Genomic DNA, 57671 nt, shown 5'->3' with positions numbered 1-57671 from the left:
CGATAGAAGATATCCTGACGGGAATTGGGTCATCTGTTGCATCGGTACATATCCCGGGTTGAAATACGAAGCCAGTTGAACCGCGAGCAAACGTACCTTACCATGTCGAAGGGCGAAGAAGGAAGGAATCTCTGTCATCACAGTCACACTTGTCCCGCCATCTCGAATACGAGCCACAGGAGCACCAAAATCGGTATGCATCCGACTGTGAGAGATACGCCCATGATGGCCAGCTCTCTCCATCTGCCCCAGATAACTCTCGCGCACAAAATTCTCATTCAGCATAATCTCATACTTCTCGGGGAGTTCATCCTTCGTACCGCTGGTCTGTTGAAGTTCAGGCTCCAGCAACAATCTAACGAGAGCGTTGACCGAGCATACGCCCGGGTCCGTCAGTGTACTATCTGCCCAGGCTGCCATGCCCGCAAAAACCGGATCTGCATCCATCTTGGCCAAGATGGCATAAGGCAGGTAATACGACGACAAGTCATGGATACTGCCCAGATCCTGCCGACCTGAATAATCCGTCACAATTTCCCCTGTAGGGTGTACGAGATACACCATCATGCGTAGGTTCAGACGCACCGGCTCCAGTAGTTCCGGGCGGTCCAGCAACCTTGCCGCATGTATCAGCATGATATCACTTACAGCATTATAGATTCCATTGCTGCGCTCAGTCCACTCGCCGTCCGGTGTAATATCCATCCCTTCAGCCAGCCATTGCTCTGCGCGCTGCACAGCTTCCTCTACACCAAAAATATCATGCAGGAAACCAAGTGCAGCACATAACACCCAGCGATGATTTGGCGTATGACAACCTCCCGTTAACATCGTTGGAATGGTTCGTTCCAGGAACAACCGCATATTGTCCAGTACGGGCTTCAGAGGAGCCCAATCCTGCTGATCAAGGAGCTGGTATAGCTGAGAATATCCTACAATGACAAAAGCGGTATCCGGTGGGGAATGGTAGTTGGTCCAGCCGGGTGAGATCGATCCGTCCTCATGCTGCTGGCGAAGTACATACTCGCTCGCCAACCGCAGTCTGTCCAACAACGCCTCATCCCGATAGTACATCGAGTCGGGATTGGAAAGGGCTGCGCCCCAATAACACATATCCGTTGGTGTTCCAGTGGTGTGGTTGACCCAAGCCACGCCCGTGAACGGATCAATGGTTCCACCAAAGTAGCGGCTCTCCGGATCAAGCATTTGTCGGTTTACGCCCCGTTCTACCGCCCTGTCATTGCTTTCTACCAGTTGTCTGTACATATGCAGTTCCCCCTCCATACCCATGCATTTGCCCTATGTGCGAAGTATACACCTTTCTGACTACAGCCAAATTGAAAGCACCATGCCACGAACACGGGCTTTGATTTCTCGTCACAGTTCCATTCAAAATCATAAGATCAACCGGCTACGCGCTTTGCAGCCCAAGCCAGCTGATCTTATCTCTCATCACATTTAGCTTTCGAGCGGCTCCATCTTCTTCATCAGCAAATCGTGGCTTTCATGAATTGCATCAGGTTCGCAGGCCGATTTCAGTTCATACACCTTCACCTGTGCCCGGCGGATCATGGGTAGATAGGCATCATAGAAGCTCATATCCTTACTGTGTACATAAGGGCACCAGTGATCAGAGAGACCCAATGTCTCATGGATATGGACACCTACGATATCATCCATCAGCCCCTGCATTTCTCCCACACTGTCATAGAGGCCCAGTCGGTCCATCATGATCGCATGACCGGTATCGTACCAGATACCAACCGGAGCCCCTTTGAGGGCCGTGATAATTGTCTTGGCTTCTGCCAGCGTAGGAATCTGTTGTGGTCTGGACCGCGTCTCTATGCCAAAGCGTACATCCAGACCTTTGGCAGCCGCTCGATTGCAGACCTCATCCAGGCTAACGATAATCTTTTGTACATAGCCTGAACTGAATGCCTGCCGCCGTTCCATCAGTTCTTCCCACTTGCTGCGATATTTCGGGGAATCGGTCCCTTCTTCGTTATACAGCTTGCCAAGCTCCTTACTGATATCCAGAGGGAAAGGGATCTCTCCTGGATGTACGACTACTGCTTCAGCCCCATAACGATGAGCATATTCTGCCGATTCAACAAGTAGTTCTATGGCTCGCTGGCGTTTAACTTCATCCTCGAATCCGAGCAGTACGGAATCCGTACCATAATCCGGATCAGGGTCATGTGGAAAAGTGTTATGAACACTGGAGATGCCGATGTCACCGCGCTCAATCAGGGGCTCAATGGTCGTGAGCATTTCCTTCGTTACGTTATAGTTGAGTTCAACCCGGCGAAAGCCAAGTTCGGTAATCTCCCGAATCATATCCTCACCCACGGTATGATTTCTGATATTCCAGCATGTCGAAAACGAATATATGCCCTTATCTTGTTGCTGCATCTGTTTTCCTTCTCCTCCCTCTGGCTGAACCTCTTCCGACAGCCCTGACTCAACCTTTTACCGCGCCAAGCATCGCACCGCTGACAAAGTACTTTTGCAACCATGGATAAACAAGGAGAATCGGTACAGTTGCAAAAATAACGGTCGCTGCCTTGAGACTCTCTGGAGTTAGTCGTGTACGGTTAGCACCCTCCATCAACGTAAGCTCACTTACCATGTTGTTCTGTACCATTTGGAAGAGCTTCAGCTGAAGCGGGTACAGCTTCGGATCATTGATGTACATCAGGGAATCCTGGAAGCCATTCCACCGTCCCACCGCATAGAACAGGGCCAGTGTAGCGAGTACCGGCATGGATAACGGCAAAATGATTTTAAAGAGCGTGTGTACATGTGAACTTCCATCAATCTCAGCGGATTCTTCCAGACTTTCCGGAATGCCTCTGAAGAAGGAAATCAAGATAATCAGATTAAAAGGACTGACCAAACCTGGCAGAATCAGTGCCCAGACGGAATTCAGCATATTTAAGTCACGAATCAGCAAATATTCAGGAATGATTCCGCCGCTGAAAAACATCGTAATGATGATCACATACATGAAGAGCTTGCGGCCCTTCAACTTTTTCTTCGTTAACGGGTAAGCAGCAGCGATGGTAAACAACATGCAAAGTAGTGTCGTTGCGATCGTAAGAACAGTCGTAAAGCCCAGTGAATAGATCATGGATTGATCAGAAAATACCTGCCCATACGCATCCCAGTTGAATTCTTTCGGGAAAATCGTCACTTCACCCGATGTAATTGCCCGGTTCGAGCTGAGCGAGATCGCAATGGTGTGCAGAAACGGAGCCAGACAAAATATAACAAACAGGCTAATAAAGGAGATATTAACGATATCAAAAATCCGGTTTGAGGTGCGTTCACTCATTTGCGCACAACTCCTTTACTGATGGTCTATATAAACAAGCCGATTGGCGTATCTTTCGTTCTTTGACAATCTACAAAATGCCTTCACCGGTTGCTTTCTTCGAAATATAGTTGGAGCCGAGTACAAAGATCAGACCCACTACTGCCTGGAACAGTCCGACAACGGTTGCTAACGTGTATTGTCCTGATTCAAGACCGACTCTGTATACAAAGGTACTGAGTACATCGGAATATTCACGTACGGCCGTGTTACCAATAATATAAGGCCGATCAAAGCCGATGCTGACCATATGTCCAAGATTAAGAATAAGCAAAGTCACAATGGTTGGTTTGATACTCGGCAACGTAATATGCCAGATTCTCTTCAGCCGCGATGCTCCATCAATCTCAGCCGCTTCAAACAATTCCTTGTTCACTCCGGTTAATGCGGCCAGATATAGAATGGTTCCCCATCCTGCACTTTGCCAGACACCTGTGAACAGGTACGTAACAAGCCAAGGATTTTTCTCTGTCAAAAATGGTATAGAATTTAAGCCCATGCTCTCCAGCACACCGTTAACCATACCGGATTGATTACCGAACAATTGGTATACAATTCCCCCGATGATGACCCAGGAGATAAAGTGAGGAATGTAAAGAATCGTCTGCGATATTTTTTTGAACCATTTAAATCGAACTTCATAGAGCATAATGGCCAAGATGATTGGTGCAGGGAACGAAACGATCAGGTCAAGAAAATTTAGCATAAAGGTATTGCGTAATGTGGTGTAGAATTCTTGCATCCCAAATACCTCGCGAAAAGCATCGAAACCGATCCACTCACTGCCGCTGATGCCCTGAAACAGGTTAAAGTCTTTAAAGGCGATCTGCACACCGTACATCGGTCCATAGCGAAAGATCAGAAAATAAATAAGGGGCAGGGAAATCAGCAGGTACAATTGCCAATACCTTTTCAAGTATGTCATGGTCAAGTAGGTTTCCTCCTATCAACAAAGAAACGGCTGTGCCGCCAACCAAGCTGGCGGCACACGTTCCTTTCTAAGTTAAGCAGTGTAGCATGCATATCTGTTTCGAACTTGATATCATGAAGGGTGAGCTATTTATTTTGCAGCAAGTTCCTGAACGGCTTGTTCAAGCTCTTTCTTCAGCTCTGTGCCGCCCAGTGACATGAAATCAGCTATTTCCTTTTCATACACCGCTTCGAATTCTTCCGGTTTTGCCATGGCTGTTTTTACGATAATGACATCGAGTTTGTCTTTAAGTGCTGTGCTGTATTTCATCTCTGCTTCAATCGGTCTATCAAAGACGATGGGTCCCACCGTGTCGGTGTTGGCAATATCAATGGACTGTTTCAGAAGCTCCTGATTATTTTTCGGGAAGCCCAAAATCCATGCTTTTTCGTTCGTTGCCTGATCACCAATGTTTTTACCGTTAGAGATAATGGCAGTATCCCCTGCGCTGAACAGACGATCCTTCGCTTCCTGGGTTGCATCTTCCTTCACAACCGGAATGCCGTCTACCAGATCATAGTTCTCACCTTCCACACCACTGTAGATGTCGATCAGGTTGTTTTCAGAGGCCATCCAGTCCAGATATTTAATGGCTTCCACAGAGCGTTTGCTGCTCTTCGGAATCATGATGTACATGCCGTTTGTACCGTAGCGAGACTTGATGTGTTTGTTGTCTGCATTCGGATTGGTGTATACATCAACCGGCAGCACTTTGCTGTCTTTTACATTTTTGCTCAAATTGTCCATCGTGCCTTCTCCGTAGAACATGGCATCGACATCTTCAGACCAGTAGCCAATGTTGCCATTTTGGACATCCTTACCTAACTGCGCTTTATCTTCATCAAGACTGAAGTCTTTACTGATCAATCCTTCATTGTAGAGCTTGTTCAGGAACTTCATTGAATCCTTGAAGCCCTCATGGAGTGGCAATTCATACCGTTGACCATAAGTCAGATCGCCACTGACAGGTTTGATGAATGAGTAAATCAGTGTTTCATACTGAGCTGGAGCCAGTGCCATACCCATTGGGATGTTTTTGCTGCCAAGCTGGCCAGGATCTTTTTCTTTAAATGCTTTCAATGTTGTATATAATTCATCTGTGGTCTTCGGCACGGGCAGTCCCAGCTTATCGAGCCAATCCTGACGAATGTAGGAGCTGTATCGACCTGTGATGGCACGTTTACCAGGAATGGCAAACTGTTGTCCCTCCACTTGCCCGAACTTCAATGTATCTTCACCCAGGAACTTCTTCAGGTTTGGTCCGTGCTGATCAATCAATTCTCCGACATCCGTCAGACCTCCCTGCTGGGCATAACGATAAAACACGCTTGAGTCATAAACAAAGACAATATCAGGGACATCTGTATTGCTAGCCATCAGGACATTCAGCTTCGTAACTTCCTCGGAACGCTGAACAGGTACGAATTGCACATCAATATTGTTGGGATCGCCGAACTTCTCCTGAATCATTTTAGACAGATAGTTGTTTGTAATCGTGTACGGTGAAGGGCTATTACCACGGTCAAAAATCTCCACCTTCAAGGTAACACGCTCACCATTACCACCTTCTGCTGATTCTTGATCTGATGCAGATGAGCACCCCGCAAGTAAAGAAACGCCCATTACCATCGTAAGCGCCAAACCCATCCATTTCTTCAGACTCCCTTTGGTTGCTTTTCTTGTCATTTTGTCATCCCCTTTTGCTTTGCGTGAATGTTTAAAGCTTGCCCAGAGTATTTCACATTTTTCCGCTCTTCTGCAATAAACCAGTTTCGGAAGCGCTTTCACAAGGATTATGGTTTATACGTATGCCTATTTTCGCACACTGACTATTTTCCTAACCCCTTGACTAACCTGTGCTGGAGCCTCATTTCGTGCAATTCCATCCTAATTCACCTTCCGTTGCTGTATAAACCATTTTCATGCACTGCCCATATTCGCAGAGGACAGCAAAAAGGGAATACATCTGTGCCCCTGCGGAAAATAGTTGTACCCCTTTCAGCTTACAGATAAACCAACGGAAACAGGGCGAACCCATGCATGTCTACTTTCCTAAATGGAGAGTGACTGCTTGGAGTTCGCCCTGTACCTCATCCTGATGTACAAACAAACGAAGTGTTTTTGTTATGACTCGGACCCTCGGTGTTCACGTTTCAAACGTCTAAAATCTCCTGGTGTAATACCTGTCACCCGCTTAAACACTCGTCCCAATGTAATTCCGTTCGCATACCCTACCTTCAGGGCAATGTCCTGCAATGAATGATCCGTTTTCAGCAAAAGCTGTTCAGCCTCCTTCATGCGAAGCTCTGTAACAAAGTCAACAAACTTCATGTTAAATTCTGTCTTGAACAAATAACTCGCATGTTTGCCCGTAATCTGGAATCGATCACTCAGATGTTTCAGTGAAAGATCCGGATTCGCAAACTGTTCTTCAATATAATTTTTCATTTCGTTAACCATCGCTTTGTAACTCTTGGTTTCCGTTACCGCCACATAGGTTCTGAACAGATCCGTCAGATTATCGAACAAGAGAACTTTGACATCTTCGAGCGTCTCCGCCTCTTCCACCAATTGTAACCACTTGTTGATATGCTCTTCTGACAGCTCTTCCTGTAATCCTTCCGACATCATGGCCACTTCTCGGCTGAGCATCTGTAACATCGCCTGAATCAGGGAGCGAATCTCATCATCCGGCAGCTTGTTCTGTTCGAACGCTGTAAAAATCCCCTCCAGCTGATCACGCCACTGAGTGCTCGACATCCGGAAACGTTTAACAAAGTCAGCAATCATCTGCAAATAGGTGTAGGTATCCAGCAAGGGATGCTGATGTTCTCCGCAATCCCCCTGACCTATGTCCCCGTTCATCAACAGTTTACGTTGCATCACCGCCTCAGCTGCCGCATAGGAATCCCGAATCGAACCTATGCCTTCAGCAATAGGCCCAATTCCGAAGCTAAGGGAAATACGCAGATTCTGTTCAACCCAGGACTGGCATTCCTCTGCCACAACGCGAATCTGTCCTGACATATCCAAGCTACTGTTTTCGCTGTTTTCTTTCGACAAGAAGAGGATTGCAATTCGATCTGCACTGACCCATTCTGCCCAGCATTGCACTCCTGTATTACGTGACAGCTCTTGCAGGACATTCATTAAGGCAAATTTCAGTGTGTTTTGCTCGCCTCTCGTGTACCGCTCCTGAAATCCCTTTTCATACTTGTTGATCTCACCAACCACAACGGCAAAGCGTGACGAATCATGCACATCATTGAGCGGTGACAGCTCCTTCAATTGCTCCGCGGCTTGATCCATGTGTTCCCCAAGCAACAAAGCATTAAAAAGCTTACTACGTTGTAAAAGTGCATTTTCCCTGCTCTTCTTATCGTAATCCATCATATGATTAATCAGATTCTCAAGCACACCGTCAATCATTTTCATCTCATCGGTACGGGTGCCTGACTGTTCCAACGCACGAATCTGATGAGCTTCGATCCGGTTCATGATGATCTGAATAGGCTTATAGTTACGACGAGTAATATAAACGATATAGATGATAGCACAGATAACAGTCACAATGGCAATAACGATCCACACGTAAGACACAACCGATACCCAACCAAACAGGTTACCCGCCTTGATCCCGCTGGATAGCGTCCAGCCCAGTCTTTCCAAGGAAAGACTATTCAGCTCTTGTCCATCTGCCGAGCCTTCATGATCGGAATGTGCGTTATATACAACTTTACCGTCTCGGTCCATGATCGTCATGAAGGAAAGTTGTCCATTCACCATGCTGTCCACACTCTGCTCGATGCTGCTCATCTTAATATTAATGACTAGGGCACCCTCTGTGCCAAAAGGCAGAGGCATATCTTTATTCACCGTCAACACCCGAACAGGGGTGCGTTGAATAAAGTCTACCTCCATTTCCCTGACAGGCTGCCAGCCCGGACCAAGAGATCCGCCCAACATCTGATCAATCCACGCCTTATCCGAAAAACTTTCCACTTCCCTGGAGCCACTCACGGTTAAAACACTTTTATTTTTCTTGTCATATAGATAGATGGATTGAATCCATGAGGAAGAACCAGTTAGCTCACGCAAACTCTGTGCAATATTGTACACGGTTTCTGAACTGATTTGATTTGTATTATTAAAATAAAGCTTATAGGACTGCTCGCTCTGTACCGCTTCCGTTACGGATAGTTCAATATCCCGAATTGTACGATCCAACGTGGTCGCCAGATAACTGGAAGAGATACGGTCTGCTTTCCTCGTTTCCTCTCTGGAGACGTCATTAATGAAAACAAACGCAATAAAGATGAGTATAGTCATGGTTAGAAAGAAAATAGGAAAATACGAAAACAATAACCGGTAATACCAAGTACGCGACAATAGACCCCACTCCTCACTCCACGATGCCAATGTTCATTAGCCGCGGTTCTACTGTTCATCATCCGTCACAACTCTGGGATTGGATCACCCAAATGATAACGCTATCACAACTGATTTTATGTTATTATAGCACAAGCCTCCGACCAGCAAAGTAAGAATTGAATTCACAGGGTCAATACAAAAAACCGTGCTGAGCAGGCAAGCAACTCAGACACGGAACAGTTAATCTGGAATAACACCGTTTATCATAGAATATTAAATGCCAGAATCTTTAAACAACGTTGCCATGGAGCCACCATCCACTATAATGCGAATAGCTTGTGCCAGCATCGGAGCAACAGGTAACACTTTGAAACACTCGGGATGGTCATCCGGAAGTGCTATAGAGTCTGTGACAACCACCTCAGCAATGGAGGGATGATTCAGTTTTCCTAGTGCTCCATCTGAGAACAGACCGTGTGTTGCACATACGTATACATTTTTGGAGCCACGCTCCTTCAATCCTTCCACGACATTCAGAATGGTCGTTCCGGTATCGATCAGATCCTCAATAATAATCGGTGTACGACCTTCAACATCTCCAATGACATGGGTAATGATCGATTCATTATGGCTTGGCCGTTTCTTGATCATAATGGCAAACGGTGAATCCAACCGATTCGCCAATTTTTCTGCCATGGACGCCCGACCTGCATCTGGGGAGACAACAACAGGCTTCTCAATCCCTTTGCTCATCAAATAATCACTAATCAAGTCCAGTGATGTCATATGATCAACTGGAATGTTGAAAAATCCCTGGATCGCTGCCGCGTGCAGATCAATAGTCACCACTCGATTTGCACCAGCGGTAGTTAACACATCCGCAACCATCTTGGCCGAGATTGGCTCACGCGGAGCCGATTTACGCTCCTGACGAGCATATCCGTAGTAGGGAACAATGATGTTCACCGTACGCGCTGAAGCCCTCTTCGCAGCATCAATCATCACAAGCAGTTCGACAAACATCTCATTGATTGGATGAGACAACGACTGTACCAGAAACACATCACAATTACGGATCGTTTCTTCATAGTGGACGTATATTTCTCCGCTCTTGAACCGGGACAGCTTGATCTTGCCCAGTTGTACTCCCAGCTTGTCACATACCTGTTCTGCCAGCTTAGGGTTCGATGAACCGGAAAAAATACGTAACGAATGCTGCATAATGTCCTCCCGAGGGTTGAAGTCCCTATATAATCCCTTATCAGTCTAAAAGTGAGTGTTCAAAAAGAGCGGTTTTCAGTACCGAGAAGATGGGATAAAGCTAGAAATGGAGTAGCGGAGCGTAGGAAAAACTACGTGAGCAACGGACATTTCGGCTGAATTCCAGCTTCGATGCTGATGATGCCATTAGGCATCCTTCGTAATCAAAAGCGGACTTTTTGAACTACCTCTAAAAGGTTATTTCCTACCCCCATTATACTCCACTGCCTTATACATTTAAAGAAATGAACGAGCGATGACGGCCTTCAAAAACAGCTAGCTCCGTACAGCCCAGCTCACGCAAGAGGGCCTCAGCTTCAGGCAAGTAATCCCCCAGCTTCAGTGGATCATGGGCATCAGAGCCCATAGTTAATGGAATACCCAATCGTATAGCTTCCGTCAACATCCTGCGACTGGGAAACATCTCAGCACAAGGCTTCGATAACCCGGAAGCATTCAGCTCCATGGCGCAACCACTTTTTGCAATAGCCTGCAGAGCTGCGTTCTCTAATGTAATACGTTCGTCTGTCTGCTCCGCTGAAGGAACGAAGCCAAACCGTTTAATGACATCCGTATGGCCCATAATATCGTACATGCCCGTGGCGGCCGCCTTGCTTACGGCATCGTAATACTGACGATATACTTCCAGTACGTCTTTGCCCTCCCAGTGATGGGTCTGGCGGAAGTCCGTAATATCCCATTCCCCGAGGAAATGAACGGAGCCAATAATATAGTCCCATGGATAACGTTCAATAATTGCTCGGATTTCCGTTTCCCAACCTTCAATATAGTCACCTTCCAGACCAACACGTACATCAATCTGACCGTGGTAACGTTCTTTTAGCGAGAAACATTCCTCCACATAACGCGGCAGTTCATCCATAGGCATCGCCATTTCCGGATAATATTGAGCCGGATCTACATGCAACAATGGCATGTGATCAGACAATCCAATCTGGGATAGTCCGATCTCCACACCACGCTGCACGTATTCTTCCAGTTTGCCAACGGCATGTCCACACCGCTCATGGTGTGTGTGATAATCTATACGCACAGACTCGCCTCCTAATCGCGGCGAGGCCGTTCATGACGGCGGCTCAGCTCTGACATAATGTCGTCCAGCGGCAGCTTGCGCTCTTGCAATAGAACGAGCAGATGATACATCAGGTCACTGACCTCAAGACGAAGCTCGTCATTATCTTTGTTTTTGGCAGCAATGATCGTCTCGGACGCTTCTTCACCGATTTTTTTCAGTATTTTATCTACGCCTTTATCGAACAGATACGTGGTATACGCACCCTCTGGGCGCTCACGTTCACGCTCTGCAATAACAGACTCCAGTTCAGCCAATACCTCGAAGCGGCTTTCGGAACTGCAAATTGTCGCATCGGCATCTGCACCCGCTCCATCCGAAGTCTTGTCTGCCGATTTCACGGGCAAGCCAATGATCTCATTATGGAAACAAGTCACCTCGCCCGTATGGCAAGCAGGACCATTTGGTTTTACCTCAACCAGCAAGGTATCGCCGTCACAATCATATTTCAGGGAAATAATACTCTGCACATTGCCTGATGTTGCACCTTTGTGCCACAACTCCTGACGCGAACGTGACCAGAACCAGGTCTCACCGGATTCCAGCGACAACTTCAGGGATTCGCGATTCATATAAGCCATCATTAATACTTCCCGAGTATCTGCATCCTGCACAATTGCAGGCACCAATCCGTCACTCCAACGAATGTGCTCCACAACCTGCTCCAAGGATAGCTGTTCCTTGATTTCATCGCTCACTTTAGTCACGGATCTCCACCCCTTGTTCTCTCAAATGTTGTTTTAGCGCCGGTACGGCGATCTCTTTGTAATGGAAAATCGTTGCTGCCAGTCCTGCGTCTGCTTTGCCTGTTGTAAATACATCATAGAAATGGGATTCCTTCCCCGCACCACCCGAAGCAATGACAGGAATACGCACCGATTCCGAGACTGCAGCCGTCAGCTTCAGATCAAAACCATCTTTCGTTCCGTCCGCGTCCATACTCGTAAGCAGAATCTCTCCCGCGCCTAAGCTCTCAGCCTGTTTAACCCATTCCAGCGCCTTGATCCCGGATGGTCTCCGCCCACCATGCGTATAGACCTCCCACTCGCCCCAAGCCTCGTTATACTTGGCGTCGATCGCTACGACGATACACTGCGAGCCAAAACGACGTGCGCCATCAGCAATTAACTGTGGATTAAGTACAGCTGCTGTATTCACTGCAATTTTGTCCGCTCCAGCGCGAAGAATGCGCTTCATGTCCTCCACCTTGGAGATGCCACCGCCTACAGTAAAGGGAATAGCGATCTCGCCTGCCGTCTGCCGTACCACTTCTTCCATCGTTTCGCGGCCTTCCACTGAAGCCGAGATATCGAGAAATACCAATTCGTCCGCACCCTCGCGGTCATATAACGCCGCCAGCTCTACCGGATCACCCGCATCGCGGAGATTGACGAAGTTGACGCCTTTGACGACCCGGCCGTCCTTCACGTCCAGACAGGGAATGATTCTTTTTGCCAGCATGCTACCTCTTCCTCTCTACCCGAATATCCTTTACTTATTTACTGCACGGACCGCTTCAGACAGATCGATGCTGCCGGTATATAACGCTTTGCCCACGATCGCTCCACCCACACCATCATCCGCATGACGACTCAGACGAAGCAGATCATCCATCACACTCACACCCCCGGAAGCAATAACGGTTCGGCCACTCGCCTTGGCAAGAGACACAATCGCTTCCACGTTAGGACCCTGCATCATGCCATCACGAGAAATGTCCGTAAAAATAAACGTTTCAGCCCCATATGCCGTCAGTTCCTTCGCCAGCACCTCAGCCTGTACCTCCGATGTCTCCAACCAGCCACGTGTTGCTACATAACCGTTGCGTGCATCAATGCCGATAGCGACTTTGTCCCCGTAACGTCCTAGTACTTCTTCCGTAAATGCACGATCCTCAATCGCTGCTGTCCCGATGATAAGCCGGCTAACACCCAGACCCAGCAAACGTTCTACATCTGCTACTGTACGAAGTCCGCCACCCACCTGAACGGGTACGTTCACAGCCGAGGCGATCCGTCCGATCAGCTCATCATTAACGGGATGACCCGCTTTGGCTCCATCCAGATCCACCAGATGAACGTATGTACCGCCTTGCTTCTCCCAGGATAAAGCCACTTGAACCGGGTCATCGTTATACACTGTCTCCTGATTATAATCTCCCTGCACCAGTCTTACACATTTGCCGTCCCGGATATCAATCGCCGGATATAGGATAAAAGATGACATACAAGGCCTCCTGATTATTGATAAGATTTGTACGCTTAATTACATACTGACGATATGGTTCATATTGTACGTACAGTTTCGTAACCGCGCGTTTAATTTCAGACATTCTATAGGTTAGAAGAGACGAGCGGAGCTTCCTGCCCAGCACTCAATAGATTAACATGCATAACAGTGCAGCACTCCGTCTCTGATCATATGAAGTGAAAAATAGCTGATACCTTTGGTTTGGACTATACCTTTGTTTTCTTGCACTAGCCCTAGTGTGCTCTTACACCATGGTACTTTTATCTCTGCACAGGCGCCCCTGTCAAAGCCAAATAGTTACCAAGCAACTTCATGCCAAGCTCTCCGCTCTTTTCCGGGTGGAACTGCATGCCGAAGTTTGATCCTCTGCCTACAATGGCTGTAACCGGATGTCCGTAATCCGTCACTGCCAGCAGATCATCCCTGTTTTCAGTAAGCGCATGATAGGAATGGACAAAATAGACGTGAGATGCCTCCAGCCCTCTGAATAATGGGTTTTCGGCGTGTAGGAACTCCAATTGATTCCAGCCCATATGGGGAACCTTCAGTTCTCCTGGTGCGAATCGTACCACTTTACCTGGCAAAATATCCAGACCTTCGTACTCTCCATGCTCCTCACTGGAGCTGAACAACAGCTGCATGCCCAGACAGATGCCGAGCAGTGGTTTGGGTCCTGAAGCGGCTTCTTTCACCACCGTATCCAGTCCACTCTCCCGCAGATGAACCATTGCATCACCAAAGGCACCTACGCCCGGCAAAATCACACCATCCGCTCCGAGAATAACATCCCGATCACCGGTGACCAGCACTTCGTAGCCAAGACGTTCGACCGCTTTGCCGACGCTGTGCAGGTTCCCCATACCGTAATCGACAATTGCAATCGCCATCGTCTACAGCACTCCCTTCGTGGAAGGCACACCCGTTACGCGCGGATCAATCATTGTGGCTTCATCCAGCGCACGTCCCAATGCCTTAAAGATTGCTTCAATCATATGGTGTGTGTTCTGGCCGTAGTGAACAATGACATGCAAGGTAATCCGCGCTTCCAGCGCCAATTTCCACAGGAATTCATGCACCAGCTCCGTGGAGAAACTGCCTACCTGCTGTGACGGATATTCTGCCCGATATTCAAAGTGAGGACGGTTGCTCACATCGATAATGACCTGAGCGAGTGCTTCATCCATTGGTACAAAAACACTGGCGTAACGCTTGATGCCACGTTTGTCACCCAATGCTTCGCGCAAGGTCTGTCCCAGACAGATTCCGATATCCTCAACCGTGTGGTGATCATCGATGTCGATATCTCCGCGAGCCTGCACGTTCAGGTCGAATTGTCCATGCTTCGTGAATAGATCCAGCATATGGTTCAGGAAAGGTACGTCCGTTTCAATCGTTGATTGTCCCGTTCCATCCACGGCAAAAGCCAGTTGGATATTGGTCTCGTTTGTTTTGCGATCAACCTCTGCCTGACGCACAGCACCTTTGTTTTCAAGTTCCACACCATTGTTTTGTTTATCCATTATCTGATTCCACCTTTCCTTCCTGTTCTAACCGTACAGCGATTGCACGGGCATGTCCCTCAAGACCCTCATGGCGGGCCAGTTCTATAATAGCTGCTCCGTTCTGTAGCAGCGCTTCCTTACTATAATAGATCAAACTCGATTTCTTGATAAAATCATCCACGTCCACCGGTGAACTGAACCGGGCGGTTCCATTGGTTGGAATAATGTGATTCGGTCCCGCAAAATAATCCCCTACCGGCTCCGAACTGTACGGACCTAGGAAAATCGCTCCGGCATTCTCGATCCGGCCAGCGTAAGCCATCGGCTCCTGCACCATGATCTCCAGATGCTCTGGTGCGAGCCGGTTCACCACATCAATTCCCTCATCGATGGAATCGACTACAATAATGGCACCATACTGCTCCACGGAAGCAGCAGCGATATCCCGCCGCGGCAGCACATCGAGCTGCCGCTGCACTTCGCCCTGCACGGCTTCCGCCAGCGTGGTCGAATTCGTGACGAGAATGGCCGATGCCATCTCGTCATGTTCCGCCTGCGACAACAGGTCGGCGGCGACATACACCGGATTCGCCGTATCATCGGCGAGCACCACAATCTCACTCGGCCCGGCGATACTGTCGATATCGACCGCGCCGAAAACTTCGCGCTTCGCGAGCGCCACGTAAATATTACCCGGTCCACAGATCTTGTCGACCGGGGCAATGCTTTCTGTGCCGTAAGCAAGGGCGGCGATTGCCTGTGCGCCGCCAACCCGGTACATCTCGCTAACGCCTGCTTCCGCAGCAGCAACGAGAATATACGGGTTAACGCCTTCGCCGCCATTCGTGGACGGCGGCGTCACCAGAACAATCTCCGGCACGCCTGCCACCTGTGCCGGGATCACATTCATCAGCACAGACGATGGATACGCTGCTTTGCCGCCAGGTACATAGACGCCGACCCGCTTCAGCGGCCTTATTACCTGGCCCAGCAGACTGCCGTCCGGCTGCCAATCCATCCACGAATTGCGTTTCTGCTTCTCATGAAACGCACGAATGTTGGCGGCGGCTTGCCGAATCGCCGTCACAAAGGATGGCTCCACGGCTGCATAAGCCGCCTGCAGCTCTTCCTGCGGCACGCGTAATTCCGCGGCCGTCAGCTTCGTGCGGTCCAGCTGCTCCGTGTAACGCAGCAGGGCCGCATCTCCTTCACGGCGAATGTCACTAACAATACGCCGTACCGTTTCATTTTGCTCCGGTGTGCCGTACTCCACTTCCCGCTTCAGATCAAACTCCCGTGCAGGTACAATTTTCATGCGTCCAGCCTCCTTATCCCCTGTAATGCCTGTCATTCATATGACTGATTCGTTTCTTATGTCCCTTATTTTTTCTCTGACGATTATCTTATTTTTTTGATTCGTTCGCTTATTTTGATTCTTTCGCTTCTTCTGTTCGTTTTAATTCTTTCTCTGCTTTCGTTTCTTTGGTCCCTTATTCCTACATTCCTTGATTGCTTATCAATGATTTATCCTCGAAGAATTCCTGTCGACATTTCATTCGATGCTGGAATAACGTGCTGTAGAGCATCACATAATGCCTGAATTCGAGCGTTTTTCATCCGATAACTTACCCGGTTTGCGATAAGGCGGCTCGTGATATCCAGAATTCCTGTCATCTCAACCAGTCCGTTCTCTCGCAGGGTCTGTCCAGTCTCCACCAGATCGACGATTCGGTCCGCCAGACCAATCAATGGCGCAAGTTCGATGGAACCGTTCAGCTTGATAACCTCCACCTGCTGTCCCTGCTCCCGAAAATACTGTGAGGCAATTCTTGGATACTTTGTAGCAACACGCTGCTGGATGCCTGGCTCCCAGTCTGGAAGACCAATAACAGACATACGGCACTGGGCAATTCCCAGATTCAACAGCTCATACACGTCCCGATTTTCCTCAAGCAGTACGTCTTTGCCTACGATTCCGATATCCGCTACACCATACTCCACATAGGTTGGCACATCCACAGGCTTCGCCATGATGAATTCCATTCCGGCTTCTGGCACTTCAATCACCAGTCTGCGTGTATCGTCCACGTCCACGGGAATATCCAAGCCCGCTTCGCGGAACAATTTGGAGGCTTTTTTATAGATTCGGCCCTTCGGCATGGCAACCTTCAAAATATCCGACATCTCAGCGTCCTCCTTCTTCAGATGCGTACGTGATAACCTGTTCAGCCTGAATCGTCTTCCCACCAGTTATAGCGCCAACTTTTGCCGTGCTAGTATCTGCTCCACCCTCGGATAGCAGAGACGTTACTACGTTTTGTCCGATGCTGCGTAGTCTCGAAGCTTCCGTTAGAGCCTCGGCCCGGCGTTCCGGACTATATTGGATCAATACAGGTTTCTTCTCTTCAATAGTAATTCCGTGTACCCCATCAATAATCCGGTTGGTTTTAAGCGCAAAGCCTGTGGCTGGCAACGAACGCCCAAACTGCTGTAATAGGTTATCATATCGCCCGCCACTGCACACTGGTGATCCCAGTTCTGCTGCATATCCCTCAAACGTCATGCCCGTATAATAAGAAAAGTCACCAATCATCGTCAGATCAATCAGCACGTGTTCGGATACCCCGTACGCTTCCAACACCTCGAATACCGCACACAGATGTGCGATCGATTGTGCTGCTTCATCACTTGAGCTAAGTTCTGTCGCGTGTGTGCATACTTCTTTGCCACCGCGCAGACGCAAGATTGCTTCAAGCTGCTCCTTCAGGTTCGGCTCCAGATCCAATGCTTCAATAGATTGGCGATAGCCGACATAATCACGTCCGAGCAACCCCTCTTTTAGCTGTTCCTGTTGCTCCGTTTGACCTGGGATAACTTCCTCCAGTAATCCGTTCAGGAATCCCATATGACCCATCGCTATTTTAAAAGAAGACACCCCCGCTGCCTGCAAAGAGGCTATCGCGAGCGCAACGACTTCTGCATCCGCCTCTGGCGAATCATCTCCAACAAGCTCTACACCCGTTTGGAAAAATTCAGCCTCACGTCCAGCTTCCTCTTCAATGGAACGAAACACATTGGCATGATAGGACAGACGCAGTGGAAGCTCTTCATCCTTTAACAAAGAAGAAACCACTCGTGCAATTGGAGCCGTCAGATCTGATCTCAGCACCAGCGTTGTACCTCGGTTATTCAACAACTTAAACAATTTGCGATCCGATGTGGAACTGGCTACACCCACAGTATCATAGTATTCGATTGTTGGTGTTATGATTTGACGGTAGCCCCAGCGTTCCATGCAATCCAGTACATTGCGCTCGATGGTTCGCAGTTTAGTCACCACATGTGGCGTGTAGTCACGAAAACCTGTTGGTTTTTCAAAGCCTTTTGGTTTGGACATTGGTATTATTCACCCCGAGTCAGTAGTTTAAAAATAGTACATATTCTATTTCAACAGGATTTATGTAGTGTAAATTCCCACTCTATCTTTAAACCCCAGTTCATATTGTTGTTGTCACAAGGTAGCCTGCCATTCTGTTCACTTCGTTCTTTTTTATGCTTTATTTGCGATAATTACTTTCGTATGGTAAAGTGCTAACAAACTAAAGGATATGGGATATGATAACATGAATGCCTCCTCACCGTCAACAATACTGGTGCTTTGTCATCCTTGCATGGACATGTTGTTTTGACCCGATTTCTCTAGTCTTCCGTAACGATATTTATATACGAAAAAAGCTGCCATTCAGCAGCTTCCTTACTTCTTCACTTCTTCATTAGTTCGGCATAATCGCCGTCTACTGACTGAGCCAATTCCGGTTATCTTCTTTATCGTCTGTGCAAGACCTGTCCCAGATCTGTTCCAGACAAATCCTTACCTTGTTTCCAGCCATCAAGTTCTCTTGTTCCATCCTTGATCTGTTATCCACTGTTCTTGCTCTTGTTCTGTTCTTACACTGTTCTTGAATGAACTTTTTGTGATTCGTTCTCCTATTCCAAACGCCCCTGAACAGGTTCATCTGTCTTGACGACGATCTCATCCCCTGAAACATCGGAGCGCGACAGATCACGCAGTGGATTCCCTCCAACAAAAGCTCCTGGGGCTACATCCTTATGTACAACGGCTCCAGCAGCCACAACGGCTCCATCTCCAATGGTCACACCCGGCAGGATGGTTGAATTTGCACCGATCAGCACATTTTCTCCGATAATCACCTCACCAAGCCTGTACTCCTTAATGAGATACTCGTGAGCCAGAATCGTCGTGTTGTAACCGATGACGGAGTTTTCACCGACCGTAATTTTCTCTGGGAAAAACACATCCACCATCACCATTAGCCCAAATGCCGTATGTTTGCCTACCTTCATGCCCAGCATTCGACGGTAGATCCAATTCTTCACCGGAAGAATCGGACAATACCGTGATAATTGAATCCAGATGAAGTTACGTACACCTTTCCACGGACTCACTGTCTTGTAGATATGCCAAAGTGCGTTATGGCTGTCCACTGGATAGCGGGTTACTTTTCTCATGAATGTTCCGTTTCAATACGGATAAGCGCAAGTAAGTCCTTCATGTCATGCAAAATGTAATCGGGTCTATATCCGTTCAATACAGTCTCTCCTTTGAGAGACCAAGCAACGCCTGCTGAGAGTGCACCCGCATTTTGGGCCGACTGAATATCAACCGGACTGTCACCAACCATCAACGTTCTGGCAGGGTCGGCACCCAGTTCCTCCATGGCTTTCAGTACAGGTTCAGCATGCGGTTTCGGATGCGTCACATCCGTCACGGTCACAATCGTTTTCATATACTTCAACAGGTCAAAACGCTCCAGTACTTTAAGGGTGGATGGACGGATCTTCGTTGTAACAACCCCCATCACAATCCCAGCCTGATGAAGAGCTTCAACAACCTCAATCACATGAGGAAATGGCTGAACCATCGCCTCATGATGCACATCATTGTACGCTCGATATCCTTTCACATACTCGGTAACATCCTCTTTACCGGAGAACGTACGCATCTGATTCTCGAGTGTACCACCCATATGTGGAATGATCTGTTCCCGTGTCCATGGGGTAGACAACTGCAACCCCTCCATGACATGAAGGAAAGAGTTGATAATCAGTTCATTGGTATCAATAATGGTTCCATCCAAATCAAACAATACCGTGTCAATCATGTTGCATTACTCCTTTTTATCTTCAGCTTGCTTATGCTCCTCTTTGAGAGGGACTGAGGTTACCGTGTCCTCTTTGCCTGCAATCGGACCTGTATGCATCATATCATCGGATGGTTCCGATGGAACTTTGGATGATACGATCGGATCGCTATAACGCACATCTGCTTTGCCTGTCATTCTTCTCACTACAATGAATACAACGGCAGCAATAATGATACCAATAGCGAGCAGTTGTGAGATTCTCACATTACCGTAGGCTGGATCAAGATATCCTTGCTCGAAGCCCATAGCCGTCATTGGGGACCATAAACCATCCACCATTGAAGCAACCCATTGCGGCGCCTGAAAGCCCAGACTGTCGGTACGTAAAGCTTCGATAAAGAAACGACCAATCGAGTACCAGATAAAATAAGACATGAACAGTTCGCCTGAACGCAGAAACTTCTGACGACGCAGAACGAGCAGCAGGACCAGACCAACGAGACTCCACATCGATTCATACAAAAACGCAGGATGATGGAACACACCTTCCACGTTCATCTGATTAACGATAAAGTCCGGCAAATGAAGCCTATCTCTCAAAAACGTCTCTTCTACAGGACCGCCGTAGGCCTCCTGATTCACAAAGTTACCCCAACGTCCGATCAGTTGTCCAACGATCAGCCCTGGTGCGCAAATATCTGCCATGCGCCAGAAATTATACCCTTTACGACGAAAGAAAATCACTGCACATATGATTGCACCAATCAGTGCACCGTATATGGCGATACCACCATTCCATATCTTAAAAACATCCCAGAAATTATCCTTATAATCATCCCACTTAAATGCCACATAGTATATACGGGCACCAATGATGGCGGAAGGTACGCCCAGCAGAACCATGTCCATAAACACTTCCTGCGGAATTCTGTACCGTTTGCCCTCCTGGATCACGAGCAGCAACCCTACAAGTGCCGCTGTTCCAAGAATAAGCCCGTACCAGTGAACCTTTAACGCTCCGATGGAGAACGCAATCGGGTTCAATAGTAATAATGTATCCATTCATTCACACTCCTATAAATTCACTCATTTACACGCATAACCAATTATCGCATGCTCCCATCCCAGATATAGGAGTAAGCATATCAACAATTGGTCTCTATATAATATTTCTTAATCCATATCTTCCATATCTTCTGAAATGGTTGCTGTCAGCTTGTTAGTGAACTGCAACGCAGCATTAAGCCCCATCTGTTTCAGACGATAATTCATTCCTGCTACTTCAATGATAACAGCCAAGTTCCGTCCCGGGCGAACAGGAATCGTTACAAGAGGTACGTCTGTATCAATGATACGAGTGGTCTCTTCATCCAAACCGAGACGATCATACTGCTTGTCCTGCTGCCAAGCTTCCAGACGAACAACCAATGTAATTCGTTTGTTATTACGTACTGCGCCTGCTCCGAACAACGTCATTACGTTGATGATACCGACTCCGCGAATTTCGAGCAGGTGGCGAATCAACTCAGGTGCTGTTCCGTGAAGCTGAAAGTCTGACGTTTGACGAATTTCTACCGCATCATCGGCAATCAGTCGGTGGCCGCGTTTGACCAGTTCCAACGCCGTTTCACTCTTACCGATACCGCTGCTTCCCGTAATCAGCATCCCTACCCCGTAAACGTCACATAATACACCGTGAATCGTTGCTGTTGGTGCAAGTTTACTCTCAAGGAAGCCTGTGATACGACTGGATAGAATCGTTGTAGCCATATTACTGCGAAGCACGGCCAGGTTCTGTTCTTCACTGATATCAATCAGCTCCTGTGGAACTTCGAGTCCACGGGTCACTACAATACAAGGCGTCTCTTCTGTACAGAGCCGCTGCATCCGGTCACGGCGTTCATCTTCTGGCAACATTGCAAAAAAAGCCAACTCTGTTCTACCAAGGAGCTGTACCCGTTCTTGCGGATGATATTCAAAATAACCGGCCATCTCCAAGCCAGGACGGTTCAAATCGTCTACGGTAATGATTCTTTTCAGTCCGTGGGATCCAGAAACAACCTCCAATTGGAACTGCTGTACCAATTCAGATACTTTCACTTTTTTCGCCATTTGTCTCTTCCTTTCAGCATTCGCTGTCCCTCTATGTACATCAGCATTTTGCATCATTCAATTCCATTATTAAGGCTTTAACAGACGTTTTCCTTACAGTTATAGAATTTCTCAGTATACCCATCCATTCTATAACCTTCAAATAATCTTAAATGAATTCCGGGCTGAATGCAATCGTGGACTCTGCCCGTTCATGAGTCAAAAAAGCCCCTTCCAGCAATAACGGAAGGGGCTCTGATTACAATGTATGATTGCGTTAAATTACAGGTTCCATTATACCCGAGGAATCCCAGTAATAATTAGTCTTGAAGGAGAACGTTCACTTCAGTCTCTTTGTCAAAGATATGAACCTTGTTCATGTCAATTGCCATTTTAACTGTGGAACCATCACGAGTGTTAGAACGTCCGTCTACACGTGCGATTGTAGTGTCGTTACCTACACCGCTCAAGTAGAGGAGCATTTCGTGACCCAAGTTCTCTGTTACATCTACGTGAGTAGAAAATACAGAGTTCGGGGATGCTTCCAGGAATACTGGCTCTTCGTGAATATCTTCTGGACGAACACCCAGAATCACTTCTTTGCCAATGTATCCTCTTGATTTCAGTACTTGCGCTTTACCTTGCGGGATCTCAACATCCACACCAGGAGCTACGAAATGCATGCTAGTACCTTGCTCAGCGAGTTTACCCGAAATAAAGTTCATTGTCGGGGAACCGATGAAACCAGCTACGAACAGGTTAGCCGGCAGGTTGTAAAGCTCTTCCGGAGAAGCTGCTTGTTGGATGATACCATCCTTCATAACAACAATCCGATCACCCATCGTCATGGCTTCGATCTGGTCATGCGTTACGTAGATAACCGTTGTTTCCAAACGTTTCGCAAGTTTAGTGATCTCAGCACGCATTTGACCACGCAGTTTGGCATCCAAGTTGGAGAGAGGCTCATCCATCAAGAACACTTGTGGATCACGGACGATCGCACGTCCCAGAGCGACACGCTGACGTTGACCACCGGACAAAGCCTTAGGTTTACGCTCAAGCAAATGTTCAATATCCAGGATTCTAGCTGCTTCACGTACACGTTTGTCGATCTCATCTTTTTTCACTTTACGTAATTTCAAACCAAACGCCATGTTTTGATATACGCTCATATGCGGATACAAGGCATAGGATTGGAATACCATCGCGATATCGCGGTCTTTAGGTGCAACATCATTAACGACACGGTCACCGATATAGAGTTTACCTTCAGAAATTTCCTCAAGGCCTGCGATCATACGCAGTGTTGTTGATTTACCACAACCGGACGGACCTACCAATACCAGAAATTCTTTATCTTTAATGTCCAGGTTAATATCAACTACTGTTGCTTTATCAGAACCCGGGTATTTTTTGAAAATATGCTCTAAACGTACACCAGCCATGATTGTTGCCTCCTCAGAGAGATCATTTTGTAATCGAATACATTTTGTATTTTTATATTAACCTATTAGCATGGTGTTTGACTATTCGCAAACTGCACAAAAATATCACAGCTTTTTCGTCACTTTGTACATAAGTAGTAAAAGCCGCACCAGAACAGCACTTTCAAAGTTCCTCACATCATATCCAATCTCCTGTTTGATCTTATCCAAACGGTATACTAAGGTATTTCGATGAATGAAGAGTCGCTTTGCTGTCTCGCTGACATTACAATCCAGACTGAAAAAGGTCTCCAGGGTTGCAAGAGTTTCACTGTCATTAAACAATACCGTACCTTTGCCTGTTTCCTTGATGAAACGAAGACGCTGCTGTTCTGGAATGCACGCCACCAAACGTTCTAGATGAAGATCCCAAGGAAGATGGATGTGCTGTGCAACATGGAACGATCTCCCCAAGTGAACACTTTCCTCAAGGAGTGCTGTTACCGAGGACAATTGTTTTGCGGGGATACAAGGTAATGATGCCGACAAATGGAATACTCCCGCCCACTCGCTGGCCACTAGTTCGTACAACCCCAGGCAAAAGGCATTCAGTAAATCCTTCCTGGCTTCAGTTGTATCCTCTTCGGCTTCTCCTGTAACAATCTGTTCATCGCCCAAAAAGAGCCACTCTTGCTCCCCTAAAGGAATCAGCATAATTTCTTCGCCAAAATAGCTTTCCAGCAACTTGTTCAGTTCCTTGGAACGAATACGATGCGCATCGGGTGTCTCACATTGCAGCAAAAACAGGATTTTCTCTGAATTCAATTCTACAGCCAATTGAAAATGATCAGGTACAGGCTCTTGCTTGCCGGGATACTCTATCTGTTGCCGAAGCCAATGACCCAGTTCGGCGAGTTGCTGTTCTCTATCATTTTCATAAATCGTGGGTTTTTCTTGATCGAGTGATTCTCCATTATTACTAATGAGAAGCTCAATTAAACGCTGTACTTCAGGCGTAATGTACTCAGCAGAACAGCTCCAGCATAAGAGCGTTCCATCCTTCTCGTTCTTCCCAATTTCAAAATATATATAATCCTCATTGTTCTTGTCAGATTGATTCCATGCTTCTATAGTTATCTCCGAATCATTCAAGGTAGTGCCTATAATGGCTTCGATTTTAAATTTTAAATCAGGTATGAGCTTCATGTAATGAACGCCACCACTCTGCTTTTTTCTATTATTTTATCACACCTTGCGAAGCCTCGCCTTTCACTCCAATTTTTTTATAACAAAAAAAAGAGTGTTACATCATTATAGTGATGTAACACTCTTTTTGAAAGATGAGTCATGAAGGGCTCGAACCTTCGACACCCTGATTAAAAGTCAGGTGCTCTACCAACTGAGCTAATGACTCAAAAAAACTGGTGGAGGATGATGGATTCGAACCACCGAACCCGTACGGGAGCAGATTTACAGTCTGATGCGTTTGGCCACTTCGCTAATCCTCCAGGATTAAATGGTGGCTCGGGACGGAATCGAACCGCCGACACGAGGATTTTCAGTCCTCTGCTCTACCGACTGAGCTACCGAGCCTTATTTAATTTTTTGGGATTAATGGCGGAACCGACGGGATTCGAACCCGCGATCTCCTGCGTGACAGGCAGGCATGTTAGGCCAACTACACCACGGTTCCAGGCATTAATGGTGCCGGCGAGAGGACTTGAACCCCCAACCTACTGATTACAAGTCAGTTGCTCTACCAGTTGAGCTACACCGGCGTATATGGTGGAGGCTGAGGGGATCGAACCCCCGACCCTCTGCTTGTAAGGCAGATGCTCTCCCAGCTGAGCTAAGCCTCCTGGGTAATATGGTAGCGGCGGAGGGGATCGAACCCCCGACCTCACGGGTATGAACCGTACGCTCTAGCCAGCTGAGCTACACCGCCATATTAATAAAACTTTGTTTTGATTGCTTGTCCATCTTAAGGTAAAGATGGCGGAGAGAGAGGGATTCGAACCCTCGCACCGCTTACGCAGTCTAACCCCTTAGCAGAGGGTCCCCTTATAGCCACTTGGGTATCTCTCCAAATAGTCAATCATAAACAGTTCTCACAAGGATTGCTCCCTGAAAACTAGATTCGAAACGAAATTTGCGTCTTACAACCTGCAATTGGATAAGCCCTCGACCGATTAGTACTGGTCAGCTCCATGCATTGCTGCACTTCCACCCCCAGCCTATCTACCTCGTCGTCTTCAAGGGGTCTTACATACTGGGAAATCTCATCTTGAGGGGGGCTTCACGCTTAGATGCTTTCAGCGCTTATCCCTTCCGTACATAGCTACCCAGCGGTGCTCCTGGCGGAACAACTGGTACACCAGCGGTACGTCCATCCCGGTCCTCTCGTACTAAGGACAGCTCCTCTCAAATTTCCTACGCCCACGACAGATAGGGACCGAACTGTCTCACGACGTTCTGAACCCAGCTCGCGTACCGCTTTAATGGGCGAACAGCCCAACCCTTGGGACCTACTTCAGCCCCAGGATGCGATGAGCCGACATCGAGGTGCCAAACCTCCCCGTCGATGTGGACTCTTGGGGGAGATAAGCCTGTTATCCCCAGGGTAGCTTTTATCCGTTGAGCGATGGCCCTTCCATGCGGTACCACCGGATCACTAAGCCCGACTTTCGTCCCTGCTCGACTTGTAGGTCTCGCAGTCAAGCTCCCTTATGCCTTTGCACTCTTCGAATGATTTCCAACCATTCTGAGGGAACCTTTGGGCGCCTCCGTTACTCTTTAGGAGGCGACCGCCCCAGTCAAACTGCCCACCTGACACTGTCCCCGCACCGGATTACGGTACCAGGTTAGAACCTAGATACGATCAGGGTGGTATCCCAACGGTGCCTCCACACAAGCTGGCGCTCATGCTTCAAAGGCTCCCACCTATCCTGTACAGATCGTACCCAAATTCAATATCAAGCTGCAGTAAAGCTCCATGGGGTCTTTCCGTCTTGTCGCGGGTAACCTGCATCTTCACAGGTATTAAAATTTCACCGGATCTCTCGTTGAGACAGCGCCCAAGTCGTTACGCCATTCGTGCGGGTCAGAATTTACCTGACAAGGAATTTCGCTACCTTAGGACCGTTATAGTTACGGCCGCCGTTTACTGGGGCTTCGGTTCACAGCTTCGGATTGCTCCTAACCACTCCCCTTAACCTTCCAGCACCGGGCAGGCGTCAGCCCGTATACTTCGCCTTACGGCTTCGCACAGACCTGTGTTTTTGCTAAACAGTCGCTTGGGCCTTTTCACTGCGGCCCCCTCGTGCTATTCACACTACCGGGGCACCCCTTCTCCCGAAGTTACGGGGTCATTTTGCCGAGTTCCTTAACGAGAGTTCTTCCGCGCGCCTTAGAATACTCTTCTCGCCTACCTGTGTCGGTTTGCGGTACGGGCACCATCACCTGGCTAGAGGCTTTTCTTGGCAGTGTGAGATCATGACCTTCGCTACTATAATTTTCGCTCCCCATCACAGCCCAGCCTTATCGATGTGCGGATTTGCCTACACATCAGCCTCACTGCTTAGACGGACATCCATCAGTCCGCGTCACTACCCTGCTGCGTCCCCCCATTGCTCATAACGGCTTACGGTGGTACAGGAATTTCGACCTGTTGTCCTTCGACTACGCCTTTCGGCCTCGCCTTAGGTCCCGACTTACCCTGAGCGGACGAGCCTTCCTCAGGAACCCTTAGGCTTTCGGCGGATCAGATTCTCACTGATCTTTTCGTTACTCATACCGGCATTCTCACTTGTATAATGTCCAGCGCTCCTTACGGTACACCTTCAACCCTTATACAACGCTCCCCTACCCCTGATGCAAAGCATCAAGCCATAGCTTCGGTGGTGTGTTTAGCCCCGTTACATTTTCGGCGCAGAGTCACTCGACCAGTGAGCTATTACGCACTCTTTCAATGGTGGCTGCTTCTAAGCCAACATCCTGGTTGTCTGGGCAACTCCACATCCTTTTCCACTTAACACACACTTGGGGACCTTAGCTGATGGTCTGGGCTGTTTCCCTTTTGACAATGGATCTTAGCACTCACTGTCTGACTCCCGGAAGTAAGTCTATGGCATTCGGAGTTTGACTGAGCTTGGTAACCCTTGCGGGCCCCGCACCCAATCAGTGCTCTACCTCCACGACTCTGTTTTCCGAGGCTAGCCCTAAAGCTATTTCGGGGAGAACCAGCTATCTCCGAGTTCGATTGGAATTTCTCCGCTACCCCCACCTCATCCCCGCATTTTTCAACATGCGTGGGTTCGGGCCTCCAGTGCGTGTTACCGCACCTTCACCCTGGACAGGGGTAGATCACCCGGTTTCGGGTCTACGTCCACGTACTAACTCGCCCTATTCAGACTCGCTTTCGCTGCGGCTCCGGCTCATCACCTTAACCTTGCACGGGAACGTAACTCGCCGGTTCATTCTACAAAAGGCACGCCATCACCCCTAAAACGGGCTCTGACTTTTTGTAAGCACACGGTTTCAGGTTCTATTTCACTCCCCTTCCGGGGTGCTTTTCACCTTTCCCTCACGGTACTGCTTCACTATCGGTCGCTAGGAAGTATTTAGCCTTGGCAGATGGTCCTGCCGGATTCATACGGGGTTTCACGTGCCCCGCACTACTCGGGATCCGTCTCGGAGAGAGCAGACTTTCAACTACAGGGCTTTTACCTTCTTTGGCGGGCCTTTCCAGACCTCTTCGCTTAATCGGCTCCTTTGTAACTCCATGTGAGACGTCCCACAACCCCAAAGAGCAAGCTCTCTGGTTTGGGCTTCTCCGCGTTCGCTCGCCGCTACTGACGGAATCACTATTGTTTTCTCTTCCTCAGGGTACTTAGATGTTTCAGTTCCCCTGGTATGCCTCTGCACAACCTATGTATTCAGTTGTGAGTAACTGGAAATTACCCCAGCTGGGTTTCCCCATTCGGACACCCCCGGATCAAAGCTTGCTTACAGCTCCCCGAGGCAGTTTCGTTGTTCGCCACGTCCTTCATCGGCTCCTAGCGCCTAGGCATCCTCCGTGTGCTCTTAGTAGCTTAACCATATCGCTCGTGTTCGAGCTGTCGCTCCGCTTGTTTTGGACTACGTCCAAAGCCAAAAGTCGCTCCATTTCGATCACTCGCTCATGCAATCTACCTTATAAACACTTCACTTGTTTACACAAGATCAGTTTAAAGGAATGTTCTAATTCGCAAAATTTCGTTTCGATATCTAGTTTTCAAAGAACAAGCTTGTAAAATCTTGTTGGTGGAGCCAAGCGGGATCGAACCGCTGACCTCCTGCTTGCAAGGCAGGCGCTCTCCCAGCTGAGCTATGGCCCCATATATTTTTTTAAGGTAAAAATGGTGGGCCCTGGTGGACTCGAACCACCGGCCTCACCCTTATCAGAGGTGCGCTCTAACCAACTGAGCTAAGGGCCCACATTATATATTATATTCGAACCCAAAATGGGTCACGCTTGGCGGCGTTCTACTCTCCCAGGACCCTGCGGTCCAAGTACCATCGACGCTGAAGGGCTTAACGGTCGTGTTCGGGATGGGAACGTGTGGAACCCCTTCGCTATCGCCACCAAACGCTTGAGAGTTTGAGCTCTCAAAACTGAGCAACGAGTGAGTAAATAGCCGACTTGGCTAGATTTTATATTTGAATGTTTCCACTCGGGAAACGATTCTCCATAGAAAGGAGGTGATCCAGCCGCACCTTCCGATACGGCTACCTTGTTACGACTTCACCCCAATCATCTATCCCACCTTCGGCGGCTGGCTCCTTGCGGTTACCCCACCGACTTCGGGTGTTATAAACTCTCGTGGTGTGACGGGCGGTGTGTACAAGACCCGGGAACGTATTCACCGCGGCATGCTGATCCGCGATTACTAGCAATTCCGACTTCATGCAGGCGAGTTGCAGCCTGCAATCCGAACTGAGACCGGCTTTGTTGGGATTCGCTCCATCTCGCGATTTCGCAGCCCGTTGTACCGGCCATTGTAGTACGTGTGTAGCCCAGGTCATAAGGGGCATGATGATTTGACGTCATCCCCACCTTCCTCCGGTTTGTCACCGGCAGTCTATCTAGAGTGCCCACCCGAAGTGCTGGCAACTAAATATAAGGGTTGCGCTCGTTGCGGGACTTAACCCAACATCTCACGACACGAGCTGACGACAACCATGCACCACCTGTCTCCTCTGTCCCGAAGGAAAGATACATCTCTGCATCGATCAGAGGGATGTCAAGACCTGGTAAGGTTCTTCGCGTTGCTTCGAATTAAACCACATACTCCACTGCTTGTGCGGGTCCCCGTCAATTCCTTTGAGTTTCAGTCTTGCGACCGTACTCCCCAGGCGGAGTGCTTAATGTGTTAACTTCGGCACCAAGGGTATCGAAACCCCTAACACCTAGCACTCATCGTTTACGGCGTGGACTACCAGGGTATCTAATCCTGTTTGCTCCCCACGCTTTCGCGCCTCAGCGTCAGTTACAGCCCAGAGAGTCGCCTTCGCCACTGGTGTTCCTCCACATATCTACGCATTTCACCGCTACACGTGGAATTCCACTCTCCTCTTCTGCACTCAAGTCACCCAGTTTCCAGTGCGATCCGGGGTTGAGCCCCGGGATTAAACACCAGACTTAAATGACCGCCTGCGCGCGCTTTACGCCCAATAATTCCGGACAACGCTTGCCCCCTACGTATTACCGCGGCTGCTGGCACGTAGTTAGCCGGGGCTTTCTTCTCAGGTACCGTCACTCCTTGAGCAGTTACTCTCAAGGACGTTCTTCCCTGGCAACAGAGCTTTACGATCCGAAAACCTTCATCACTCACGCGGCATTGCTCCGTCAGGCTTTCGCCCATTGCGGAAGATTCCCTACTGCTGCCTCCCGTAGGAGTCTGGGCCGTGTCTCAGTCCCAGTGTGGCCGATCACCCTCTCAGGTCGGCTACGCATCGTCGCCTTGGTGAGCCGTTACCTCACCAACTAGCTAATGCGCCGCAGGCCCATCCCCAAGTGACAGATTGCTCCGTCTTTCCAGTTTCCTTCAGGAGAAGGAAACAAGTATTCGGTATTAGCTACCGTTTCCGGTAGTTGTCCCAAGCTTGAGGGCAGGTTGCCTACGTGTTACTCACCCGTCCGCCGCTAAGTATCAAGGAAGCAAGCTTCCTATCCACTCCGCTCGACTTGCATGTATTAGGCATGCCGCCAGCGTTCGTCCTGAGCCAGGATCAAACTCTCCAATAAAGTATTGAAAAGAGCGATAAGCTCATTTTGAATCTGACGAGATTAAAAAAACCTCATTTGTGCTCCAGTTGATTCAAGCCAAGGCTTGTCTCAAACTTTCGCGTTCATTCTGCAAGCAGAATGTTTACTCACTCGTTGTTCAGTTTTCAAAGATCAAACTTGATTATTTTCTTTCTTTTTCGTCACCATTTTCTCTCAGCGGCGACTTTTATAATATACCATGCTTCATTCATTTCAGTCAAGCTTTTTTTTGAAATTCTTTTTCAAGTTCTTAACGAACTCATTCATTTCCTCAAAAGCATTTAACCAAGCAAGCAAAGCAACGAGATATAATGTATCATACAAATATCCAGTGAGTCAACTACCCAAATAAAGAAATTTTCAATCCCAACAATAACCCTACCCCTGGCAACCCCAGAACGCTTACAGTACCTATTGTTACAGGGTTCAGCGGGATGTATGTTCCAGTGATCCAACCTGAATAATTGACGATATATATTCCTATTGCAGCTAACACCAGATGAATGCCAAATGATGTAAAGAAGGATAACCCCAGCCGTTTTCTGAATACAACAATAACTAATCCTACCAAGGATACAACCAATATACTCCCCAGAATAAGACTCTTCATATCTAACACTCCCTATAGTTAAATGTCTTATCGCAACTTAAACGCTCATCCCCCGGTCTGCTAAATTAGCCGCCCTCTTCACTCCCGCGCGCTTGGCACGCTTCAAATGAATCTGATATTTACGTTCCGCTGCCTCCAGCACATAGATGGCATAATCAATCTCATCCTCTCCCCGAGCCTCTTCAAACTGTCTTACAGCCCGTTCCCACTCTGATTTGGCTTTCTGGATATCTGAATAAATCTCTTCCTCCTCTAACTCTTCCCGCAATCTGTTACGCTTCTCTGCAGAGCTACGTGCATTTCGCCATATAAACATAAGCTCTCCCCTTCCTGATTAGCACAGCATATTCTCATACATACCAGGGAAAGGACAAACTTAGAACCGCGTCAGCTAGATTGAACAAAAAAAAGAGAGCCCACAGGCTCTCCGCAATTCAAACTTATTTTATACTTTATAGAAAAACGATCCGTGATTGAGCACATTCTCAGTACTGTGCACAGACTATCTTACCTACCGCATTTCCCTGCGCCCTTCTAGCGCTTTGGAAAGAGTCACTTCATCTGCATACTCCAGGTCGCCGCCTACAGGCAGCCCATGAGCTATCCGCGTTACCATAATTTCAAACGGACGAACCAGGCGCGAAATATACATCGCCGTGGCCTCACCCTCGATATTCGGATTCGTTGCCAGAATCAGTTCTTTCACCCGTTCATCACTCAGCCGTGTCAGAAGTTCCTTCAAACGGATATCATCCGGCCCAATTCCCTCCATAGGAGAGATCGATCCTTGCAACACATGGTAGTATCCATCAAATTCTTTGGTACGCTCCATCGCCACCAGATCCTTTGAATCCTGAACTACACAGATTACAGAGACATCTCTGGATTTATCCTGACAGATCCGGCACGGGTCGGTGTCTGTGATATTACAGCAAATGGAACAGTAATGAAGATTCCGCTTAACACTGACGAGCGCTTTGGCAAAATCAATAACGTCATCTTCCTTCATGTTAAGCACATGAAAAGCTAAACGCGCTGCCGTCTTGGGACCCACACCCGGCAACCGGGTGAAGGCATCAATCAGCTTGGCTATTGGTTCGGGATAATACAATCGATTGTGTCTCCTTTGACAGGATCAATTTTTAATTAAAATAATCCCGGAATATTCATGCCGCCTGTGAACTTGCCCATATCCTTGTTGGCAATCTCATCCGCTTTGGCCATTGCATCATTAACAGCTGTCATAACGAGATCCTGCAACATTTCAACATCTTCCGGATCTACCGCTTCAGGTTTGATCGTGATAGCAAGCAATTTCTTGTGTCCGTTAACTTCAGCCGTCACAACACCACCACCCGAAGTACCTTGGACTGTTTTGTCCGCCAATTCCTCTTGCGCTTTCAGCATTTGCTCCTGCATTTTCTTCACTTGTTTCATCATTTGGTTCATGTTGTTCATATTTGTTCATCTCCTTTTTTATAGTTATCGCGCTATGCGCATTATTCTTTGATCACTACAAGGTCCTCACCAAAGAGCTGGATGGCTTCATCAATCCAAGGCTGTTTGTTGCCTGAACCGCCGTCTTCATGCTCAGGTTCAAGCTTAAAGTCCTCCTTTGGCGCTTCAGAAGCTCCTTCCATTGCTCCGGTCCAATCTTTGAGCATCATCGTCACCAATCGTGCCGGACGTCCAAGTTGTTCGGACAACACCCGCTCAATGACTTCGCGGTTAGCCTGCTTCTCCGTCGTTTCACGGTGAATGTTGTTTTTAAAAGCAACCAGCACGTTGTCTTCAAGCAATGATACCGGCTCACCATCCACAAACCAGGCGTGAACGGTAACCCTCTCTTCCTTCACTCGTTGCAGGATCTGACTCCATTTTTTGCTGATCTCCACGAATTCAGGGGCTCCCTTGCGCGCAACATACTGATCCAACTGTGCAGGAAGCTTCGCAGGCGAGTTCCCTCTGGATACTGGAGCTCGTGTTGCCGGACGGGAGGGACTATTGGATGCAGCCTCTCCTCCGGATAAACCACCTTTAAGCGCACGATCTAATTTCTTCTCCAGCTCAGCAAGTTGCTGTTTCAAGCGGTTGATCTCTCCACCATCAGCAAGCGCAGTATGAGATGATGCCGCAGCCTGACTGGCTGCCTCCCCTTGCGCTGGAATACTGCACAGTTTAAGCAACGCAACTTCAAATAACGTCTGCGGCTGTACTGCATATTTCATTTCGCTCTGATACCGGTTAAGCGTATCAATCATCTGGAACAGCTGTTCCTTAGTGAATGATTCCGCCATATCACGAAAAGACTCGGGATCAAGTACACGATCCGTCAGTTTATCCGCATTTGGTACCATTTTAATCATAAGCAAATCACGGAAATAATACAGTAAATTCTCCATGCACTTGTCTGCACTTTTGCCTTCATGCATGAAGCCTTCGATCATCTGCAAAATATGACCCACATCACCTTTGAGCAGAGCGGTAGCAAGCTTGGCAAACTGCTCCGAAGGTATGCCTCCGGTCATATCCATAACCTGCTGATAGGTTACTTTTCCTTCTGTAAAAGAAGAGATCTGATCCAGGACACTAAGTGCGTCCCTCATTCCTCCGTCAGACAGACGAGCAATATACTGGAGCGCATCCTGATCAGCTTCCATACCTTCCTGTTCACAGATCAGTGTAAGCCTTGCTGTCTGCTCTTCCAAGGACACCCGGCGAAAATCAAATCGCTGACAGCGAGAAATAATGGTCGCCGGAAGACGATGGGGTTCTGTTGTTGCCAAAATAAACATCACATGTGGCGGCGGTTCTTCTAATGTTTTGAGCAAAGCATTGAATGCCTCTGTCGTCAGCATGTGCACTTCATCAATAATATAGACTTTCTGCCGGACTTCAGTTGGGGCATATTTAACCTTTTCCCGAAGATCACGGATTTCTTCAACACCCCGGTTAGATGCCGCATCAATCTCCTGAACATCCATTACAGCGCCGGTTGTAATTCTGCGGCAAGTTTCACACTCGTTACAAGGCTCAGGCGCAGGCCCGCGCTCGCAGTTCACAGCTTTGGCCAAAATCTTGGCGGCACTTGTCTTCCCTGTTCCTCTGGGCCCGTTAAACAAATAGGCATGGGAAGTTCGCTGTTCACGAATCGCGTTCTGCAAGGTCTGAATAATATGCTGTTGCCCCACCATATCTTGAAACGACTGGGGACGCCAAGCCCGGTATAACGCGATATGCTCCATGATGCGTTACCTTCCTTCCACTTCGCATTCGAGTCCTTTGTCGTTCCCCCATTATACTATATTCTGGGGTGAATCCAAACTTTATCTGACTCATTCATGCATGGTTTTTTTAAGACATATCAAAAAGACCCCTGCATACATACGACTGCAAAGGTCCCTACATTTAAATGGTAAGCCGTGCACCTGCTATCGATATTTGCGATCCAAGTGGCACCCCTGAACAATAGCTCGGGCTAGGCAATCCTCCGGCACAAGAGTGATCTCACTTATGGCTGCTTCCTTCCGGACCTGACCAGGTTCATGAGTACTCATTGCGGAGGACCCAACCGTCAACACCACGTTCAGGGACCAAACCTCACATCGACAAAACCTCTAGCAGGAATTCAACCTCGCTATAGCGGATTGCGAGTTACAGGGCACCGCTACCTCCCCATCTAGCACGGTAAGAAATAGTATAACGTAAGGTTATCCAAATTGCAACCAAAGGAGGAAGATAGAAATTCGGTATATAAAAACCCCTACCAAATGGGCAGGGGCGTTTTGATACAATTAGCTGACCACTCGTTAAGAGTTGCTGAATTAGACTCCGTATTTTTTCTTGAAACGGTCCACACGGCCGCCAATATCAAGAAATTTCTGTTTACCTGTGAAGAACGGATGGCAAGCAGAGCAGATCTCTACACGCAGTTCGTCTTTCACCGAACCTGCATCAAATGAGTTACCACATGCGCAGGATACTTTGGCTACAGTGAATTTAGGATGAATTGCTTCTTTCATTTCTTTCACCTCTTTCCGCCCTGAGCCTCAAGCGGACCCAGAGTAAATGACACAACATCGAAGATTATAACACGGCCTAATCCTGGTTGCAATCCAATGTTATGAGGAGGTGATCAAACGTTTTGGACGTGCCATTCCTGCTGGTGGAACATGTGTATATGAGCCAATAACAACATCAGGCAACTCTTCTTTAAAGATCTCAAGCATTTGTTTCATCCCCAGGATATCCCCTTGGGCTGGTGGAATTAAGTCCAGATAACTCTCCGGATCAATGTTGAGATTCCGCATCTGAATCAAACGCAGTTTGGTTCTACGGGCAAACTCCACCATGGCTTCAATCTCTTCCTCCCGATCCGTTACTCCCGGGAAGATCAGATAGTTTATCGAGGTATATACACCCTGCTCCGCAGCGTATATCATCGATTTCTCCACATTCGCGAGTGTATAACCACGCGGTTTGTAATAAGCATTGTAGTGGTCATCCAGTGCACTAATTGTACTCACTCGCATCAAATCCAGGCCTGCATCCACAATGCCTCTCATGTGATCACTCAAACCTGCGTTGGTATTAATATTGATATACCCCATGTCGGTTACGGAACGCACCTCACGAATGGCTTCAATAATCAGTTTGGCCTGTGTGGAAGGTTCACCTTCACAACCCTGCCCAAAACTGATGATCGATTCAGGCGTCTTTAAGTGCTCCAGCATCACATCAACGATCTCATCTACACGCGGACGGAAATTCATCCGGGTTTGCGGAGAGACAAATCCACTGTCATCCGGTTGTTCGGAGATACATCCGAAACAGCCCGCATTACAGGAATACGATACGGGCACGCCACCTTCCCAACGATTCAGAAACGTGTTGGACGAAGTCAGACACTCATATCCAAGAGCACAATTGGACAGATGAGTATAGAGACGGTTCTCAGGATACTGCTTCGTTAGACGTTTAACCCCTGAGCGCACATCATCGCGGTCACAATTTAATGGATTCCACTTTTCGGGACTGTCCGACATCTGGGCAGTGACGTAGAACGCACCATCTTTCCAAACTACCGCGGAATATCCGAACAAAGGTAATTTGTACTCCTTATCTGTCTTCACATACCCCGGCAGACACAAACGGGTGAAACCTTGCGGAAGCAAGGCTCCTACTGCCTGTGTGTCATTAGGCATTGGCAGCATTTCACCGGTATCCGGGTCCATACCAATAGGCCGTGTACTCGGGAGTCCAACCAGTGTTGCACCCTCTGGCAGAGGAATGAGTTCATCCTCCATAATTTCGACGATCATATCTCCGCTGCGGGCAAGCCCGTACAGGGATGGATGATCAAATACATTACCTTTTTCATCTGCGTATACTAAATACATGATGTTCTCCTCACATCTAATGGGTTGAGCCAAACGACGAGTTTATTGTAATTCCAGCAGCAATGCTGCAACATTCGAGTTAAATATCTACTGCAATTCTAGGTCGTTGTTGCCGATGCTGCCGTCTGTCTTGGCGAACGCCGAGTCGTAGTTGTTCCGGAATTGCTCGTTGGACTGCTGCCAGCTGTATCAAATGCCGCCAAGAATTCAGCGTTCGTTTTGCTGTTACGAAGTTTCTTCAAGAAGCTTTCGACAAAGTCGTGTGAATCATTCATATTTTTGCGAATAGCCCAGATCGTATCAAGTTCTTCCTTGCTCAGAAGCACTTCTTCACGGCGGGTACCGGAACGACGAATGTCGATCGCCGGGAATATACGACGCTCTGCAAGACGACGATCCAGATGAAGCTCCATATTACCCGTACCTTTAAATTCTTCATAAATAACGTCATCCATACGTGATCCGGTATCAATCAATGCAGTTGCCAGGATGGTCAGGCTTCCGCCTTCTTCTACATTCCGGGCAGAACCGAAGAAACGTTTCGGACGATGGAATGCAGCCGGATCGATACCACCACTAAGTGTACGACCGGATGGAGGAATAACCAGGTTATATGCACGGGCAAGACGCGTAATGCTATCCAGCAGGATAACGACATCCTTTTTGGCCTCAACCAGACGAAGCGCACGTTCAAGTACCAATTCCGCAACCTTGATATGGTTCTCAGGTAGTTCATCAAATGTCGAAGACACAACTTCCCCTTTAACCGAACGCGACATATCCGTTACTTCTTCCGGACGTTCATCAATCAACAGGACAAATAGTTCAATTTCAGGATTGTTGGTTGAGATGCTGTTGGCAATTTCTTTGAGGAGAAGTGTTTTACCTGCTTTGGGAGGTGCTACGATCAATCCGCGCTGTCCCAGTCCGACCGGGGCGAGCACATCCATAATACGTGTGGACAAATGGTTGGGGGATGTTTCGAGAACCAATTTCTTCTGCGGATACAGTGGAGTTAAAGCCGGGAAGTGAAGTCGCTCCGCAGCCGCTGATGGATTCTCACCATTGACAGCGTTGACTTGCAACAAACCGAAGTATCGCTCGTTTTCCTTAGGTGTTCTACACTTACCCGAGACGAGGTCACCTGTTCTAAGATCGAACTTGCGAATCTGTGAGGCCGAGATGTAGATGTCCTCCGTACTTGGCAGGTAGTTAATAGGTCGAAGGAATCCATAACCTTCAGGTAAAATTTCGAGCACGCCCTGCATGAACATCAAACCACTTTGTTCAGCTTGAGCTCGTAATATGGCGAAAATCAATTCTTTCTTTTTTAATGTGCCATAGTAGGGTATTTGATATTTTTTGGCCAGTTTGTAAAGGTCCGTGAGTTTCATTTCTTCCAAATCGGAAATTTGTAGATCCATATAATAACCACCTATTCAATTAATAAGTCCGTGAAATGGATAGTTTCGCTAGATGTCCGGCTATAAGACCAGCATCGTTCTGCCAATCTCTTCTGTCCATTGTACGGAATGTAACTGTTATAATGCAAATACTTGTCTTTGAATGTAAGTTTCCGGGCGGGATGGCCAGTATTCGGCATAATCCGCTAGTGAGTGAACACGAGTACATGAGGCGTTCGATCCGGTTAGACCGGCTATGGAGCGCAGTTCAAACAAAACCGGGGTTTAGGGAAAAGGAAATGATGTTCTTACAGCCATATGAAGTCTGATTCAAAAAAAGACCCTCCGGTATCGGAAACAGAAACATTTCGTCTATCCCGGAGAGACTGAGAACTCTATTAAAACAGGTTTGCCCAATTACTGAAAGGATATGCAGTACTTTCAAAATAATCATTTGATCACACTAATCTTGCAGAGCATGGTTGGATTAATCCGTCTCGCGCCATACATCTGCACCCAGGAGGCGCAGGTTGGTTACCAGATGATCATACCCACGGTCGATATATTCAACGCCTGTCACTTCGGTCACACCTTCACTGACGGTGAGACCTGCGATCACCAGCGCTGCACCAGCACGAAGATCAGATGCTTTTACCTTGGCTGCATTCAGCGCACTGCCTTCAATGATCGCCGAACGTCCTTCGACACGAATTTTGGCGCCCATCCGTACCAATTCAGGAACATGCTTGAATCGGTTACTATACACAAAGTCGCTCAGGACACTCACGCCCGTCGCTTGCGTTAATACACTGGTCATCGGCGACTGCAAGTCGGTTGGGAAGCCGGGATAGACAAGCGCTTTAACATCGACGTGACTGTAGGAAGGTTTTCCGATGACACGAATACTTTCGTCCAATTCCTCGATGCCAACACCCATCTCAAGCAATTTAGCCGTTAATGCCTCCAAATGTTTGGGAATAACATTATCAATCAGGACGTCTCCACGTGTTGCTGCTGCAGCGATCATATACGTGCCCGCTTGGATGCGATCCGGTATGATCGAATGGCGGCAGCCCTTAAGTTCGGACACACCTTCAATACGAATCGTCTCGGTACCTGCACCCTTGATGCTGGCACCCATGGAATTCAAAAGTGTTGCTACATCTATAATCTCAGGCTCTTTAGCCGCATTTTCGATAATTGTAGAGCCTTTGGCACGAGTAGCCGCCAGCATAATATTAATGGTTGCACCTACACTGCTTACATCGAGATAAATCTTTGCTCCGCGCAGCTCTTTGGCATGCAAATGAATGGAGCCATGTTCGTTTGTTACGGTTGCGCCAAGCGCTTCGAATCCTTTGATATGCTGATCAATCGGACGAGGCTCAAAGTTACAGCCCCCGGGTAAACCAATGGTTGCTTCTTTAAAACGCCCAAGCAATGCACCCATCATATAATACGAAGCACGAAGCTTCTTCACAGGGCCGTTTGGCATGGGAATGGATTTGATATCGGAAGGATCGATCTTCATCTGACTGCCTTCCCAAGTTACATGAGCTCCGAGTTCCTCCAAAATTTCCGCATAAACCGCCACATCACTCAAAAGCGGCAGATTGTCCAGCACGACTTCTGATTCGGCAAGCAATGCTGCAGGAATAAGCGCAATGGCGCTGTTTTTGGCGCCGCTTATGGTTACAGTTCCCTGTAACGGACGTCCGCCACTAATCAATAATTTTTCCATAAAGCTTAATGTCCCCCTACGTGTTTTGCAGCCGATAAACGGCAATACGTGCTGATGGCTTTCGATGTAGAAATAAGGTGTGAAAATGGAAAGACACCGGCTAGGCGGTGTTCTTCCCACTTACACAGTATGGAACTGGTGAAGATAAATTACGCTTTGTTGTTGGAACCAAACTCGCGGATTTTACCTTTAACGGTTTCTTTGATTGCATCACGGCCTGGTACGATGAATGTACGTGGATCGTAAGCATCCGGTTTAGCTGCAAGCACTTCACGAACCACTCTTGCGAAAGCAATTTGGTTCTCCGTGTTTACGTTGATTTTGGAAGTACCCAAGGAAATGGCTTTGTCGATATCATGTTTAGGGATACCCGTACCACCATGCAGTACCAATGGAACGTTAACTGCATCGCGAACTTGTTCCATTTCTTTGAAGCCCAAGTTAGGCTCGCCATGGTAAGGACCGTGTACGGAACCAAGAGCTGGAGCCAATGTGTCGATACCTGTTTCTTTAACGATACGTACACACTCGTTAAGGTCAGCGTACATGATACCACCGATAACGTCGTCTTCTTGTCCGCCAACAGTACCTACTTCGGCTTCAACAGAAACGCCTTTAGCGTGTGCATATTCAACAACTTTTTTAGTCATTTCGATGTTTTCATCGATGGAGTGATGGGAACCATCGATCATTACGGATGTAAATCCGGCATCGATCGCTTCTTTACACTTATCAAAGCTGGAACCGTGGTCCAGGTGAATTGCAACTGGAACGGAGATTTTCATGTCGTGAATGAGCCCTTCTACCATTTTAACTACAGTGTAGAAGCCGCCCATGTGACGTGCTGCACCTTCAGATACGCCCAAGATTACTGGGGATTTCTCTTCTTCAGCAGCACCAAGAATCGCTTGAGTCCACTCAAGGTTATTGATGTTGTATTGACCAACTGCATATTTTCCTTCGAGCGCTTTGTTCAACATGTCTGTCATAGATACTAATGGCATGGTTTCAATCCTCCTAGGGGTGTTGGGTTGTGTCTATGGTTTTTAGCCGAAATCACATACGGGCTTATTATACCACATCCCATGTCAAATACTAAACAAGCATTTGCAAAAATGCTGTGCTTTGCAGCACAGTTTTCATAGACACCGCATGATGACGTCCCCATTTCCAATATTCCCCGGAAGCCTGACCTAGATACCCTGCATATCTATTAGTCACTCTTGAGGTTTCTACACGCAAAAAAATCCTGTATCTACAGGATTCAGCTGCATTTATTCGCCTTGTCGTTTCGAAGCTGCATATTGACAGCCACTCGCATCTCATCAATATCAAACGGTTTCGTAAAATGCATGAGTGCTCCAAGGTCCGTAGCTTCCTTGATCATATCCAGTTCTCCATAGGCCGTCATCATAATGACTTTAATATCCGGATCAATTTCCTTAATATGTTTCAGAATTTCCAGGCCGTCCATACCGGGAATCTTCATATCGAGCAGCACGAGATCAGGCTTGTCGTTATTCACAATTTCCAAGGCAATTTTCCCATTGGGCGCTTGGAAAGTATTGTAACCTTCGCTGCCGAACACTTCCATTAAAAGGATTCGAATGCCATTCTGGTCATCAACAATCAATACTTTTTTATTTTCCACTGATTAACCTCCTAGAATTAGGAAAACATGTACATCACCGAATCTGGATAACTCTCCCATAGTCGTCATGATAAGTATTCTACCTCTTCCATTAAAATCCTGCTTCCTTCGCAAAATGTCGAAAACCAATTTCGCCCATCTCGATGTAAAAAAACAGGACGCTCCAGGCACCGTATCGGTTACCTGAAGCATCCCGTTATATATCTTAATGAATTATAATTATTGTCCAATGCTCTCCAAAGAAGCTTTCACAAACTCACGGAACAAAGGCTGGGGCCGGTTCGGACGGGAAGTAAATTCCGGGTGGAACTGTACTGCCAGGAACCACGGATGTCCCGGAAGCTCCACGATCTCAACCAGACGTCCATCCGGGGATGTACCCGAGATGACCAAACCTGCTTTTTCAATCGCTTCACGATATTCATTGTTAAACTCATACCGGTGACGGTGTCTCTCATACACCAGCTCGTCATCATAACAAGCCATTGCCAGTGAGCCCTCCTGAAGTTTACATGGATACAGACCAAGACGCATCGTACCACCCAGGTTTTCGATATCTTTTTGTTCAGGCAGCAGATCAATTACCGGGAATTCCGTAGCCGGGTTAATCTCTGAACTGTTCGCCCCATTCAAACCAATGATGGAACGGGCGTATTCAATAACAGAAACCTGCATACCCAAGCAAATACCGAAGAACGGGATTTTTTTCTCGCGGGCATAACGGATCGCCGATACTTTACCCTCAATACCCCGATCCCCGAAGCCGCCAGGTACGAGAATTCCTCCTACGCCATGCAGAAGATCTCCCGCATTCTCATCGGTAATATCTTCGGAGTGAATCCAACGGATCTTCACATCAGCATTGGATGCGAATCCTGCGTGGGACAACGATTCAACAACACTCAAATAAGCGTCATGCAAAGCCACATATTTACCTACAATGGCAATCTCCACTGTACGCTCAAGCTTGTTAATCCGGTCTACCAGCCCTTCCCACTCGCTCATATCCGGTGCAGGAGTAGTCAGCTTCAGGTGGTTTACCACGATCTCGTCCAAACCTTCTTCACGCAGGTTCAATGGCACTTGGTACAGTGTATCTGCATCACGACATTCAACAACAGCATTCTCATCAATGTCGCAGAAGAGAGCGATTTTGGCCTTCATATCGTCAGACAATTCATATTCTGTACGGCATACAATGACGTTCGGTTGAATTCCGATGCTGCGCAATTCCTTTACACTGTGCTGAGTTGGTTTGGTTTTCACTTCACCGGCAGCCTTGATGTAAGGAATAAGTGTTACATGGATGTACATGACATTGTCGCGACCTACATCACTCTTAATTTGACGAATAGCTTCCAGGAAAGGCAAGCTCTCGATGTCACCCACCGTACCACCAATCTCTGTAATTACAACATCCGAACCCGCTTCACGTCCTGCGCGGAATACGCGCTCTTTGATCTCGTTCGTGATGTGTGGAATCACTTGTACCGTTCCGCCCAGATATTCCCCGCGCCGCTCTTTGCTAATGACGGAGGAGTATACTTTACCAGTCGTGACGTTGCTGTTTTTGGAGAGGTTAATATCAATAAAACGTTCGTAGTGGCCAAGGTCAAGATCCGTTTCCGCACCATCATCCGTTACAAATACTTCACCATGCTGATAAGGACTCATCGTTCCCGGGTCAATATTGATGTATGGATCAAATTTCTGGATTGTTACCTTCAACCCTCTGTTTTTCAGCAATCTGCCCAGCGAAGCAGCCGTAATCCCTTTGCCTAGGGAGGACACAACTCCGCCCGTCACGAAAATATACTTTGTCACTGTTATTACCCTCCTAATATAAGTACAGAAATTCAGGCGATATATGGTATTATCGTAACCCATTTCCCAGGTAATCATCGTTAAAAAGAGCAATGGCAGAAATTCCCTGCATCTGCTAACTGCTCTTTCATGCGAAGACCGTGTGTAAACAGCTTTGCTCTACAGCATAGAATGGTGCAAACCTTCCGGGAGCCACCTTCCGGGTCTGTCCCTAAATAGAGATCATCGGATCGATCTATTTTTGGAGTTTTGGATATACAAAAACAGACCACGGAGTGTTGGCCGGGAGCATGCGGAAATCAAATCATTTTGCAAAATTCTGCCTCTAAAAATACAAAAAAAGTACTCCCGCAGGACGGGGCACTTTTTATAAAAAACATAAATATTAAGTCGCTCATTCATAAGCCCATGCAATAGTTTACCCGTTACCCCGTCCGCTGTCAAGGCTGACTATCCGGGGAAAACGGGTAAAATATCGACATCAAAAATGACTACCGATTATCAGAATCGTCGTCAAATTCACCCTCGTCTTCGGACTCATCTTCATCGAGGTCTTCCTCTTCTAAATCATCTTCTTCGACCAGAACTTCTTCATCACTGTCCTCTTCGTCAAAGATTTCTTCCTCTTCTTCATCCTCGTCCTCATCTTCTTCGTCCTGATCATCATCTGAGTTATCGAAGTCTTCGTCACTATTGTAGCTGTCTTCCTCTTCTCCGAAGTCCTCGTCTTCCAGATCATCGTCTTCGTCGTTGATGATACGCGGACGCTTCGCACCCGTCATGGTATCTTCCGCTCCACCTACCGGATACCAGCGCTTCAAGCCCCACAGACTTGTACCGACGTAGGCAAAACGGCCATCGATATTAATCTCGGTATATAGCTGGGCGATAAACTCGTTGATTTCTTCATCAGTCATTCCGCGCTGTTTCGCTACCTCATTCATCAAATCACGGTAGTAATACGGCTTATTCGCCACTTTCAGCACCATAAAGGCAAGGTCCACTAAAGGAATCTCTCTGACCTTTTCTTTATCAATTTTCAAATTGAGCGAGGTACTCACTGACAGACACTTCCTCTCACACAAATTCACTTTATATCCCTACGAACTGGAACGTTACATATAACATATCCATTAACAAACCTAAGTAAAACCTATTTAGCGTTAAAAAGCAAGTTTTTATGTAAGGATGTTGCATAAAACCATCAAGCCAACTTAATCGGGGAATGTACGGACCTTAAAGTGACATCTAACTTGCAGACATATCGTTTTTCGCATACAAGATACATCGTATAAAGAAGACGGAGTCCCCTCCGCCTTCTGACTGTATACCCTTGAAGGATTGCTCCTCACCAAGGTCCCCGCAAGAGCCCTCTAGCCCTCCATCCATCATATGTCCCTGCGCCCGTTTTGACACGAAGTGAATGTCTTTTTGTAAAAAAAGGGCAAGTTCCCCATGCGGCGGGATGAATGCATTCATAGAATACCTCAGCATGTTCATCCCGAAGGGGGCTGCCCAATATGGACTATACTGGTTTTCTGCATCAATTAATTGAAGAAGTACAGTGTCCCGAACCAGAACAGGGGCGGCGGTACCTGATCCGGTTCGCCAAACCGAAGCAATACGAAGCCTGCCTCGTGGAACTGTCGCGGATGAGGAATGAATATACTGATCTCGGTGCGGTACGCTCCTCCCGGCTGGCCCGCTCCATTATTGCCCCATTGCATTACCCCGAAGAGCTATATCACTACGGCGATGAAATTACAGTTGAAGAAGATGTGCGGATCTCACTCCACGCCACAGCACTCCATAGTAAACCGAGCAGTGTTCAGGGCATACCTTGGGGCGTAAAACAGATTCGCGCTCCCAAAGTATGGTCCGTGTCCACAGGACACCGGATAAAAATCGGTGTGATTGATACAGGTGCCGACTACCAACATCCCGATCTTCGCTACTCACTGGCACGCGGAATCAATCTGTTAAACCGCAGCCTGCTTCCTCATGATGATAACGGTCATGGCACCCATATTGCCGGAACCATTGCCGCAGCTAATAGTACGGCAGGTATGATCGGTGTAGCTCCGCGCTCCCTGATCTATCCGGTAAAGGCATTCGATCATAATGGTTCAGCCTATGTGTCAGACATCGTGCTTGGTATCGACTGGTGTGTGCGTAATCGGGTCGATATTATCAATATGAGCTTCGGTATGAAAACCCGCAGCAAATCTTTGCTTGACGTTGTCAACCGCGCCTCCCAGGCCGGAATTGTAATAGTGGCCTCGTCAGGAAATGACGGCAAACGCCGCAGCATTGATTACCCTGCGCGGTATCCACAGACGATATCTGTCGGTGCAACCGACAAAAATCGTCGCATTGCTTCATTCAGTAATCGCGGTGCATATGTGGATGTTTATGCACCAGGTGACAAGATCGTCTCCTCCTGGATCCAAGGCAAGCACCATGAGATGAGCGGTACATCTATGGCGACATCACATGTCAGCGGTGCCATAGCGCTCTTGCTCTCGAAGCATCCCGGCCTATCACCAGCCGAGATTAAAGCGCTCGTCAAGCGCGCAACCGTTCCGCTGCGCGCACGCAAGACGACCGCCGCGAAGATCAAATTACGCGGCGGCGAGATTGACGCCCTCAAGCTGATGCAGGAGGGCGGAGGGTAGTTAGCGCTGTCCGCCCAGGGAGCTGCGCCGTAAAGCCTCGTAATGCACAGCACGGCTGTGCGTTGTGAGGCTTTACGGCGATTGCCTCTGGAGCGGACAGCGCTGGCCTTGCGTGCTAAGCGGCCGGATGATGTCGGCCGCGAGCACAGCAAAAAGTCTCCATGCCCACGTTGCGTTGCCAACGTGATGCATGGAGACTTTTTGCCAAAGGCAGGGCGGCAGAGCACCGCCGGGCCTTGGGGTTACATTTTGTCTGGTGCGGATACGCCTACCAGACGGAGCGCTGTCGCGATGACGGTGCGCACAGCACCGATCAGCGCCAGACGCGCCTGGGTTTGCCCCGCGTCTTCCGTAATGACGCGTTCTGCACGATAATAACTGTGGAACAGGGATGCCAGTTCATATACATAACGAATAATGCGATGAGGTGCATATCCCGTAGAAGCGGCAGCAATTTCCTCAGGCAGTTCGCCCATTTTGCGAAGAAGGTCATACTCATGATCGGTTGTCAGCTTGGACAGGTCGATCTGTGCCAATGGCAGCAGCTCGATGCCTTGTTCTTCCGCCTGTCTGAATACGCTGCATACGCGAGCATGCGCATATTGCACATAGAATACCGGATTCTCGTTGGACGTTGAGATGGCAAGATCCATATCGAAATCCAGATGGGAATCCATACTACGCATCGTGAAAAAGTAACGAATGGCATCGATGCCCACTTCGTCCATCAGATCTTCCATCGTTACCGCTTTACCTGTACGCTTGGACATCTTCACTTTTTCGCCGTTCTGGAACAAGCTCACCATCTGTGCAATCAATACCACCAGTTTCTCGGGGTCATTGCCCAGTGCTTGCATGGCGGCTTTCATCCGTGGAATATATCCGTGGTGATCCGCTCCCCAAATGTTGATCATCGTGTCGTAGCCACGAGCATATTTATCCCGGTGATACGCAATATCCGGCGTCAGGTAGGTGTACGTACCATCGTTCTTGATCAAAACACGTTCCTTGTCGTCACCGTACTGCATCGTTTTCAGCCAAGTTGCCCCGTCTTGCTCATAGATCTCATCACGATCACGCAATTCATCAAGCACGCGCAACACTTCTCCGTTATCGTACAGGGAGGTTTCGCTGAACCAGTTGTCGAATTGAACCCGGAAACGGCCCAGATCACGCTTGATCTTGTCCAATTCTTTCTCTAGACCGAAGTCACGGAAATAAGCCGCGCGGTCACCAGGGTGCATCGACAGCAATTCGTCACCTTTCTCAGCAACCAGCGCTTTGGCAAAACCTTTAATATCTTCACCGTGGTAGCCGTCTTCCGGCATCTCGGCATCCTGTCCCAGCTCCTGCAAATAACGGGCTTCAATGGAACGAGCCAGGTTGAACACCTGGTTTCCTGCATCATTGATGTAGTACTCCCGTGTCACTTCGTATCCCGCAAAATCAAGGACGTTACACAGCGCATCACCAACGGCTGCCCCGCGGGCATGTCCCAGATGCAGGCTGCCTGTAGGGTTGGCACTGACAAATTCCATCTGCACCTTGCGTCCTTCACCCACATTGATTCTTCCGTAGTTCTCTCCCTGCTCCTGCACAAGCCCAAGTACAGGGTAGAGATAGCTCTTGTCCAGCGTAAAGTTAATGAATCCTGGTCCGGCAATCTCTGCTTTCTCAATTCCGGCTTCAGCCAGATTCAGATTGGCAATAATCTCTTCCGCAATCTGGCGGGGATTACGCTTGGCAATTTTGGTCAACTGCATCGCTGCATTAGTCGCCAGATCGCCATGTGTTTTCTCGCGTGGCACTTCAAGTGTAATTGCTGGCAATTCCTCCTGCGCAACAATTCCGGCAGCCACAATGGCATTGCCGATGGCTGTACTTACCCGTTCGTTAATCGTATCTAGTGGATTACGTGTCATGAAATTGGTTCCTCCTGTATATGCAAACTAATCGCGAAATGTCCGGATTCTTCGTCAAAGCGGTAAAAGTCATAGCTCCACGCTGCCCGTGCACTCAATCCCTGAATGGAAAGCTCAAGTTCCTGGGTATGCGTGGACAGCGCAAACGACATGTATGGTGATCGGTAGAAACCAGGGAGCTTCCGATTCAATTCAAACGTTTGCTCCGATTCCACCTCGCCATGACGTATAATCTTGATGGATTGTCCACCCAGCTTCAATGTTGTTCGAGTAATTCCACCCTCAGGTCCAGCTTGGGGCTCTTCATACCGCACATAGAGCACAGACCCTTTCAACACGGCTTCACCCTGCATTTCCTGCAGTACATCTTCACCTTCATAACGGCTCTGCAGCCGGATCTGAACCGGTCGCATGTTCGACATGAATGTTAACCCCCATTATATTCGAGGCGACGCAAAATCAGGCACGGCCGGTGAGAACAGCCCTTCCCGTATTGTTGTGCCGCTATACGCGCTCATATTCCCGGATAGCTCGCTATCCTACACTCTACTGTATAACTATATCCAGTTCACCCGCTCAATTCAAATCCAAATTCAGAGTTTTTTCCTCATCACGCCAAAAAAGAAGAGCCACACCTGTAAAGTGCGACTCCCTTTTACTTCATTATAATGAAAATATATTCATCAGATCAGGCCCATTGCGATTCATAAGGAAAGGGACATGTTGATTCCAATAGCTTGGCGCGCACCTGTACGAGACAGCCGCAATGCCGACAGGTTGTGCCATATTGCAATCCCGGACAAGCAGAACAGATGGATAACCGCCGCTCATATTCCTCATCTTGCACAGTCGGACGTGAACGGGAAGCCAGCTCTACGAGTCGGGCCATCTTGGCTTCACTTATATTCACATCATATTGATCCTTACATCCTTTGCAGGGCATCCGGCTCTCGTCTTGTCTACCCGTCACAGACGAATTCATTGCATTAACCCTCTACAGCGATAACCCCAACCGATGCTGGCGGAAGTACAAAACGCAGCGTGTTATTCTCCAGCGCAAGTCCCTCCCACACCACGGGCTGAACGTGATCCGGCTGTTCAAACGTATTGAATGCACCAAAATCGGTGTGATGTAAAATTTGCCCGGATACGGTAGCTGCTTGCGTCGATTCAAGTTGGCATACCACTTCCAACTCATCCGTATGGCTGAGATTGCACGCCGTCACATGGATAACCCCATCCTTGTTGCGGGAAGCCGACAAACTGAGTTGCGGAATAGTCTCGTCCCCAAATGTATATCCAGGACTCTCATAATTCAGTTCCAGTCGCTGTGCGTCCATATGCACTTGGTACATATCAAAGACATGGTACGTAGGCGTAAGAAGCATTTTCTCCCCTTCCGTCAGGACAAGTGACTGAAGCACATTGACGATCTGTGCTAGGTTGGCCATCTGCACTCTTTTGTTATGTTGGTTGAAAATATTCAGATTGACTCCTGCGAGTACGGCATCTCGCATCGTATTCTGTTGATAAAGGAACCCAGGATTGGTCCCCGGTTCAACGTTATACCACGTGCCCCACTCATCCACGATAATGCCGACTCTTCCTTCAGGATCATATTTGTCCATAATCTCGGAGTGTTTTATAAGCAATTCATCCATGAACAGTGTCTTCTTCAATGTGGTGAACCATTCAGCATCCCCAAAACCGGTTGCTTGCCCCTTATCCTCCCAGACACCTGTTGGAATAGTGTAATAATGAAGACTGATTCCATCCATGAAACGGGCAGCCTCTCGCATCAGCACTTCCATCCACTCATAGTTGCTGTCATTGGGTCCACAAGCAATTTTATAGATCTGGTTCCCGGAATAATTGCGAACGTACGTAGCATAACGACGATATTCATCCGCATAGTATTCCGGTCGCATATTACCACCGCAACCCCAGTTCTCATTCCCCACGCCAAAATATTTTAGCTTCCACGGCTCTTCACGTCCATTGCTCTTGCGCCAGTTCGCCATTGGAGATTCGCCGTCGAAGGTCATGTACTCCACCCATTCCTGCATCTCCTGCACCGTACCACTACCCAGATTTCCACTGATATATGGCTCTGTATCAAGTAACTCACATAATCTCAGGAACTCATGGGTACCAAAATGATTATTTTCTTCCACGCCGCCCCAGTGTGTATTGATCATTCGGGCACGTTCACTCTTTGGACCTACACCATCTTTCCAGTGATATTCGTCGGCAAAACAACCACCAGGCCAGCGAAGTACAGGGATATGAAGCTTTTGCAGTGCAGTCAGCACATCATTGCGTATGCCCTCTGTATTGGGAATAGATGAATCTTCTCCTACCCATAGCCCTTCATAAATGCAACGCCCCAGATGCTCGGAAAAGTGACCATATATATTGCGATTTATTAATCCTTGATCTGAATCAGCTTTTAAAATAACACCAACCATTATTTCAACCTCCCTAAATATGTTGTTACCGCTTACAATAACTTGTTTTTGAACAGGTTTCAACCGTTTTTATTTATGCACAAACAAGCCACTCCTGACATAATTCATCAGGAGTGGCTTGTTTATTATGTGAATTCATATAGAGACATACAAAATGGATTATCAATCGATTTCAGCCTGGAATTACCTGGATGTTATTTTAAAATAATACGCGATTTAATCCCGTTCTGAGGGTAGTACTATTTTTTGCTTCCATGTTGTTCCGCCGTCTGTCGTCTCATAGATGGCGGGAGAGTTATCACTTGTTACAACAAGCCAGCCTATTGGGGCAGATGGGAACGAGATGCGGGAGCTATAACCCGGATCTTGCAGGTCAATATTTTTCCACGTGAAACCTATATCATACGTACGTCCAATTCCTACTTTACCGGCTGCGGGTGACCCCGCCGATAGATAAGCCGTCTGATTACCGATCAGCGCTATGTTGCCGGGATGACCGCCTGGATTGGCAGGTCCGGTTCCTTTACCCATACTGTTTCCACCTGGTGCGGGACCTCCCCCTGCCGTGGATTGCGCAAATACTTGTGTCCAGTTCTTGCCTTGATTACCGCTCGCATAGAGGGAGTAGGATTGCTGGGACATGCCTGCATCACCGTACAAAACGGCCCATACTTGCTGGCCATGCGCATACAGATCCGCTCCGTTCCATGTGTCTGATACAACTCGAAGAGAAGTCATCCATTTCTTTCCACCATCGCTAGTCCACTTCATGTGATATCCTGATCCAGGCACAACCACGATGGCATATCCCTGCTTCTCTGTCGCGAATGCAACTGCGCGGGTATTGGCAGGGGTGTTGATTTTACTCCAGGTCACTCCGCCATCCTTCGTCTGATATGCACCATTATAGGTGTAACCATAACCTACATTTTTATTGCGGAAATCAATTCGTTTGAATTGGATACCCTGCGTATCGAGCCGCGTCCAGTGAGATCCTCCGTCATTGGTACGGATCAGATAGGTTACGGGTGAATCTTTCACTTGTGCCAGCGCATAGCCGTTCACATTATTCGGAAAATCAAGTTGTGTGAATTGCCACTGCCCGGTATATATGGACTGCCATGTACAGCCTGCGTTCGAGGTGCCGATTAGGAATCCCTCACCCCCGGCTCGCCCGGTTGTATTATTAAGAAAGTCGATATCCGTAAATTGCAGGTGTTGTTCTTCCACACCCCTGCCTTTTTTCAGAGTGGCAGATAATCCATGATCTCCATTTCCACACGTTGGGGAGGATGCAGCGTTAGCTCCTGATAGCGTATGTACCGGCCCCATTCCCCAAGCCAGCGTTAACGATAAAGCGAGTGCGCCAATCCGTTTCCATGTCATTGTACTCTTGGTTGTCATCGTAACACCTCCTTCTATGGTTTTACCCAATTTTGTCTGTTCTAACGTAACAATCCGGTGTACCCTGATGACAAAATCGCAAGAAAAAAACCACCTTTACCCACGATTGGCATCATGTAGGCAGGGGTGGTCATCACGAAACGTTGTACGATCTAAGTTAAATGGGATATGTCCTCATGGCAATGATCACAAAACTGACACTTAGAAACAGGCATACTCCGAAATACAATTTGTTATATTTAAATTCCCGAATACCACAGGCAGCAAACAGCATCGCGAGGTTCAACAACAATAAACTTATATTTACATATCCAGTCATCGCCAATACAAGATTAATTGTAAATACCGTAAAAACCGCAATGAGCCACTTGGGATACATACTCAATTGAGCCCGAATTGCATTCATGAACAATCACCTTCCTCTATTCCCATATTATACATAAATATTAAGATAGAGTCATTCCAAAGTATGATATCTACATGACGATGCTGCTACTAACATATACAACAAATGGTAGTGGCATGGGAACAGACGTGCTATAATTAATCTTATGGACTTTGAATAACGGTGGATGTTTTCCAGATCACGGCGCAGCTTCCCGAAAGGGGGTGACGTCGATGGTCAAACTTGTGGCGTTGCTTGATGTGATCCGATGGATTGCTGCGATCCTCAGTCTAGTGCTGAGTATCCGAAAGCTTTACCGTTGGTTGCGCAAAAAGTTTCGTAGCAAGCGAAAACCCACCTCATAAGGTCGGAAGCCTGACGGTGGGTTTCGCTTGAATAGCATTATTTAGTTCATGCGCGCCGTGGCAATCCACAGCCTTTCGGGTCCTAAGAGTCTTTACCGTTGGTAGCGGTAAAGGCTCTTTATAGTATATGACCGAACCCGATCACCATATACTTCACGAATGTAATATATCAATTAATATACTACTGAATACTTATGTAGTCAGTATAACACAGCTCTGGACAGAAGTTAAATTAAGTTAAATTAAGTTAAATTAAATTAAATTAATTTAACTATTGCGCTTGGCAGAATCGTTTCAGCTCAAACATTCAGTCATCTTCAAGCAGGAGTAGTTGAAGACACAAGTCGCTCGGATAACGTTGACAATGAAAAACGCCCTCTCCTACGCAGGCTTCAACCTGACGCAGACAGAGGACGTTATTATTTCGGCTATTACTTCACGAATCCAAGCAGCATTTCACGAATCATCTTGGCAGCCACAATCTGTGTCTGTTGTGTTGGATCATAGATCGGTGCTACCTCAACCAGATCACAACCGACTACATTCACATCAGATCCTGCAATCATGTGGATTGCTTCCAGCAGTTCTTTGGACGTAATGCCTCCCGCTTCTGCTGTACCTGTTCCAGGCGCCGCAGAAGGATCAAGCACATCGATGTCGATCGTCACGTAAACCGGACGGTTGCCCATTTTCGGAAGAGCTTCCTTCATTGGAGCTGCCACTTCAAACGGATAGAAGTTGATGTTCTCGTGACCATACTGGAACTCCTCACGGGAGCCGGAACGAATTCCGAACTGGTAAATGTTTTTGCCACCCATCAACTCAGCTGCTTTACGCACTGGCGTGGAGTGGGATAACGGCTCACCTTCATAGTTTTCACGAAGGTCTGCGTGTGCATCAATATGGATCAGGATGAGATCCGGGTATTTTTTGTACATTTGTTGGATAACCGGCCATGTAACCAGATGCTCACCACCGAGACCAACAGGGAATTTGTCGTCAGCCAGCAGGCCGCCGATGTATTCATGAATCACTTCAAGGCTGCGTCCAGCGTTGCCGAAAGGCAAGAGCAGGTCACCAGCATCAAAGTAAGTCATGTCCACAATACTTTTATCGAGATACGGGCTATACTCCTCGAGTCCAACCGATGCTTGACGGATATGAGATGGGCCGAAACGGGAACCCGGACGAAAGCTAACGGTGTAATCCATCGGCATACCATAGATAACTGCTTTGGAGTTCTCATAATCCTCAGAGCTGCAAATAAATACGTTTCCTGAATAAGCTTGATCCAGTTTCATTAATGATTTCCCCTTTATTTCGTCAAGTCTTCCACAAATTTAGGAAGAACGAATGCTGCTTTATGCAAACGTGGCGAGTAGTATTTGGTATCCATCTCTGGAATTTGTGTCTCATCCACTTCAAGTGGATCATGTTTCTTGCTGCCCATGGTAAATGTCCACAAACCACTTGGGTATGTCGGAATGTTACAACCGTACACATGTACGATGGGGAAGATTTCTTTGACATCTTTGTTTACCTGTTGGATCAGGTCCGCTTTGAACCAAGGGTTGTCCGTTTGAGCAACGAAGATTCCGTCTTCTTTCAGTGCTTCGTAGATGCCTTGGTAGAAACCGCGCTCAAATAATGGAGCAGCCGGGCCTACAGGCTCCGTGGAGTCTACGATGATTACATCGTATTCATTTTTATGTTCTATAATATGCATGTAGCCGTCATTCACGAGTACTTCAACATTTGGCTCGTCCAGTTTACCGGCGATTTCAGGCAGATATTTTTTGGAATATTCAATTACTTTCCCGTCGATTTCGACGAGGACCGCTTTTTCTACAGCCGAGTGCTTGATGACTTCACGGATTACTCCGCCGTCTCCGCCGCCCACAACCAGAACTTTTTTCGGATTCGGGTGAGTGTTCAGTGCAGGGTGGGCTGCCATTTCGTGATAAACGAACTCGTCCCTCACTGTGGTCATCACCATACCGTCAAGCAGCAGCATGTTACCGAATTCCTCGGTTTCTACCATAGCCAAATCTTGAAAATCCGTCTTTTCGCTTACATACGTTTGCTTAATCTTCGCGGTGATCCCGAATGCCGGGGTCTGTTTCTCCGTAAACCACAATTCCATGATCTCTACCTTCTTTCCGTAAAGTTAATGATCAGCCATACCCGACAAAGTGCTGTGCACTATCGGTTCGCCCAAGCACGTCCAGCGTTCGGCGCCATATAGCGTTATGGTTGCTGGCTGCGGGAAAGGTCCGCGTTTCACTTCATTAATATAGATTAAAAATTGACCAGGCGTGCGTAGTGTCAGACTGATCAACGAATCAATGACCATTGGTGTTGTTCGTCTTTCCATACCTTTGTATATTGTGCCGAACGGCTACTTTTCATTACCCTTTTGCATTATACGCGATTGACGTTTATACTGCAAAACGGTTTTTTTAGCGAAAATGCTACATTTTATAGTCGTGAGCAACCGATTGAATATCCCTGTCAATTGAATCCCATACTGGAAAGAAAAGAAAGGAGCCCGTTTCATGACCCAAACACGCCAGAAGACCCGCAAACGCGGGTTCCGTTTATGGAAATGGTTCAAAACTCTATCCCTGTTAGCTTTGCTTGGTGTGATTGCTACCGTTGCGGGATTAGTCTATTTATACGCTACCAGCCTACCGTTGGCCGACTCGGATCGTAACTCCAGACTGCTGGACAGCCAAGGTGAAGTTATCGCTACCTTCTCTGCGGGTGGGAAAGACTCCGTACCCGTACGGTTGGAAGACATCTCTCCTGATCTGGTCAACGCCACTCTATCTATAGAAGACCGTAAATTCTATGATCATTATGGCTTCGACATCCAAGGAATGGGGCGGGCAGTACTCGTTAATCTGGAGCATATGCGGATGTCACAGGGTGCCAGTACACTAACCCAACAGCTGGCGCGTAATCTGTATTTATCTCATGAGAAAACATGGACCCGCAAAGCCAAAGAAGCCATGTACACAGCACAATTGGAGATGAAGTACAGCAAGGATGAAATTTTGCAGATGTATCTGAACGAAATCTATTACGGCCATGGAGCTTACGGAATCGAAGCTGCTTCGCGGATGTATTTTGGCAAACCGGCCAAACAGCTAACCCTTGCCGAAAGCGCCATGCTCGCTGGTATTCCGAAAGGTCCAACCTACTATTCCCCCTATAATCACATGAAAAATGCCAAGGATCGGCAGAAGATTGTATTGAATGCCATGGCAGATATGAACAAGATTACACAGAATGAAGCGGACAAGGCCTATGAGGAAATGCTCTCTTTCAAGCCGGAAAGTGAACGCAAAACGGTGGAAAGTGCCCCTTATTTCCGGGATTATATTCGGAATCTCGCGATCAAGGAGCTGGGAATTAGTGAAGCGATGCTGGATCATGGGGGATTAAATATATACACAACACTGGATATGCGTGTACAAAAGTCTGCTGAAGACGCCGTAGCCAAGGGTATGGACGCCAAAAGTGACCTGGAAACCGCCCTTGTGTCCATTGATCCTCGCACTGGTTATATCAAAGCAATGGTGGGCGGCAAAAATTATCGCACCAATCAGATCAACCATGCACTGGCGTCCACCCGCCAGCCTGGTTCGGCTTTTAAACCGATTATGTATCTGGCTGCCCTAGAATCCAAACAACTCACCAGTGCATCCATGTTCAACAGCGAACCTACATTGTTCCATTATGACAATGATCGCAAAACCTATAAACCCGGCAACTTTGGAGACAAATATTTGGGCGAAATTGATCTCAGGCAGGCAATCGCTGCTTCGGACAACATCTATGCAGTAAACACCATCATGCAGATCGGACCTGAGCAGGTTGTGAATATGGCGAAAAATCTCGGTATTACGAGCGATCTGAGTGCAGTGCCCTCTCTGGCACTCGGCACCTCACCCGTAAGTCCGCTGGAGATGGCTTCAGCCTTTTCCGTTATTGCCGCTGGTGGACAACGGACCCCTCCCGTCGCCATTCTGCAAGTGACGGATGCCGCAGGACGAATACTTTATGAAGCACCGCAGACCAAAGCCGAGACTGTGGTTGAACCAGCCGCCGCCTATGTACTGACACGTTTAATGGAAAGTGTCTTCGAAAATGGTGGAACAGGTAACCGCGTATCTGCGACTATTAAACGCCCGGTAGCCGGTAAAACGGGAACAACAAATACGGATGCCTGGCTAGTCGGGTTCACACCTGAGCTGTCCACGGCTGTCTGGGTCGGTTACGATCAGGGCAAAATCATTACCACTTCGGATGGTCGCCGTGCAGCACCGATGTTTGCCCAGTTTACAGAACAGGCTCTAGCGAGTGTTCCACCAAAGATTTTCTCCGTACCGGATAACGTTGTCAGTGTATACATTGATCCCGAATCCGGCAAACTGGCGGGTAATGGTTGTGCCGAGAAACGACTGGAAGTATTTATTGGCGGCACTGAACCGACGGAGGTCTGCCGCAGCGCTTCAGACAATTCAGATTCCACGAGCGACGATAAAAGTCGGGAGGTACAGAATCAACAGGGAATACAACAAGAGAAACATTCATGGTGGAAGGATTTCAAACGCTGGTGGGTCGAATAACGAAAGTGACGCAACTACGTAGCGACGTAGTTGCGTCAGCACACCTGGCTGTAGTTTAAGCACATTCCTGCATAAATAACCATTTACTCTCCACCAACACCTATCGTCAAATAAGTAAAAGCCCCGAACCGACATTCTCGGTCACGGGGGCTTTTACTTATTCATTTTGAACAAGTTTGAACAAAAAAATTTAGGCGAGTGCTTCCTTCAACTCATCCGGGGAGGCATTCCACCATTCTTCATTGTGTGTAATCAACAACGTCTTAAGCGCTGCACGATCTTCCGGTCCAAGCTCATCCAGCATGAAACGGCGCTTCATGGCATAATCCATGCGGTTCACATGTTCCGCCAGCACTTTCCATCCGCGTCTCGCTTCTGTATCAAT

At 47.8% G+C, this 57671-nt stretch carries 48 protein-coding genes, 10 tRNA genes, 3 rRNA genes and 1 other RNA gene (2 of these 62 running past the window's edge); 3 read left to right on the top strand and 59 right to left on the bottom strand.

Going from position 1 to position 57671, the window contains the following annotated elements:
• The 49 genes from ACR32F_RS00850 to rpoE all read right to left on the bottom strand — a co-directional run.
• On the bottom strand, window positions 1-1266 hold the 5' portion of the coding sequence (locus tag ACR32F_RS00850; RefSeq protein WP_440115280.1) for a hypothetical protein. The gene continues 477 nt to the left of window position 1, outside the view; the window shows 1266 of its 1743 coding nt (coding positions 1-1266); it begins with the start codon at window positions 1264-1266; its stop codon lies beyond the left edge, outside the window.
• A 192-nt stretch (window positions 1267-1458) separates the two neighbouring features.
• Window positions 1459-2412, bottom strand: a complete 954-nt coding sequence (locus ACR32F_RS00845) for a sugar phosphate isomerase/epimerase family protein (RefSeq protein WP_440115278.1) — start codon at window positions 2410-2412, stop codon at window positions 1459-1461.
• A 49-nt stretch (window positions 2413-2461) separates the two neighbouring features.
• Window positions 2462-3334 (bottom strand): carbohydrate ABC transporter permease, encoded by an 873-nt coding sequence (locus ACR32F_RS00840; protein WP_440115276.1) that lies wholly within the window; start codon window positions 3332-3334, stop codon window positions 2462-2464.
• Between the two features lie 70 nt (window positions 3335-3404).
• Entirely contained in the window at window positions 3405-4298 is an 894-nt protein-coding gene (locus ACR32F_RS00835) for an ABC transporter permease (protein WP_440119629.1), read from the bottom strand.
• A 135-nt stretch (window positions 4299-4433) separates the two neighbouring features.
• A complete protein-coding gene (locus ACR32F_RS00830) occupies window positions 4434-6029 on the bottom strand; it encodes an extracellular solute-binding protein (RefSeq protein ID WP_440115274.1) in 1596 nt (531 codons plus the stop codon).
• A 438-nt stretch (window positions 6030-6467) separates the two neighbouring features.
• Window positions 6468-8732 carry a helix-turn-helix domain-containing protein gene (locus ACR32F_RS00825; RefSeq protein WP_440115272.1) on the bottom strand — a complete coding sequence of 755 codons (2265 nt, stop codon included), beginning with the start codon at window positions 8730-8732 and terminating at the stop codon, window positions 6468-6470.
• A 255-nt stretch (window positions 8733-8987) separates the two neighbouring features.
• Window positions 8988-9935: a ribose-phosphate diphosphokinase gene (locus ACR32F_RS00820; protein ID WP_440115270.1), complete on the bottom strand. Its 948-nt coding sequence runs from the start codon at window positions 9933-9935 to the stop codon at window positions 8988-8990.
• A 268-nt stretch (window positions 9936-10203) separates the two neighbouring features.
• A complete protein-coding gene (hisJ, locus tag ACR32F_RS00815; protein WP_440115268.1) occupies window positions 10204-11028 on the bottom strand; it encodes a histidinol-phosphatase HisJ in 825 nt (274 codons plus the stop codon).
• 11 nt (window positions 11029-11039) lie between these two features.
• Complete coding sequence (hisIE, locus tag ACR32F_RS00810) at window positions 11040-11774, bottom strand: bifunctional phosphoribosyl-AMP cyclohydrolase/phosphoribosyl-ATP diphosphatase HisIE (RefSeq protein ID WP_440115266.1); 735 nt, start codon at window positions 11772-11774, stop codon at window positions 11040-11042.
• Window positions 11767-12528 (bottom strand): imidazole glycerol phosphate synthase subunit HisF, encoded by a 762-nt coding sequence (gene hisF, locus ACR32F_RS00805; RefSeq protein WP_440115264.1) that lies wholly within the window; start codon window positions 12526-12528, stop codon window positions 11767-11769. The genes hisIE and hisF overlap by 8 nt, the downstream gene beginning before the upstream one ends.
• A gap of 30 nt (window positions 12529-12558) precedes the next feature.
• Window positions 12559-13293 (bottom strand): 1-(5-phosphoribosyl)-5-[(5-phosphoribosylamino)methylideneamino]imidazole-4-carboxamide isomerase, encoded by a 735-nt coding sequence (hisA, locus tag ACR32F_RS00800; protein ID WP_440115262.1) that lies wholly within the window; start codon window positions 13291-13293, stop codon window positions 12559-12561.
• 284 nt (window positions 13294-13577) lie between these two features.
• Window positions 13578-14204 (bottom strand): imidazole glycerol phosphate synthase subunit HisH, encoded by a 627-nt coding sequence (gene hisH / locus ACR32F_RS00795; protein WP_440115260.1) that lies wholly within the window; start codon window positions 14202-14204, stop codon window positions 13578-13580.
• A gap of 3 nt (window positions 14205-14207) precedes the next feature.
• Entirely contained in the window at window positions 14208-14837 is a 630-nt protein-coding gene (gene hisB, locus ACR32F_RS00790; protein WP_062837768.1) for an imidazoleglycerol-phosphate dehydratase HisB, read from the bottom strand.
• Window positions 14830-16134, bottom strand: coding sequence for a histidinol dehydrogenase (gene hisD / locus ACR32F_RS00785; RefSeq protein WP_440115258.1), 1305 nt, complete (start codon window positions 16132-16134; stop codon window positions 14830-14832). Before hisD ends, hisB begins: the two co-directional genes overlap by 8 nt.
• A gap of 209 nt (window positions 16135-16343) precedes the next feature.
• Complete coding sequence (gene hisG / locus ACR32F_RS00780; RefSeq protein ID WP_440115256.1) at window positions 16344-17003, bottom strand: ATP phosphoribosyltransferase; 660 nt, start codon at window positions 17001-17003, stop codon at window positions 16344-16346.
• A 1-nt stretch (window position 17004) separates the two neighbouring features.
• Window positions 17005-18216, bottom strand: a complete 1212-nt coding sequence (locus ACR32F_RS00775) for an ATP phosphoribosyltransferase regulatory subunit (protein WP_440115254.1) — start codon at window positions 18214-18216, stop codon at window positions 17005-17007.
• 590 nt (window positions 18217-18806) lie between these two features.
• Entirely contained in the window at window positions 18807-19349 is a 543-nt protein-coding gene (locus ACR32F_RS00770; RefSeq protein ID WP_440115252.1) for an acyltransferase, read from the bottom strand.
• A complete protein-coding gene (gene ppaX, locus ACR32F_RS00765) occupies window positions 19346-20002 on the bottom strand; it encodes a pyrophosphatase PpaX (RefSeq protein WP_440115250.1) in 657 nt (218 codons plus the stop codon). The genes ACR32F_RS00770 and ppaX overlap by 4 nt, the downstream gene beginning before the upstream one ends.
• 6 nt (window positions 20003-20008) lie before the next feature.
• Window positions 20009-21046, bottom strand: coding sequence for a prolipoprotein diacylglyceryl transferase (gene lgt / locus ACR32F_RS00760; protein WP_440115248.1), 1038 nt, complete (start codon window positions 21044-21046; stop codon window positions 20009-20011).
• A 111-nt stretch (window positions 21047-21157) separates the two neighbouring features.
• Entirely contained in the window at window positions 21158-22096 is a 939-nt protein-coding gene (hprK, locus tag ACR32F_RS00755) for an HPr(Ser) kinase/phosphatase (RefSeq protein ID WP_440115246.1), read from the bottom strand.
• Between the two features lie 299 nt (window positions 22097-22395).
• Window positions 22396-23520, bottom strand: a complete 1125-nt coding sequence (locus tag ACR32F_RS00750) for an ABC transporter ATP-binding protein (protein ID WP_440115244.1) — start codon at window positions 23518-23520, stop codon at window positions 22396-22398.
• A gap of 105 nt (window positions 23521-23625) precedes the next feature.
• On the bottom strand, window positions 23626-24705 hold the full coding sequence (locus ACR32F_RS00745) for a PucR family transcriptional regulator (protein WP_440115242.1): 1080 nt from the start codon (window positions 24703-24705) through the stop codon (window positions 23626-23628).
• A gap of 135 nt (window positions 24706-24840) precedes the next feature.
• Window positions 24841-24913: transfer RNA gene (locus ACR32F_RS00740), tRNA-Lys, on the bottom strand.
• Window positions 24914-24921: 8 nt separating this feature from the next.
• Window positions 24922-25007 (bottom strand) — tRNA-Tyr (locus tag ACR32F_RS00735).
• Between the two features lie 9 nt (window positions 25008-25016).
• A tRNA-Phe gene (locus ACR32F_RS00730) sits at window positions 25017-25092 on the bottom strand.
• Window positions 25093-25114: 22 nt separating this feature from the next.
• Window positions 25115-25192, bottom strand: a tRNA-Asp gene (locus ACR32F_RS00725).
• Between the two features lie 9 nt (window positions 25193-25201).
• Window positions 25202-25277, bottom strand: a tRNA-Thr gene (locus ACR32F_RS00720).
• Between the two features lie 5 nt (window positions 25278-25282).
• A tRNA-Val gene (locus tag ACR32F_RS00715) sits at window positions 25283-25358 on the bottom strand.
• A gap of 9 nt (window positions 25359-25367) precedes the next feature.
• Window positions 25368-25444 (bottom strand) — tRNA-Met (locus ACR32F_RS00710).
• 48 nt (window positions 25445-25492) lie between these two features.
• Window positions 25493-25584: transfer RNA gene (locus ACR32F_RS00705), tRNA-Ser, on the bottom strand.
• 84 nt (window positions 25585-25668) lie between these two features.
• A 23S ribosomal RNA gene (locus ACR32F_RS00700) occupies window positions 25669-28595 on the bottom strand.
• A gap of 203 nt (window positions 28596-28798) precedes the next feature.
• Window positions 28799-28874, bottom strand: a tRNA-Ala gene (locus ACR32F_RS00695).
• 22 nt (window positions 28875-28896) lie between these two features.
• Window positions 28897-28973 (bottom strand) — tRNA-Ile (locus tag ACR32F_RS00690).
• A 36-nt stretch (window positions 28974-29009) separates the two neighbouring features.
• Window positions 29010-29126 (bottom strand): 5S ribosomal RNA (gene rrf, locus ACR32F_RS00685).
• Between the two features lie 105 nt (window positions 29127-29231).
• Window positions 29232-30784, bottom strand: a 16S ribosomal RNA gene (locus tag ACR32F_RS00680).
• The 16S, 23S and 5S rRNA genes sit together here with 10 tRNA genes alongside, the layout of an rRNA operon.
• A 361-nt stretch (window positions 30785-31145) precedes the next feature.
• A complete protein-coding gene (locus ACR32F_RS00675; RefSeq protein ID WP_440115240.1) occupies window positions 31146-31415 on the bottom strand; it encodes a pro-sigmaK processing inhibitor BofA family protein in 270 nt (89 codons plus the stop codon).
• Between the two features lie 37 nt (window positions 31416-31452).
• On the bottom strand, window positions 31453-31731 hold the full coding sequence (locus tag ACR32F_RS00670) for a DUF2508 family protein (protein WP_440115238.1): 279 nt from the start codon (window positions 31729-31731) through the stop codon (window positions 31453-31455).
• Window positions 31732-31926: 195 nt separating this feature from the next.
• Complete coding sequence (gene recR / locus ACR32F_RS00665) at window positions 31927-32526, bottom strand: recombination mediator RecR (RefSeq protein WP_440115236.1); 600 nt, start codon at window positions 32524-32526, stop codon at window positions 31927-31929.
• A 35-nt stretch (window positions 32527-32561) separates the two neighbouring features.
• Window positions 32562-32873, bottom strand: coding sequence for a YbaB/EbfC family nucleoid-associated protein (locus ACR32F_RS00660; protein ID WP_036607248.1), 312 nt, complete (start codon window positions 32871-32873; stop codon window positions 32562-32564).
• 41 nt (window positions 32874-32914) lie between these two features.
• Entirely contained in the window at window positions 32915-34660 is a 1746-nt protein-coding gene (gene dnaX, locus ACR32F_RS00655) for a DNA polymerase III subunit gamma/tau (protein WP_440115233.1), read from the bottom strand.
• A gap of 175 nt (window positions 34661-34835) precedes the next feature.
• Window positions 34836-35103: signal recognition particle sRNA large type (gene ffs, locus ACR32F_RS00650), an RNA gene on the bottom strand.
• Between the two features lie 136 nt (window positions 35104-35239).
• The gene (gene rpmE / locus ACR32F_RS00645; RefSeq protein WP_440115231.1) at window positions 35240-35437 is read right to left on the bottom strand and encodes a 50S ribosomal protein L31; all 198 of its coding nucleotides are present in this window, start codon (window positions 35435-35437) and stop codon (window positions 35240-35242) included.
• A 99-nt stretch (window positions 35438-35536) separates the two neighbouring features.
• Window positions 35537-36814, bottom strand: a complete 1278-nt coding sequence (locus ACR32F_RS00640) for a radical SAM protein (RefSeq protein WP_440115229.1) — start codon at window positions 36812-36814, stop codon at window positions 35537-35539.
• 98 nt (window positions 36815-36912) lie between these two features.
• Window positions 36913-38238, bottom strand: a complete 1326-nt coding sequence (gene rho, locus ACR32F_RS00635) for a transcription termination factor Rho (RefSeq protein ID WP_440115227.1) — start codon at window positions 38236-38238, stop codon at window positions 36913-36915.
• Between the two features lie 466 nt (window positions 38239-38704).
• Window positions 38705-39958 (bottom strand): UDP-N-acetylglucosamine 1-carboxyvinyltransferase, encoded by a 1254-nt coding sequence (locus ACR32F_RS00630; RefSeq protein ID WP_440115225.1) that lies wholly within the window; start codon window positions 39956-39958, stop codon window positions 38705-38707.
• 149 nt (window positions 39959-40107) lie between these two features.
• The gene (gene fba / locus ACR32F_RS00625) at window positions 40108-40962 is read right to left on the bottom strand and encodes a class II fructose-1,6-bisphosphate aldolase (protein WP_440115223.1); all 855 of its coding nucleotides are present in this window, start codon (window positions 40960-40962) and stop codon (window positions 40108-40110) included.
• 260 nt (window positions 40963-41222) lie between these two features.
• Window positions 41223-41609, bottom strand: a complete 387-nt coding sequence (locus ACR32F_RS00620; protein ID WP_440115221.1) for a response regulator — start codon at window positions 41607-41609, stop codon at window positions 41223-41225.
• Window positions 41610-41828: 219 nt separating this feature from the next.
• Window positions 41829-43433 (bottom strand): CTP synthase, encoded by a 1605-nt coding sequence (locus ACR32F_RS00615; protein WP_440115219.1) that lies wholly within the window; start codon window positions 43431-43433, stop codon window positions 41829-41831.
• A gap of 491 nt (window positions 43434-43924) precedes the next feature.
• Window positions 43925-44494, bottom strand: a complete 570-nt coding sequence (rpoE, locus tag ACR32F_RS00610) for a DNA-directed RNA polymerase subunit delta (RefSeq protein WP_440115217.1) — start codon at window positions 44492-44494, stop codon at window positions 43925-43927.
• Between the two features lie 459 nt (window positions 44495-44953).
• Here rpoE and ACR32F_RS00605 point away from each other — a divergent pair, with 459 nt between their 5' ends.
• On the top strand, window positions 44954-46108 hold the full coding sequence (locus tag ACR32F_RS00605; RefSeq protein ID WP_440115216.1) for a S8 family peptidase: 1155 nt from the start codon (window positions 44954-44956) through the stop codon (window positions 46106-46108).
• Window positions 46109-46350: 242 nt separating this feature from the next.
• Here the strand turns inward: ACR32F_RS00605 and argS are convergent, their stop codons facing one another.
• The 6 genes from argS to ACR32F_RS00575 all read right to left on the bottom strand — a co-directional run bounded on the left by argS (window position 46351) and on the right by ACR32F_RS00575 (window position 52308).
• Window positions 46351-48030: an arginine--tRNA ligase gene (gene argS, locus ACR32F_RS00600; protein ID WP_440115215.1), complete on the bottom strand. Its 1680-nt coding sequence runs from the start codon at window positions 48028-48030 to the stop codon at window positions 46351-46353.
• The gene (locus ACR32F_RS00595) at window positions 48027-48452 is read right to left on the bottom strand and encodes a DUF1934 domain-containing protein (RefSeq protein ID WP_440115213.1); all 426 of its coding nucleotides are present in this window, start codon (window positions 48450-48452) and stop codon (window positions 48027-48029) included. The genes argS and ACR32F_RS00595 overlap by 4 nt, the downstream gene beginning before the upstream one ends.
• A gap of 266 nt (window positions 48453-48718) precedes the next feature.
• Window positions 48719-49012, bottom strand: a complete 294-nt coding sequence (locus ACR32F_RS00590) for a DUF6171 family protein (protein WP_440115211.1) — start codon at window positions 49010-49012, stop codon at window positions 48719-48721.
• Between the two features lie 4 nt (window positions 49013-49016).
• A complete protein-coding gene (locus ACR32F_RS00585) occupies window positions 49017-50498 on the bottom strand; it encodes an alpha-N-arabinofuranosidase (RefSeq protein ID WP_440115209.1) in 1482 nt (493 codons plus the stop codon).
• A 216-nt stretch (window positions 50499-50714) separates the two neighbouring features.
• On the bottom strand, window positions 50715-51902 hold the full coding sequence (locus tag ACR32F_RS00580) for a WD40/YVTN/BNR-like repeat-containing protein (RefSeq protein WP_440115207.1): 1188 nt from the start codon (window positions 51900-51902) through the stop codon (window positions 50715-50717).
• Window positions 51903-52059: 157 nt separating this feature from the next.
• On the bottom strand, window positions 52060-52308 hold the full coding sequence (locus ACR32F_RS00575; protein ID WP_440115205.1) for a hypothetical protein: 249 nt from the start codon (window positions 52306-52308) through the stop codon (window positions 52060-52062).
• 212 nt (window positions 52309-52520) lie between these two features.
• On the opposite strand from ACR32F_RS00575, the gene ACR32F_RS00570 reads away from it, so the two are divergent.
• Window positions 52521-52652: a hypothetical protein gene (locus ACR32F_RS00570; protein WP_281189101.1), complete on the top strand. Its 132-nt coding sequence runs from the start codon at window positions 52521-52523 to the stop codon at window positions 52650-52652.
• Between the two features lie 431 nt (window positions 52653-53083).
• On the opposite strand, the gene speB is transcribed toward ACR32F_RS00570, so the two are convergent.
• The 3 genes from speB to ACR32F_RS00555 are packed head-to-tail and all read right to left on the bottom strand — an operon-like array spanning window position 53084 to window position 55026.
• A complete protein-coding gene (speB, locus tag ACR32F_RS00565) occupies window positions 53084-53953 on the bottom strand; it encodes an agmatinase (RefSeq protein WP_440115203.1) in 870 nt (289 codons plus the stop codon).
• Window positions 53954-53967: 14 nt separating this feature from the next.
• Window positions 53968-54795: a polyamine aminopropyltransferase gene (gene speE, locus ACR32F_RS00560; RefSeq protein WP_440115201.1), complete on the bottom strand. Its 828-nt coding sequence runs from the start codon at window positions 54793-54795 to the stop codon at window positions 53968-53970.
• 24 nt (window positions 54796-54819) lie between these two features.
• Window positions 54820-55026 carry a hypothetical protein gene (locus tag ACR32F_RS00555; RefSeq protein WP_440115199.1) on the bottom strand — a complete coding sequence of 69 codons (207 nt, stop codon included), beginning with the start codon at window positions 55024-55026 and terminating at the stop codon, window positions 54820-54822.
• 181 nt (window positions 55027-55207) lie between these two features.
• On the opposite strand from ACR32F_RS00555, the gene ACR32F_RS00550 reads away from it, so the two are divergent.
• Window positions 55208-57286: a transglycosylase domain-containing protein gene (locus tag ACR32F_RS00550; RefSeq protein WP_440115197.1), complete on the top strand. Its 2079-nt coding sequence runs from the start codon at window positions 55208-55210 to the stop codon at window positions 57284-57286.
• Between the two features lie 190 nt (window positions 57287-57476).
• Here the strand turns inward: ACR32F_RS00550 and ACR32F_RS00545 are convergent, their stop codons facing one another.
• Window positions 57477-57671, bottom strand: partial view of a YwhD family protein gene (locus tag ACR32F_RS00545; protein ID WP_440115195.1) — the 3' end only. Its footprint extends 309 nt past the window's final position; the window shows 195 of its 504 coding nt (coding positions 310-504); its start codon lies off the right edge, out of view; its stop codon occupies window positions 57477-57479.

The organism is Paenibacillus hebaui, from assembly GCF_051934385.1.
Taxonomy (GTDB): Bacteria; Bacillota; Bacilli; order Paenibacillales; family Paenibacillaceae; genus Paenibacillus.
Note: the sequence above shows the minus strand (reverse complement) of the source record. Positions and strands in the feature narration are given on the sequence as shown.

Coding starts and splice junctions, on each gene's coding strand:
- ACR32F_RS00845 (WP_440115278.1), bottom strand. CDS start 2,412: ATGCAGCAACAAGATAAGGGCATATATTCGTTTTCGACATGCTGGAAT.
- ACR32F_RS00840 (WP_440115276.1), bottom strand. CDS start 3,334: ATGAGTGAACGCACCTCAAACCGGATTTTTGATATCGTTAATATCTCC.
- ACR32F_RS00835 (WP_440119629.1), bottom strand. CDS start 4,298: ATGACATACTTGAAAAGGTATTGGCAATTGTACCTGCTGATTTCCCTG.
- ACR32F_RS00830 (WP_440115274.1), bottom strand. CDS start 6,029: ATGACAAGAAAAGCAACCAAAGGGAGTCTGAAGAAATGGATGGGTTTG.
- ACR32F_RS00820 (WP_440115270.1), bottom strand. CDS start 9,935: ATGCAGCATTCGTTACGTATTTTTTCCGGTTCATCGAACCCTAAGCTG.
- hisF (WP_440115264.1), bottom strand. CDS start 12,528: ATGCTGGCAAAAAGAATCATTCCCTGTCTGGACGTGAAGGACGGCCGG.
- hisA (WP_440115262.1), bottom strand. CDS start 13,293: ATGTCATCTTTTATCCTATATCCGGCGATTGATATCCGGGACGGCAAA.
- hisH (WP_440115260.1), bottom strand. CDS start 14,204: ATGGCGATTGCAATTGTCGATTACGGTATGGGGAACCTGCACAGCGTC.
- hisB (WP_062837768.1), bottom strand. CDS start 14,837: ATGGATAAACAAAACAATGGTGTGGAACTTGAAAACAAAGGTGCTGTG.
- hisD (WP_440115258.1), bottom strand. CDS start 16,134: ATGAAAATTGTACCTGCACGGGAGTTTGATCTGAAGCGGGAAGTGGAG.
- hisG (WP_440115256.1), bottom strand. CDS start 17,003: ATGTCGGATATTTTGAAGGTTGCCATGCCGAAGGGCCGAATCTATAAA.
- ACR32F_RS00775 (WP_440115254.1), bottom strand. CDS start 18,216: ATGTCCAAACCAAAAGGCTTTGAAAAACCAACAGGTTTTCGTGACTAC.
- ACR32F_RS00770 (WP_440115252.1), bottom strand. CDS start 19,349: ATGAGAAAAGTAACCCGCTATCCAGTGGACAGCCATAACGCACTTTGG.
- ppaX (WP_440115250.1), bottom strand. CDS start 20,002: ATGATTGACACGGTATTGTTTGATTTGGATGGAACCATTATTGATACC.
- lgt (WP_440115248.1), bottom strand. CDS start 21,046: ATGGATACATTATTACTATTGAACCCGATTGCGTTCTCCATCGGAGCG.
- hprK (WP_440115246.1), bottom strand. CDS start 22,096: ATGGCGAAAAAAGTGAAAGTATCTGAATTGGTACAGCAGTTCCAATTG.
- ACR32F_RS00750 (WP_440115244.1), bottom strand. CDS start 23,520: ATGGCTGGTGTACGTTTAGAGCATATTTTCAAAAAATACCCGGGTTCT.
- ACR32F_RS00745 (WP_440115242.1), bottom strand. CDS start 24,705: ATGAAGCTCATACCTGATTTAAAATTTAAAATCGAAGCCATTATAGGC.
- ACR32F_RS00675 (WP_440115240.1), bottom strand. CDS start 31,415: ATGAAGAGTCTTATTCTGGGGAGTATATTGGTTGTATCCTTGGTAGGA.
- ACR32F_RS00670 (WP_440115238.1), bottom strand. CDS start 31,731: ATGTTTATATGGCGAAATGCACGTAGCTCTGCAGAGAAGCGTAACAGA.
- ACR32F_RS00660 (WP_036607248.1), bottom strand. CDS start 32,873: ATGAACAACATGAACCAAATGATGAAACAAGTGAAGAAAATGCAGGAG.
- dnaX (WP_440115233.1), bottom strand. CDS start 34,660: ATGGAGCATATCGCGTTATACCGGGCTTGGCGTCCCCAGTCGTTTCAA.
- rpmE (WP_440115231.1), bottom strand. CDS start 35,437: ATGAAAGAAGCAATTCATCCTAAATTCACTGTAGCCAAAGTATCCTGC.
- ACR32F_RS00640 (WP_440115229.1), bottom strand. CDS start 36,814: ATGTATTTAGTATACGCAGATGAAAAAGGTAATGTATTTGATCATCCA.
- rho (WP_440115227.1), bottom strand. CDS start 38,238: ATGGATCTACAAATTTCCGATTTGGAAGAAATGAAACTCACGGACCTT.
- ACR32F_RS00630 (WP_440115225.1), bottom strand. CDS start 39,958: ATGGAAAAATTATTGATTAGTGGCGGACGTCCGTTACAGGGAACTGTA.
- fba (WP_440115223.1), bottom strand. CDS start 40,962: ATGCCATTAGTATCTATGACAGACATGTTGAACAAAGCGCTCGAAGGA.
- ACR32F_RS00605 (WP_440115216.1), top strand. CDS start 44,954: ATGGACTATACTGGTTTTCTGCATCAATTAATTGAAGAAGTACAGTGT.
- argS (WP_440115215.1), bottom strand. CDS start 48,030: ATGACACGTAATCCACTAGATACGATTAACGAACGGGTAAGTACAGCC.
- ACR32F_RS00595 (WP_440115213.1), bottom strand. CDS start 48,452: ATGTCGAACATGCGACCGGTTCAGATCCGGCTGCAGAGCCGTTATGAA.
- ACR32F_RS00590 (WP_440115211.1), bottom strand. CDS start 49,012: ATGAATTCGTCTGTGACGGGTAGACAAGACGAGAGCCGGATGCCCTGC.
- ACR32F_RS00585 (WP_440115209.1), bottom strand. CDS start 50,498: ATGGTTGGTGTTATTTTAAAAGCTGATTCAGATCAAGGATTAATAAAT.
- ACR32F_RS00580 (WP_440115207.1), bottom strand. CDS start 51,902: ATGACAACCAAGAGTACAATGACATGGAAACGGATTGGCGCACTCGCT.
- ACR32F_RS00575 (WP_440115205.1), bottom strand. CDS start 52,308: ATGAATGCAATTCGGGCTCAATTGAGTATGTATCCCAAGTGGCTCATT.
- ACR32F_RS00570 (WP_281189101.1), top strand. CDS start 52,521: ATGGTCAAACTTGTGGCGTTGCTTGATGTGATCCGATGGATTGCTGCG.
- speB (WP_440115203.1), bottom strand. CDS start 53,953: ATGAAACTGGATCAAGCTTATTCAGGAAACGTATTTATTTGCAGCTCT.
- speE (WP_440115201.1), bottom strand. CDS start 54,795: ATGGAATTGTGGTTTACGGAGAAACAGACCCCGGCATTCGGGATCACC.
- ACR32F_RS00555 (WP_440115199.1), bottom strand. CDS start 55,026: ATGGAAAGACGAACAACACCAATGGTCATTGATTCGTTGATCAGTCTG.
- ACR32F_RS00550 (WP_440115197.1), top strand. CDS start 55,208: ATGACCCAAACACGCCAGAAGACCCGCAAACGCGGGTTCCGTTTATGG.